Origin of the sequence: Microbispora amethystogenes (genome assembly GCF_016863015.1) — a bacterium.
Taxonomy (GTDB): domain Bacteria; phylum Actinomycetota; class Actinomycetes; order Streptosporangiales; family Streptosporangiaceae; genus Microbispora; species Microbispora amethystogenes.
Map to the genome: position 1 here is coordinate 114,178 of NZ_BOOB01000016.1, position 56,906 is coordinate 171,083.

The 56,906-nt window shown below is 73.7% G+C and carries 49 protein-coding genes (2 of these 49 only partly in view); 31 read left to right on the forward strand and 18 right to left on the reverse strand.

All coding sequences use genetic code 11. From position 1 onward, the window contains the following. The 5 genes in view from Mam01_RS12060 to Mam01_RS12080 are tightly spaced (at most 16 nt apart) and all read left to right on the forward strand, a layout consistent with a single transcriptional unit that may run on beyond the window. Positions 1-320, forward strand: the 3' portion of a protein-coding gene (locus Mam01_RS12060; RefSeq protein WP_150931682.1) for a shikimate kinase. The gene continues 193 nt to the left of window position 1, outside the view; only the last 320 of its 513 coding nucleotides appear in the window; its start codon lies beyond the left edge, outside the window; the stop codon is at positions 318-320. Then, positions 317-1,393: a 3-dehydroquinate synthase gene (gene aroB / locus Mam01_RS12065; RefSeq protein WP_150931680.1), complete on the forward strand. Its 1,077-nt coding sequence runs from the start codon at positions 317-319 to the stop codon at positions 1,391-1,393. Before Mam01_RS12060 ends, aroB begins: the two co-directional genes overlap by 4 nt. Next, positions 1,390-1,824 (forward strand): type II 3-dehydroquinate dehydratase, encoded by a 435-nt coding sequence (aroQ, locus tag Mam01_RS12070; protein ID WP_204285445.1) that lies wholly within the window; start codon positions 1,390-1,392, stop codon positions 1,822-1,824. The genes aroB and aroQ overlap by 4 nt, the downstream gene beginning before the upstream one ends. A 13-nt stretch (positions 1,825-1,837) precedes the next feature. After that, positions 1,838-2,635, forward strand: a complete 798-nt coding sequence (locus Mam01_RS12075) for an SGNH/GDSL hydrolase family protein (RefSeq protein ID WP_204285446.1) — start codon at positions 1,838-1,840, stop codon at positions 2,633-2,635. Between the two features lie 16 nt (positions 2,636-2,651). Next, positions 2,652-3,467 (forward strand): hypothetical protein, encoded by an 816-nt coding sequence (locus Mam01_RS12080; RefSeq protein WP_204285447.1) that lies wholly within the window; start codon positions 2,652-2,654, stop codon positions 3,465-3,467. A gap of 145 nt (positions 3,468-3,612) precedes the next feature. Here Mam01_RS12080 and Mam01_RS12085 read toward each other — a convergent pair whose 3' ends face one another. After that, positions 3,613-5,694 carry an ATP-dependent DNA helicase gene (locus Mam01_RS12085; RefSeq protein ID WP_204285448.1) on the reverse strand — a complete coding sequence of 694 codons (2,082 nt, stop codon included), beginning with the start codon at positions 5,692-5,694 and terminating at the stop codon, positions 3,613-3,615. Between the two features lie 223 nt (positions 5,695-5,917). On the opposite strand from Mam01_RS12085, the gene Mam01_RS12090 reads away from it, so the two are divergent. Further along, the gene (locus Mam01_RS12090) at positions 5,918-7,282 is read left to right on the forward strand and encodes a hypothetical protein (RefSeq protein ID WP_204285449.1); all 1,365 of its coding nucleotides are present in this window, start codon (positions 5,918-5,920) and stop codon (positions 7,280-7,282) included. Positions 7,283-7,340: 58 nt separating this feature from the next. Continuing rightward, entirely contained in the window at positions 7,341-8,930 is a 1,590-nt protein-coding gene (locus Mam01_RS12095) for a Na+/H+ antiporter (RefSeq protein WP_204285450.1), read from the forward strand. 24 nt (positions 8,931-8,954) lie between these two features. Here Mam01_RS12095 and Mam01_RS12100 read toward each other — a convergent pair whose 3' ends face one another. Next, the gene (locus Mam01_RS12100; RefSeq protein WP_150931666.1) at positions 8,955-9,224 is read right to left on the reverse strand and encodes a UBP-type zinc finger domain-containing protein; all 270 of its coding nucleotides are present in this window, start codon (positions 9,222-9,224) and stop codon (positions 8,955-8,957) included. Positions 9,225-9,330: 106 nt separating this feature from the next. On the opposite strand from Mam01_RS12100, the gene Mam01_RS12105 reads away from it, so the two are divergent. The 4 genes from Mam01_RS12105 to Mam01_RS12120 all read left to right on the forward strand — a co-directional run bounded on the left by Mam01_RS12105 (position 9,331) and on the right by Mam01_RS12120 (position 11,332). Then, a complete protein-coding gene (locus Mam01_RS12105; protein ID WP_204285451.1) occupies positions 9,331-10,206 on the forward strand; it encodes a ferritin-like domain-containing protein in 876 nt (291 codons plus the stop codon). A gap of 10 nt (positions 10,207-10,216) precedes the next feature. Then, positions 10,217-10,582 (forward strand): DUF8711 family protein, encoded by a 366-nt coding sequence (locus Mam01_RS12110; protein WP_204285452.1) that lies wholly within the window; start codon positions 10,217-10,219, stop codon positions 10,580-10,582. 71 nt (positions 10,583-10,653) lie between these two features. Then, positions 10,654-10,995 carry a YidH family protein gene (locus Mam01_RS12115; RefSeq protein WP_150931662.1) on the forward strand — a complete coding sequence of 114 codons (342 nt, stop codon included), beginning with the start codon at positions 10,654-10,656 and terminating at the stop codon, positions 10,993-10,995. A 4-nt stretch (positions 10,996-10,999) separates the two neighbouring features. Continuing rightward, the gene (locus Mam01_RS12120; protein WP_204285453.1) at positions 11,000-11,332 is read left to right on the forward strand and encodes a DUF202 domain-containing protein; all 333 of its coding nucleotides are present in this window, start codon (positions 11,000-11,002) and stop codon (positions 11,330-11,332) included. 55 nt (positions 11,333-11,387) lie between these two features. Here the strand turns inward: Mam01_RS12120 and Mam01_RS12125 are convergent, their stop codons facing one another. Continuing rightward, a complete protein-coding gene (locus tag Mam01_RS12125; protein WP_204285454.1) occupies positions 11,388-11,990 on the reverse strand; it encodes an aggregation-promoting factor C-terminal-like domain-containing protein in 603 nt (200 codons plus the stop codon). A 344-nt stretch (positions 11,991-12,334) separates the two neighbouring features. Between Mam01_RS12125 and Mam01_RS12130 the strand changes: the two genes are divergently transcribed. Continuing rightward, positions 12,335-12,823, forward strand: coding sequence for a glutathione peroxidase (locus Mam01_RS12130; protein ID WP_150931657.1), 489 nt, complete (start codon positions 12,335-12,337; stop codon positions 12,821-12,823). Positions 12,824-12,829: 6 nt separating this feature from the next. On the opposite strand, the gene Mam01_RS12135 is transcribed toward Mam01_RS12130, so the two are convergent. After that, a complete protein-coding gene (locus tag Mam01_RS12135; protein WP_204285455.1) occupies positions 12,830-13,837 on the reverse strand; it encodes a LacI family DNA-binding transcriptional regulator in 1,008 nt (335 codons plus the stop codon). A 123-nt stretch (positions 13,838-13,960) separates the two neighbouring features. Here Mam01_RS12135 and Mam01_RS12140 point away from each other — a divergent pair, with 123 nt between their 5' ends. Then, positions 13,961-15,181 carry an ABC transporter ATP-binding protein gene (locus Mam01_RS12140; RefSeq protein WP_204285456.1) on the forward strand — a complete coding sequence of 407 codons (1,221 nt, stop codon included), beginning with the start codon at positions 13,961-13,963 and terminating at the stop codon, positions 15,179-15,181. A gap of 18 nt (positions 15,182-15,199) precedes the next feature. On the opposite strand, the gene Mam01_RS12145 is transcribed toward Mam01_RS12140, so the two are convergent. Continuing rightward, positions 15,200-16,030 carry an MraY family glycosyltransferase gene (locus tag Mam01_RS12145; protein ID WP_204285457.1) on the reverse strand — a complete coding sequence of 277 codons (831 nt, stop codon included), beginning with the start codon at positions 16,028-16,030 and terminating at the stop codon, positions 15,200-15,202. Further along, positions 16,027-17,196 (reverse strand): glycosyltransferase, encoded by a 1,170-nt coding sequence (locus tag Mam01_RS12150; RefSeq protein ID WP_204285458.1) that lies wholly within the window; start codon positions 17,194-17,196, stop codon positions 16,027-16,029. Before Mam01_RS12150 ends, Mam01_RS12145 begins: the two co-directional genes overlap by 4 nt. A 165-nt stretch (positions 17,197-17,361) precedes the next feature. Between Mam01_RS12150 and Mam01_RS12155 the strand changes: the two genes are divergently transcribed. Continuing rightward, a complete protein-coding gene (locus Mam01_RS12155; protein ID WP_204285459.1) occupies positions 17,362-18,597 on the forward strand; it encodes a nucleotide sugar dehydrogenase in 1,236 nt (411 codons plus the stop codon). A gap of 1 nt (position 18,598) precedes the next feature. On the opposite strand, the gene Mam01_RS12160 is transcribed toward Mam01_RS12155, so the two are convergent. After that, positions 18,599-19,348, reverse strand: coding sequence for an SDR family NAD(P)-dependent oxidoreductase (locus Mam01_RS12160; RefSeq protein WP_204285460.1), 750 nt, complete (start codon positions 19,346-19,348; stop codon positions 18,599-18,601). A gap of 46 nt (positions 19,349-19,394) precedes the next feature. Next, the gene (locus Mam01_RS12165) at positions 19,395-19,760 is read right to left on the reverse strand and encodes a carboxymuconolactone decarboxylase family protein (protein ID WP_239101241.1); all 366 of its coding nucleotides are present in this window, start codon (positions 19,758-19,760) and stop codon (positions 19,395-19,397) included. Positions 19,761-20,094: 334 nt separating this feature from the next. On the opposite strand from Mam01_RS12165, the gene Mam01_RS12170 reads away from it, so the two are divergent. From Mam01_RS12170 to Mam01_RS12185, 4 genes are all read left to right on the forward strand, one after another. Next, complete coding sequence (locus Mam01_RS12170) at positions 20,095-20,766, forward strand: hypothetical protein (protein ID WP_204285461.1); 672 nt, start codon at positions 20,095-20,097, stop codon at positions 20,764-20,766. Positions 20,767-20,779: 13 nt separating this feature from the next. Then, a complete protein-coding gene (locus tag Mam01_RS12175; RefSeq protein ID WP_204285462.1) occupies positions 20,780-23,764 on the forward strand; it encodes an AAA family ATPase in 2,985 nt (994 codons plus the stop codon). A 104-nt stretch (positions 23,765-23,868) separates the two neighbouring features. After that, positions 23,869-24,363, forward strand: a complete 495-nt coding sequence (locus Mam01_RS12180) for a MarR family winged helix-turn-helix transcriptional regulator (protein ID WP_239101242.1) — start codon at positions 23,869-23,871, stop codon at positions 24,361-24,363. Further along, positions 24,350-25,630 (forward strand): epoxide hydrolase family protein, encoded by a 1,281-nt coding sequence (locus Mam01_RS12185; protein ID WP_204285463.1) that lies wholly within the window; start codon positions 24,350-24,352, stop codon positions 25,628-25,630. Before Mam01_RS12180 ends, Mam01_RS12185 begins: the two co-directional genes overlap by 14 nt. A gap of 9 nt (positions 25,631-25,639) precedes the next feature. Here Mam01_RS12185 and Mam01_RS12190 read toward each other — a convergent pair whose 3' ends face one another. Both Mam01_RS12190 and Mam01_RS37325 read right to left on the reverse strand, forming a co-directional pair. Beyond that, complete coding sequence (locus Mam01_RS12190) at positions 25,640-27,145, reverse strand: aldehyde dehydrogenase family protein (protein WP_204285464.1); 1,506 nt, start codon at positions 27,143-27,145, stop codon at positions 25,640-25,642. A 37-nt stretch (positions 27,146-27,182) separates the two neighbouring features. Further along, complete coding sequence (locus Mam01_RS37325; protein WP_275408960.1) at positions 27,183-30,341, reverse strand: helix-turn-helix transcriptional regulator; 3,159 nt, start codon at positions 30,339-30,341, stop codon at positions 27,183-27,185. 33 nt (positions 30,342-30,374) lie between these two features. Here Mam01_RS37325 and Mam01_RS12200 point away from each other — a divergent pair, with 33 nt between their 5' ends. Continuing rightward, positions 30,375-31,265 (forward strand): fumarylacetoacetate hydrolase family protein, encoded by an 891-nt coding sequence (locus Mam01_RS12200; protein WP_204285465.1) that lies wholly within the window; start codon positions 30,375-30,377, stop codon positions 31,263-31,265. A gap of 38 nt (positions 31,266-31,303) precedes the next feature. Here the strand turns inward: Mam01_RS12200 and Mam01_RS12205 are convergent, their stop codons facing one another. Continuing rightward, positions 31,304-31,849, reverse strand: coding sequence for a DinB family protein (locus Mam01_RS12205; RefSeq protein WP_204285466.1), 546 nt, complete (start codon positions 31,847-31,849; stop codon positions 31,304-31,306). Positions 31,850-31,985: 136 nt separating this feature from the next. On the opposite strand from Mam01_RS12205, the gene Mam01_RS12210 reads away from it, so the two are divergent. The 8 genes from Mam01_RS12210 to Mam01_RS12245 all read left to right on the forward strand — a co-directional run bounded on the left by Mam01_RS12210 (position 31,986) and on the right by Mam01_RS12245 (position 43,460). Next, a complete protein-coding gene (locus Mam01_RS12210) occupies positions 31,986-32,714 on the forward strand; it encodes a class I SAM-dependent methyltransferase (RefSeq protein ID WP_204285467.1) in 729 nt (242 codons plus the stop codon). A gap of 150 nt (positions 32,715-32,864) precedes the next feature. Beyond that, the gene (locus tag Mam01_RS12215; protein WP_204285512.1) at positions 32,865-34,052 is read left to right on the forward strand and encodes an SWIM zinc finger family protein; all 1,188 of its coding nucleotides are present in this window, start codon (positions 32,865-32,867) and stop codon (positions 34,050-34,052) included. Between the two features lie 208 nt (positions 34,053-34,260). Continuing rightward, on the forward strand, positions 34,261-35,613 hold the full coding sequence (locus Mam01_RS12220; RefSeq protein ID WP_204285468.1) for a DUF5691 domain-containing protein: 1,353 nt from the start codon (positions 34,261-34,263) through the stop codon (positions 35,611-35,613). Beyond that, a complete protein-coding gene (locus Mam01_RS12225; RefSeq protein WP_204285469.1) occupies positions 35,610-36,677 on the forward strand; it encodes an ATP-binding protein in 1,068 nt (355 codons plus the stop codon). The genes Mam01_RS12220 and Mam01_RS12225 overlap by 4 nt, the downstream gene beginning before the upstream one ends. Then, complete coding sequence (locus Mam01_RS36570; RefSeq protein ID WP_239101243.1) at positions 36,667-39,825, forward strand: DUF5682 family protein; 3,159 nt, start codon at positions 36,667-36,669, stop codon at positions 39,823-39,825. Before Mam01_RS12225 ends, Mam01_RS36570 begins: the two co-directional genes overlap by 11 nt. Then, on the forward strand, positions 39,825-40,985 hold the full coding sequence (locus Mam01_RS12235; RefSeq protein WP_204285470.1) for a VWA domain-containing protein: 1,161 nt from the start codon (positions 39,825-39,827) through the stop codon (positions 40,983-40,985). The genes Mam01_RS36570 and Mam01_RS12235 overlap by 1 nt, the downstream gene beginning before the upstream one ends. A gap of 17 nt (positions 40,986-41,002) precedes the next feature. Then, the gene (locus Mam01_RS12240; protein WP_239101244.1) at positions 41,003-42,367 is read left to right on the forward strand and encodes an MFS transporter; all 1,365 of its coding nucleotides are present in this window, start codon (positions 41,003-41,005) and stop codon (positions 42,365-42,367) included. Positions 42,368-42,464: 97 nt separating this feature from the next. Continuing rightward, entirely contained in the window at positions 42,465-43,460 is a 996-nt protein-coding gene (locus Mam01_RS12245) for an enolase C-terminal domain-like protein (RefSeq protein ID WP_204285472.1), read from the forward strand. Between the two features lie 157 nt (positions 43,461-43,617). On the opposite strand, the gene Mam01_RS12250 is transcribed toward Mam01_RS12245, so the two are convergent. Together Mam01_RS12250 and Mam01_RS12255 are read right to left on the reverse strand one after the other, a co-directional pair. Further along, complete coding sequence (locus tag Mam01_RS12250) at positions 43,618-44,481, reverse strand: LLM class flavin-dependent oxidoreductase (protein WP_204285473.1); 864 nt, start codon at positions 44,479-44,481, stop codon at positions 43,618-43,620. 8 nt (positions 44,482-44,489) lie between these two features. Further along, positions 44,490-45,425, reverse strand: coding sequence for an NADP-dependent oxidoreductase (locus tag Mam01_RS12255; protein ID WP_307819987.1), 936 nt, complete (start codon positions 45,423-45,425; stop codon positions 44,490-44,492). A gap of 99 nt (positions 45,426-45,524) precedes the next feature. On the opposite strand from Mam01_RS12255, the gene soxR reads away from it, so the two are divergent. After that, positions 45,525-45,974: a redox-sensitive transcriptional activator SoxR gene (gene soxR, locus Mam01_RS12260; protein ID WP_204285474.1), complete on the forward strand. Its 450-nt coding sequence runs from the start codon at positions 45,525-45,527 to the stop codon at positions 45,972-45,974. Positions 45,975-46,073: 99 nt separating this feature from the next. Here the strand turns inward: soxR and Mam01_RS12265 are convergent, their stop codons facing one another. Both Mam01_RS12265 and Mam01_RS12270 read right to left on the reverse strand, forming a co-directional pair. Continuing rightward, entirely contained in the window at positions 46,074-47,591 is a 1,518-nt protein-coding gene (locus Mam01_RS12265) for an LCP family protein (RefSeq protein WP_204285475.1), read from the reverse strand. Positions 47,592-47,679: 88 nt separating this feature from the next. Beyond that, the gene (locus tag Mam01_RS12270; protein ID WP_204285476.1) at positions 47,680-49,185 is read right to left on the reverse strand and encodes an alpha/beta hydrolase family protein; all 1,506 of its coding nucleotides are present in this window, start codon (positions 49,183-49,185) and stop codon (positions 47,680-47,682) included. Positions 49,186-49,309: 124 nt separating this feature from the next. Here Mam01_RS12270 and Mam01_RS12275 point away from each other — a divergent pair, with 124 nt between their 5' ends. Continuing rightward, entirely contained in the window at positions 49,310-50,410 is a 1,101-nt protein-coding gene (locus Mam01_RS12275) for an exonuclease SbcCD subunit D (RefSeq protein ID WP_204285477.1), read from the forward strand. Between the two features lie 31 nt (positions 50,411-50,441). After that, positions 50,442-53,996: an AAA family ATPase gene (locus Mam01_RS12280; protein WP_204285478.1), complete on the forward strand. Its 3,555-nt coding sequence runs from the start codon at positions 50,442-50,444 to the stop codon at positions 53,994-53,996. A gap of 26 nt (positions 53,997-54,022) precedes the next feature. Here Mam01_RS12280 and Mam01_RS12285 read toward each other — a convergent pair whose 3' ends face one another. The 3 genes from Mam01_RS12285 to Mam01_RS12295 form a co-directional block, all read right to left on the reverse strand. After that, on the reverse strand, positions 54,023-55,099 hold the full coding sequence (locus Mam01_RS12285) for a hypothetical protein (RefSeq protein WP_204285479.1): 1,077 nt from the start codon (positions 55,097-55,099) through the stop codon (positions 54,023-54,025). 373 nt (positions 55,100-55,472) lie between these two features. Continuing rightward, positions 55,473-55,655 (reverse strand): hypothetical protein, encoded by a 183-nt coding sequence (locus Mam01_RS12290; protein ID WP_204285480.1) that lies wholly within the window; start codon positions 55,653-55,655, stop codon positions 55,473-55,475. Positions 55,656-55,715: 60 nt separating this feature from the next. Beyond that, positions 55,716-56,435 carry a M50 family metallopeptidase gene (locus Mam01_RS12295; protein ID WP_204285481.1) on the reverse strand — a complete coding sequence of 240 codons (720 nt, stop codon included), beginning with the start codon at positions 56,433-56,435 and terminating at the stop codon, positions 55,716-55,718. Positions 56,436-56,581: 146 nt separating this feature from the next. On the opposite strand from Mam01_RS12295, the gene Mam01_RS12300 reads away from it, so the two are divergent. Continuing rightward, on the forward strand, positions 56,582-56,906 hold the 5' portion of the coding sequence (locus Mam01_RS12300) for a GNAT family N-acetyltransferase (protein WP_204285482.1). It continues 167 nt past the right edge of the window; the window shows 325 of its 492 coding nt (coding positions 1-325); its start codon is at positions 56,582-56,584; its stop codon lies beyond the right edge, outside the window.

Below are 56,906 nucleotides of genomic sequence, written 5' to 3' on the forward strand. Positions count from 1 at the left end.
TGGAGGCGGAGGCCGTGCGGTCCGCGCTGGCCGATCACCCCGGGGTGCTCGCGCTCGGGGGCGGTGCGATCCTGCACGAGGCCACCCAGGAGCTGCTGGCCGGCCACCGGGTCGTCTACCTCCAGGTCGGGCTCGACCAGGCGGTCAGGCGGGTCGGGCTGGCCTCGGCCCGGCCGCTGCTCGTGCTGAACCCCCGCAGCCGCCTGCGGACGCTGATGGAGGAGCGCCGCCCGATCTACGAGCGGCTCGCCGCGGTCGTCGTGAAGACCGACGACCGCGAGCCGGAGGACGTCGTGGCCGAGATCGAGGCGGCGCTGTGACGGCGACCCGGATCACCGTGCGCGGTGACAACCCCTACGACGTCGTGGTCGGCACCGGCGTGCTGCCGGAGCTGCCGGGCCTGCTCGACCCGAAGGTCCGCACGGTCGCCGTGATCCATCCCGCCGGGCTGCCGGAGATCGCCCGGCCCGTACGCGAGGCCCTGGAGGCCGCCGGGCTGGAGGTCGTCGCGCTGCCCGTGCCGGACGGCGAGGAGGCCAAGACGGTGCACGTCGCGGCCGAGCTGTGGTCGGCCTTCGGCCGTTACGGCATCACCCGGTCGGACGCGGTCGTCGGAGTCGGCGGGGGAGCGACCACCGACCTGGCCGGGTTCGCGGCGGCGACGTGGCTGCGCGGGGTGCAGGTCGTCCAGGTGCCGACCACGCTGCTGGCGATGGTCGACGCGGCCGTCGGCGGCAAGACCGGCATCAACACCCCCGAGGGCAAGAACCTGGTCGGGTCCTTCCACCCGCCCAAGGGCGTGCTGTGCGACCTGGCCACGCTGGCGAGCGTGCCGCGCGACGACTACGTCGCGGGGCTCGCGGAGATCATCAAGGGCGGGTTCATCGCCGATCCGACGATCCTGCTGCTCGTCGAGGACGACCCCGCCGCCGCCCGCACCCCCGAGGGCGAGCACACCCGTGAGCTGGTCGAGCGCAAGATCCGGGTGAAGGCCGACGTCGTGGGCGCCGACCTGCGCGAGAGCGGTCTGCGGGAGATCCTCAACTACGGCCACACCCTCGGCCACGCCATCGAGCGGGTCGAGGACTACCACATCAGGCACGGCGAGGCGGTGGCCATCGGGCTCGTCTACGCCGCCGAGCTGTCCCGGCTCGACGGCCGGGTCGGCCGCGACGTGGTGGACCGGACGCGCTCCATCCTGGAGTCGGTCGGGCTTCCCACCACCTACCGGGCCGGGGCCTGGCCGCGCCTGCGCGAGCACATGCGGGTCGACAAGAAGGCCAGGGGAGCCGTGCTGCGGTTCGTCGTGCTCGACGACGTCGCGCGGCCGGCCCGCCTGGAGAACCCCTCCGAGGAGCTCCTGGAGGCGGCGTACCAGGAGGTGGCCCGATGAGGCCGGTGCTCGTCCTGAACGGCCCCAACCTGGGGCGGCTCGGCAGCCGGGAGCCCGACGTCTACGGCGCGCAGACCTTCGAGGACCTGTCGGCCCTGTGCCGCGACGCCGGCCGCGAGCTGGGCCTGTCGGTCGAGGTCAGGCAGACCGACGACGAGGCCGAGCTGGTCGGCTGGATCCACGAGGCCGCCGACAGCAAGACCCCGGTGGTGCTCAACCCCGCCGCGTTCACGCACTACTCCTACGCGCTGCGCGACGCGATCGCGCAGCGTACGGCGCCGCTGGTGGAGGTGCACATCTCCAACCCGAACGCGCGGGAGGAGTTCCGCCACACCTCGGTCGTGGCGGCGGTGGCCACCGGGACGATCGCGGGATTCGGCATGCGGTCGTACGAGCTGGCGCTGCGCGCGATCGCCGACATGGGCGAGTGACGAAAGAAGGATCATGGGGTACCGGTCGTACGTGGCGGTCGGAGACAGCTTCACCGAGGGACTGGGCGACCCCCTCCCGGACGCGCCGCCTCCGGCGCCGGGAGAGGTGGTCCGCTACCGGGGGTGGGCCGACCGGGTCGCCGAGCGGCTCGCGTCGCTGGAGCCGGAGTTGCGCTACGCCAACCTGGCCGTGCGGGGCAAGCTGATCGACCAGATCGTCGCCGACCAGGTGCCCCTGGCCGTCGAGATGAAGCCCGACCTGATCAGCTTCTGCGCGGGTGGCAACGATCTCATCCGTCCCGGCAGCGATCCCGACCGGATGGCCAAGAAGGTCGCCGCGGCCGTGCGCGACCTGCGGGCCACCGGCGCGGACGTCGTGCTGTTCACCGGTACCGACCCCCGCGACACGCCCATCATGCGGCGCGTGCGCGGCAGGTTCGCGATCTTCTACCTGCACGTCCGCTCGATCGCCGACCTGTACGGCTGCCACCTGGTGGACATGTGGTCGATGCAGGGGCTGCGCGACTGGCGGGCCTGGAGCGGGGACCGGCTGCACATGAACGAGGAGGGCCACCGCCTGGTCGCGGCCAGGGTCCTGCACGTGCTCGGCCTGCCCGGCGAGGACGACTGGCGCAAGACCTGGCCGCCCCGGGACGCGGTGCACCCGAGGGCCAAGCGCCAGGAGGACGTCCAGTGGGTTAGGGAGCACTTCGGCCCCTGGATCGGCCGGAGGCTCCGCGGCACCTCCTCGGGCGACGGACTCGCCCCGAAACGCCCCGATCTCAGCCCCCTGCCCCCGTTCACCCCCTGACCACGACGTCCCGACCATGATGCCGAAGTGGCGGCGCGCGGGCTCGCGTGGCGGTACGGCCCGGCGCGGACGGGTGTGGCTGCTCGCCGCGCTCGCGGCGCTGCCGATCGCGACGGCCGCCGTCGTGGCCGTGGCCTATCCCTCGCTCGCCGCCACCACCTGCCCCGGCTGTTACGGACTGGAACGGCTGGCGGAGGGCGTGTATGCGGAACCCGGCCTGCCGCCGCACCGGAAGCGGCAGGTTGTCTCGGCCGTGGAGGAGGCGGAGCGGCGGGTCCGCGACTTCTACGGCGGCAGGCGGGCCTCGCCGCGGATCCTCGCCTGCCTCAGTGACGGCTGCTACCGGCGCATCGGCGGTGGCGGGGAGCGGGGTGTCGCGGTGCTGAACCGCGCCGTGATGCTGTCGCCCTCCGGCGTGGACCCGGTCATCGCCTCGCACGAGATGTCGCACGTCGAACTGCACGTCCGGCTGGACTCGGGTGCGCAGGTGCCGCAGTGGTTCGACGAGGGCCTGGCCGTCCTGGTCTCCGGCGACCCGCGTTATCTCGCCCCGGCCACCGCGCCCGGCACTCTCGTCGAGACGACGCCCGGCACCACGCCCGGCACGGCGGCCGGCGCCCCGGCCGAGCGCTGCCTCGTTAGTACGGACGGCCCGCTGCCGACGACGCTGGACGCCTGGTTGCGGGCCGCCGGCGCCGACCGGAACACCTACGCCCGGGCGGCGTGCCGCGTGAGTCGGTGGGTGACCGCCAACGGCGGGCCGCATGTCGTGCTCGACCTCGTCCGGCGGCTCAACGAGGGCGAGACGTTCGGCGCCGTCACAGGCATGTGAGGGGCGCCCGCGCATCACAGCGCTCGCGCATCACATAGGGCGAGTGGTGGACTCGGGCCGCCGGTCCTCCTCTGGAAAGTCGACGGCGACTGCTTCGGGGCACCGCACGCGCGCCGGGTGAGGTGCGGGCCGGGCTGCGGTGGGATCAGAGGTCGGCGGTCAGACGGCGCAGGGCCTCGCGGACCTTGCCGGGGTCGGTGGTGCGCCAGTAGGGCGGCAGCGAGTTCAGCAGGAACCCGCTGTAACGGGCCGTGGCCAGCCGGGGATCGAGCACCGCGACGACGCCGCGGTCGTCCATCGAGCGCAGCAGTCGGCCCGCCCCCTGGGCCAGCAGCAGCGCGGCGTGGGTGGCCGCGACCGCCATGAAGCCGTTGCCTCCCGAGGCCGCGACGTGCCGCTGCCGCGCCGAGGCGAGCGGGTCGTCGGGGCGCGGGAACGGAATCCTGTCGATGATCACCAGGGTCAGCGACGGCCCCGGCACGTCGACGCCCTGCCACAGGGAGAGCGTGCCGAACAGGCAGGTGGCGGGGTCGCCCGAGAACTGCTTCACGAGCTGCCCGGTCGAGTCGTCGCCCTGGCAGAGCAGGGGCACGTCCAGCCGTTCGCGCAGGGCCTCCGTCGCGGCCTTGGCCGCCCGCATGGAGGAGAACAGGCCGAGCGTGCGCCCGCCGGCCGCCTCGATCAGCTCGGCGATCTCGTCGACGTACGCCTCCGGCAGCCCGTCACGGCCGGGCTGGGGGAGATGCGTGGCGACGTAGAGGATGCCGCGGCGCGGATGGTCGAACGGGGAGCCGACGTCCAGGCCGGTCCACTCGCCCGGCCGCAGGCCCCACTGCCGGGCCAGGCTGTCGAACGTGCCGCCGAGCGCGAGCGTGGCGCTGGTGAGGACGACGGTCCGGTCACCGAACAGCTTGTCCCGGAGCATGCCGCCCACCGACAGCGGCGCGACCCGCAGGGTGGGAGGGACGCGGCCGCGCCCCTCCTCCAGCCAGACGACCTCCGCCCGGTGGATCTCCTCGGCCTCCGCGTCGCCGCCCGCGCGGCCCGCCGGCCCCTTGGACGCCGCGGCCCCGGAGTCCGGATCATCGGAGTCGTCGGCGCTGAGGCCCGAGCCGGTCCCGCCGGCCGCCGGGCCGAAGGCGTCGAGCATCCGCTGCGCGGTGTCGTGGACGTCGTCGAGCACAGTGAAGGCGGCCTTGCGCAGCCCGGCGTTCTCCGGGTCGTCCTTGTCCTTGTTGCGTGGCCCGAGCGCCGTGATGCACGCGAACGCGGAGTCCCGCACCAGCGCGAGCGTCATCCCGAGCGACTGCGGCAGCGTGTCGACGCGGCCGGGCGGCGCGGCGGCCAGCAGGGCGCGCAGATCCTCGCCCGCCTCCTGCAGCCGGTCGGCCACCCCCTGCTCGATGAGCCGTCCCGCCCGGCGCACCGCCAGGCTCACCGTGGCCTCCGACAGCTCGCCGGTGACCACGGAGGTGACGCGGTCGGCGAGCTCGTGCGCCTCGTCCACGACGACCACGTCGTGCTCGGGCAGGACGGCGAAGTCCTCCATCGCGTCGATCGCCAGCAGCGCGTGGTTGGTCACCACGACGTCGGCCTTGCCCGCCCGCTCCCGGGCGAGCTCCGCGAAGCATTCGGCGCCGCTGGGGCAGCGCTGCGCGCCCAGGCACTCCCGGGCGGTCACCGAGAACTGCCGCCAGGCCTGGTCGCTGACCCCCGGCACGATCTCGTCGCGGTCACCGGTCTCGGTGTCGTTGGCCCAGTCCTGGATCCGCTGCACCATCCGGCCGGTCGCGCTGACCTCACGCGGGTCGAAGAGCTGGTCGTCCTCGTCCTCGGGCATGCCCGCCGCCATCTTGTGGCGGCAGAGATAGTTGCGGCGCCCCTTGAGGATCGCGAACTCGGGGCGGTGCGGCAGCAGGCCCTCCAGGGCGTCGGCCAGCCGGGGCAGGTCGCGGTCGACGAGCTGGCGTTGCAGCGCGATGGTGGCGGTGGACACCACCACGGCCTCCCCGCTCTCGGCGGCGTGCCTGATCGCGGGCACCAGGTAGGCCAGGGACTTGCCGGTGCCCGTGCCCGCCTGCACGGCGAGGTGCTCCTCGCTCTCGACGGCGTCGCGCACCGCCTGCGCCATCTTGACCTGGCCCGGGCGCTCGACACCGCCCACCGCGGTCACCGCGGCGGTGAGGAGTTCTTCGACGGGCGGAAGCTCGGGACGGTCCTTTGGCACGGCAGAACGCTACCCCCTGCCACCGACATCTCGTGCGTGACGCGTTCACCACATCCTGGCGTTCCAGGAACTCCCTCTCGGCCCGCATGGCACACTGGATACCAGTGCTCTCAAGGTCAACGGCGATCTTCCCAGTGAGGTCAAAGAGGACGAAGCGGATGTTGCGCCAGGGTTCCCGGGATCGAGTGGACGAAAAAGGGCTGGTAAAGGCACTATGACTGCCATGTCGGAAGTTGTCCCATTGCCATCGTTCGGCGAGGTGTTCTTCGACGCACGGGGTCAGGACCGCGTGCTCCGGGTCACCTGGCACGACGGCACGCTGGTGCTGAGTCTGTGGCGGGGCGAGATGTGCACGGCCAGTTTCCGTATGCCCATGGACGACGTGGGACGTCTGATCGACACCCTGGACGACGGGTACACCGAGGCGGACGTTCCGGACCAGGACGCCGGCACCGGACCCTTCCCCCGGCAGGCGCCCGACCAGGACGGCTACGTCGCCGCCGGCCGGGAGGGATACCCGCCGCACGCCGCCCAGCTCCAGGAGCAGGTTCAGGAGCACGGCCAGGAGCAGGCGCGGGAGGCCCGGGGCCGGGACGCCTATCCCGCACAGGACCCCTACGCCGCCCCGGATCCGTACGCCACGCAGGCCCCGGACGCCTATCCCGCCCACGACCCGTACACCGCCCAGGTCAGGGACGCGTACGGCGCGCAGGCGCAGGACGCCTACCCCGCTCAGGACGCCTACCCCGTACAGGACCCCTACGCCGTCCCGGCGCGGGACGCCTACCCGGCGCAGGCCGCGGACCCCTACGCCGCTCCGGCGCAGGACGCCTACGCGGCCCAGGCCCAGGACGGCTACGCCACGCCGCCCGACGGATACGCCGCCGGCCTTCCCGGCCAGGCCGCGGACGGCTACGCCCCGCGCGACCCGTACACCGCCGACGATCCCTACGTCGCGCCGCAGCACTCCTACGGCCAGGCCCAGGACGGCTACGGCGCCGCCCACGACGCGTACGCGCGGGGCGAGAACGCCGCGCCGGACACCCACCGGGGACAGGAGGCCGGCTACCCCGAGCAGCCCGCGCGTGGCGACTACCGGGGCGGTTACCAGAGCACCTACGAGGGCGACTACCAGGGCGACTACGAGTATCCCGACTTTCCCGGCACGGGGCAGTACGCCCGGCCGCCGGTGCCGCCGCCCGCTCCGGCCGCCGACGCCCACCCCGCTCCGGCCGCGCTCGGCCCCAACGACGTGCTCGTCGCCCGGGGGACCCCCACGCAGGACCGCCTCGTCGCGTCCTCCGCGACCCAGACCGGGCCCCTGGCGGACCCCCGCCAGCAGCCTCCGGCGGTCGACCCGAACGATCCCCTCGGCCTCGGCGCCGTCCGGCCGTACGTGAACGAACCGCCGCTCTATCACACGGGCGAGCGGCTGCGGCCGGACCAGTGGCCGGCGGACCAGGTCCCCGGCCCGCACGCGGAGCAGGAGCGTCAGGGAAGACGGCGTTCCGGGCGGGCCACCGGGGAGAGCCAGGCCCAGTGGCCGGACGACGGCCAGGAGACGTGGGAGGACGCGCGGGGCTGGTAGGCCGGTTTACGGGCCGGTGGTCAGCAGGGGTTCCAGCTGTAAGTAATCTCGTCCTCTGATGGACACCTCAACGGCACTGCAGTTCCTCCTCCTTCCCGCCGGCGCTCTCGCCGTCGCCGCCCTGGCCCGATGGCGGGACTGGTCGTCCCCGCTGCTCCTGGTCTTCGCCGGGCTGGCCGTCTCGTACCTGCCCGGCGTCCCCGACTACAGCCTCGACCCCCATATCGTCCTGCTGGTCTTCCTGCCGCCGATGCTCTACTCGGCGGCGCTGGACAGCTCCTATCTGCGGCTGCGCGACGCCGCCCGGCCCGTCGGACTCCTCGCGGTCGGGCTCGTCCTGATGACCACCGTGGTGGTCGGCTTCGTCACGCACGCCATGGTGCCGCAGCTTCCCCTGGCCGCGGCCTTCGCGCTCGGCGCGATCATCGCGCCGCCCGACGCGGTGTCCGCGGTCGCCATCGGACGCCGGCTCGGCCTGCCGCGGCGGGCGCTGACCATCCTGGTCGGCGAGAGCCTGTTCAACGACGCCACCGCGCTGACCGCCTACCGGGTCGCGATCGGCGCCGTGGCCGGCACGGCCGGGGGAGTGCTCGACATCGGCGGGCAGTTCCTCCTGGCCGCCGGGCTCGGCCTGGTCATCGGCCTCGCCATCGCGCGGATCGCGGGCATCGTGCTGCGGCGGCTCGGCGACGCGCTGATCGCCAACGGCGTCTCGCTGCTCGTGCCGTACGCCGCCTATCTCGCGGCCGAGGCCGTGCACGCCTCCGGCGTGATCGCCGTGGTGATCGTCGGTATCTACCTGGGGCACCAGCTCAGCCGCAGCTCGTACGGCACGCGCCTGCTGTCCGGGGCGGTCTGGAGGGTGGCCGACCTGGTGCTGGAGTCGATCGTGTTCGCGCTGATCGGCCTGCAGCTGCGCCCGATCCTCGCCGGGCTGGACGGCCAGCGGCCCGCGCAGCTCGTGACGTACGCCGTTGTGCTGTTCCTGGTGGTGATCCTCGTACGCGCCGTCTGGGTGCCGCCCAGCACCTACCTCCCGCGGATGCTGTCGAAACGGGTGCGCACCCGGGAGCCGAAGACGCCGTCATGGCAGAACGTGGTGGTGACGAGCTGGGCGGGGATGCGCGGGGTGGTGTCGCTGGCCGCGGCCTTCGCCCTGCCCGAGGACTTCCCCCAGCGCAACCTGCTGCTGTTCCTGACGTTCGCCGTCGTCGTCGGCACCCTGATCGTGCAGGGCCTGTCGTTCCCCTGGCTGATCAGGAAGCTCGGCGTCTCCACGGCCAGGGAGCGGTACGCCGACGACCTGGCGGAGGCGGGGGCCCAGCAGGCCGCCGCGTCGGCGGCGCTGTCCCGCTTGGAGGAGCTCACCTCCGACGGCGTGCGCGACGTCCACGAGGAGGTCGTCGACCAGTTGCGCACCCGCGCCGAGCGCCGGGCCATGCACGCCTGGGAGCGGCTCGGCGGCGGCACCGGCCAGGAGGGCGAGGAGACGCCCGCCGCGCTCTACCGGCGGCTGCGCCGGGAGATGCTCGCCGCCGAGCGCGACGTGTTCGTACGGCTGCGCGACGAGCGCCGCATCGACGACGAGGTGCTCCACCGGGTGATGCAGGAACTCGACTTCGAGGAGGCGACGCTCGAACGCGGCTGAGCGCCTATCGGGGCGGCTGCCGGCTTACTGACCGAGGCGCTGGTCCAGGTAGCACCAGCGCCAGTTCTCGCCCGGCTCGTAGGAGCGGACCACCGGGTGGTCCGTCTCCTTGTAGTGGGCGGTGGCGTGCTTGCCCGGAGAGGAGTCGCAGCAGCCGATGTGGCCGCAGGTCAGGCACTTGCGCAGGTGGACCCAGTGCATGCCGAGGTCCAGGCACTCCTGGCAGCCCTGCGGCGTGAGCGCCTCGGCCTCGGCGGTTTCGGCGGTCGCGAGCAGATGTTCACACGTTCCCATGCCGCAGATGCTATGACCCCCGTTCGACCGGCCTGGCCGTGTCCTCCACCAAACCTCTACAAACCCGCCCCTGGAATCTGCACCCCCGGCCCGTAGGTTCCCGGCCATGACGGTCGACATCGGTGACTTAACGGCAGACCCGGCGGCTGATTTCACGGCCTGGTTACGCGACTTCGAGGGCGCCGCGCTGCTCCGCCGCACGTGGGGCGACCCCGACTGGAGCCGGGGCGCGCGGCTGGACCCCGCCCTGGTCCGCAGCCTCCAGCGGTTCCAGGTGGGCGAGGACGGCGACGGAGCCTTCCTCACGGGCAAGGCGGCCCGGGCCGGAGACCCGGTGTACGCGGCCGCGGTCCGCCTGTTCGTCGCGGAGGAACGCGAGCACGCCCGCCTGCTGGCCCGGCTGCTCGAGGCGGCGGGCGCGGCGACCCTCCGGGGCCACTGGTCCGACGCCGTCTTCGTCCGGCTGCGGCGGCTTCTCGGGCTGCGCATGGAACTGATGGTCCTCATGCTGGCCGAGGTGGTCGCGCTGGCCTACTACCGGGCCGTGCGCGACGGCGCCGGTGATCCGCTGACCTCGGAGGTCGCCGGGCGGATCCTCGCGGACGAGCTCCGGCACGTGCCGTTCCACCGCGACCGGCTGCGGTGGTCCTTCCGGAGGTCGTCCCGGCTGACGCGGGCCGCGGCCGCGGCCCTGTGGTGGGCCCTGCTGGCCGGCGTGGTCACCGTGGTCGTGGCCGACCACGGCGGGGCGCTGCGCGAGGTGGGGGTTTCGGGCGCCGCCTTCGTCCGGGAGGTGGCGGCGAGCTTCGGCGGCGTCGTCGCCGGCGTCATGTGGCCGGCCGGGCGGACGGCCGGGGCCCGGACAGCTGAGGCCCAGGCGACTGAGGTCCGGACGACTGGGGCCCGGACGGCCGGGGCGCCGGCGGCGGGTGAGGGAAACGGCGCCGCTCGGAGCCGCGGCGATCGGGGAACGGTTGGGTAGGGTGATCGGCATGCGACTCCTCCCGCTCGCCGCCGCCTGTGCCGCCGCCGTCCTGTTCGCCTCGGGCTGCGCGACCGCGGACAAGGCCCAGTCGTGCGCAGAGGCGACGAAGGTGATCAGCAGCACCGTCAGCGAGATCGGCAAGGTCGCCGACGACCCCGCCGCGATGCGCAAGAAGATCGAGGACGGTGCCGCCGACCTGGAGAACATGGCGAACAAGGCGGCCGACACCACTCTCAGGGACGCCCTGCAGGGGCTGGCCGAGAGCCTCCAGAAGCTGAACGTCGACGACGCCAACGCGGCGGTGGACGCGGCCCAGAGGGTGGCGACCGACGGCGCGAAGTACCTCCGCCAGGTCAGCGAGGCCTGCATCTGACCCGGCCGCCGAAAGGCCGGCACGGCAACCCGGGAAATCTGCCGGAAAAGGGGCAGAATTAGCGTTCTCCCATGAGAGGGAACGAGAACGAGCCAGACCCCCGCTTCGTGCTCGCCAACGAGCGCACGTTCCTCACCTGGATCAGCACCGCCCTCGCGCTGAGCGCGGGCGGCATCGCCATGGCGGTCGTCCCCGAGGACGTCTTCGTCCCGTGGGTGCGCACGCTGCTCGCCCTCGTGCTCGTGCTGCTGTCCGCCCTGGCGGCGGGCTCGGCCTACCCACGCTGGCGGCACATCGACCGCGCGCTGCGCGAGGACCGCGCGCTCCCGCCGCCCGCCCTGGCCCCCATGTTCGGGTACGGCGTCGCCGGGGTGGCCGTCCTCGCCCTGCTCCTCATCCTCGTGCCGAGGTGATCGCGTGACCACATCCGGCGGCGACCCCAGGCCGGGCCTGCACGGTGAGCGGACCCGGCTGGCCTGGGTGCGGACGGCCGTCCTGATGTCGGGGTCCGGCATCGGGGCGGCGGGGGCGGCGGTGCGGGACGACCTGCCCGGCCTCGCCGTTCCCTTCGGGGTGGTGGCGCTCGCCGGGGCCGTCCTGCTCGTGCGCACCGGGCTGCGGCACAGCGCCCTGGAACGGGCGCTGCGGCACGGGCGCCCGCTCGGCGCCGGGCTGGACGCCCGCGTCGCCTGGGCCGGGGCGCTCGCCGCCGCGGCCGGAGCACTGGTCCTGGTGCTCCGCCTCGCCTGACGAGACCCCGGCCCGTGCGCCGGTGCCAGTTCAGCCGGTGTCAGTTCAGCCGGTGTCAGTACCAGTTGTGGGACCGGAAGTGGCCCCACGCGCCGCACGGCGAGCCGTAACGGCCTTTGATGTACCGCAACCCCCACCTGATCTGGGTCTGCGGGTTGAACCGCCAGTCGCGGGCGACGTAGCCCATCTTGTCGCCGGGCAGCGCCTGCGGGATGCCGTAGGCGCCGGATCCGGAGTTGTAGGCCCGATGGTCCCAGTTGCTCTCCCTGGTCCAGAGGCTGTCCAGGCACTGGAACTGCTCGCCCGACCATGTGCGGCGGGTGACGAGCCGGAAGGCGTAGGCCTTGCTGAGCACCTTCGCCGGCGCCCGGAACCTGGGTGCCTCGGGCGCCGCCCGCATCGTCCACACCCCGAGGTGCGTGACCCGGGCGTTCTGCCCGGCCGACGCACCGGCCGACTCACTGGCCGACTCATTAGCCGCCTCGCCGGTCGCCGTACGAGCCGCCTCGCCGGTCGCCGTACGAGCCGACTCACCGGCCGACTCACCGGCCGACTCACGAGCCGACTCACCGGCCCGTGCGACGCCGCCCACGCCACCGGTCAGGGCGGCCGCGATGACCGCGGCGACTGTGCTGCGTAGAACGCTGTTGCTGTCCAAATCGGTCCTTGTCATCGGGTCGCGTGCGGAAGGGGCGCGCGGCGGCGCCCCTCGCGGCCGTACGCCCATGGCGTGGGCGCGGCCGTCCGCTCGGCCCGCACCGGATCACGAAGAGCTTCCGGCGGGCACCGCGACGGGTCCTCACGCGGATTGAAATACGGCGGCCCGCCCCGGCGGCGGCATTCGCGACACGCCGCGGACGGATCTTTGCCGATCCGCCGCCCAACGCCGACCCTTCCCGGGGGCGCAGGTTAACCGGCGGCGACAGGGTAAAGGGGCGACACGGCGCGATCCCGGGGGCCCCTGCGCGGCGTGGCGGGGGAGACGGGACGTATGGTGCGGACATGAGCGTTCTCGAGATCCCCGTGAACACGATCGACGGCGCGGCCACGACCGTCGGCGGCCTGCTCGGCGGGCGGGCCGCGCTGGTGGTCAACGTCGCCTCCCGGTGCGGCCTCACCCCGCAGTACGGCGGCCTGGTCGCCCTCCAGCGGGCCTACGCCGACCGCGACTTCACCGTCGTCGGCGTGCCCTGCAACCAGTTCATGGGCCAGGAGCCCGGCTCGGCGGAGGAGATCGTGGAGTTCTGCTCCACCACCTACGGCGTTGATTTCCCGCTGCTGGAGAAGACCGAGGTCAACGGCCCGGGACAGCACCCCCTCTACGCCGCGCTCACAGCCGTCCCCGACGCCTCGGGGTCGGCGGGCGACGTGGAGTGGAACTTCGAGAAGTTCCTCGTCTCCGCCGACGGCGAGGTGGTCGCCCGGTTCCGGCCCCGCGTCGCCCCCGAGTCGCCGGAGATCGCCGAGGCGATCGAGAAGGTCGTCTCCTGACGGAGGTCAGGACGACCGGCGCGGCGCGACCCTGGGCCCGCAACTCGCCCGTACGACGAGCCGCGTCGGCAGCGTGACCGTGGGGGGCCGGCGGCCCTGCCGCAGCACCAGTTCGGCGGCGCGGTACCCGATGTCCTGGGCGGGCTGGGCGATCACCGTCAGCGGCGGGGAGCACAGCTCCGCCCAGGGCACGTCGTCGAACATGATGAGCGACACGTCCCGGGGGACCCGCACGTCCAGCTCCCGGGCGGCCAGCACGGCCGCCTCGCCGAGCACGTTGCCGCCCGCGAGGACCGCCGTGACGTCCGAGTGGTTCTGCAGCAGCCCGGCGGCGGCCGCGTAGGCGGAGTCGCGGCTCGCCCGCGCGTGCACGACCAGGTCGCGGTCGACCGGCAGTCCCAGCGACGCCGTCGCGTCCAGGAACGCGGTCACCCGCTGTGACTGCCCGTGCCGGGCGAGGAAGGCGATCCTGCGGTGGCCCAGCCCGGCGAGGTACTCCACCGCCGTGAGCACGCCCGCCCGGTCGTCGGGCACCACGCTCGGCACGTCGGTCCGCACCCGCCGGTCGGCGAACACCACGTTGAGCCCCGCCCGCAGCGCGGGCGCCCACATGTCGCCGTCCCCCGACGGCACCGCGATGAGCCGGTCCATGCTCTGCTCGATCAGCGCGCCGATCAGCTCGGCCTCCCGCTCGGGGTCGTCGCCGGTGACCCCGATCGTCACGGGCTCGCCGTACGAGCGGGCACACGACAGCACCCCGTCGGCCAGGCGCGCGTAGAAGCTGTCGGTGATGTCGGGGACCAGCAGGCCGACGCCGCCGGTCCGCTGGCGCCGCAGGTTGCGCCCCAGCGCGCTCGGCCGGTAGTCGAGCCTCGCCGCCGCTGCGAACACCTTCTCCCGGGTCTCGGGGCTCGCCGATCCTCCTGACAGGACGCGTGACACGGTGGCCACCCCGACCCCCGCCGCCTCCGCCACTTCCTTGATCGTTATCCGTCGCTGCGCTGGACCACTCATGGAAACGATTCCATCATGATTCCATCCGGCAAGTGACCGAAATCTTGACAATAGGCGGCATTTCACGGGACAGTCATGAAAACGTATCCACTTGCTCTTGACTCGCAAGCGCGAAGGACTGGCATGGCTTCTATCGTTCTGAACAGTGTCGACAAGATCTACGCGGGCGGGGTGAAGGCCGTGAACGGCCTCAACCTTGAGATCAAGGACGGCGAGTTCATGGTGCTGGTCGGCCCGTCGGGATGTGGCAAGTCCACCGCCCTGCGGATGATCGCCGGCCTGGAGGACATCAGCGGCGGCGAGATCGTCATCGGCGACCGCGTGGTGAACCACCTCCCGCCGAAGGACCGCGACATCGCGATGGTCTTCCAGAACTACGCGCTGTACCCCCACATGACGGTCGAGGAGAACCTCGCCTTCGGCCTCAAGCTGCGCAAGATGCCCAAGTCGGAGATCCAGAAGCGGGTCAACGACGCCGCCCGCATGCTCGGCCTGGAGCAGTACCTCAAGCGGAAGCCCGCCGCCCTGTCCGGTGGTCAGCGCCAGCGCGTCGCGATGGGCCGCGCCATCGTCCGCGAGCCGCAGGCCTTCCTCATGGACGAGCCGCTGTCGAACCTCGACGCCAAGCTCCGCGTCTCGATGCGCGCCTCGCTCAACCAGATGCACGAGCGCCTCGGCGTCACCACGGTGTACGTCACCCACGACCAGGTCGAGGCCATGACCCTCGGCGACCGCGTCTGCGTCCTGCGCGACGGCGTGCTCCAGCAGGTCGACACCCCGCAGAACCTGTTCGACAACCCGGTCAACCTGTTCGTCGCCGGCTTCATGGGCTCCCCGGCCATGAACTTCGCCTACGCCGAGCTGGTCCGCGACAACGGCGGCGCCTCGGTCGCCTTCGCCGGCTACCGCCTGCCCGTCCCCGACTCGACCTTCGCCGAGAAGCCGGGCCTCGACCGCTACATCGGCCGCAAGATCATCCTCGGCATCCGGCCCTCGGACTTCGAGGACTCCGGCTCCGCCAGCGGCAACGGCGCCGGCTGGGCCCGCATCCCGGTCCGCGCGACCGTCACCGAGGAGCTCGGCTCGGAGATCAACGTCCTGTTCACGATCGACGCCCCGCCGGTCGAGCACAAGGACACCGTGGCCGCCGCGAACGACGGTGACGACGAGGAGACCTCGCTGCCGCTGACCGGCGACAAGTCGCTGTGGACCGCCCGCGTCAACGCCCGCAGCCACGTCCGTCCGGGCCAGGAGATCGAGCTCGTCGTCGACACCCACAACCTGCACTTCTTCGACGTCGACTCGGGCCTGTCGATCGGCCACGAGGCCAACATCGGCCGCTGAGCCCCGGGCTCCGGTCTCTCAGGCGCCGCGGCGCACACCCTGTCGCCCGCTCTGACGCCCGCTCTGGCGCACACCCAGGCGCACACCGCGGCGCGCGTCCCGTGGCACACCCCCGGGCGCGCCCCGCCATCCGCCCCCGGCCGACCGCCGGGGGCGGACGCCGTAGAGCCCGGCCCCCAGCACGAGCGCCAGCGCGGGAACCAGCATCCCGGCCGTCATCGCGGCCGGGCCGCGTCCCGCCGCGAGCGCGACCGGAAGGCAGGTCAGGGCGAAACCGGCGAACAGCGCGGCGGACGGCCCGAGACGCACCCTCCCTCGCCTCCTGCCGTACGGGAGGAACCCCAGGCAGGCGCCGGACAGGACGGCCGCGGGCACCGCGAGGGCCGGGTCGGCGAGCAGGAACGCCGCGCCGGCGAGACCCGCGCCGGTGACGGCGGCGACCCCGGCGAGCGCGCCGCCGCGCCGGTCGAGCAGCGCGTGGGCGTTGGTCATCGCGACGATCCACATCACGCTGACCGGACCGTCCGGCCAGTCGCCCGTCAGCGTGACCTGCACGCCGCACAGCACGACCCCGCCCGCCGCGACCGACTCCACGATCAGGCGCGTGGCGAGCGGCAGCGCCCCCACGTCCGCGATCAGGCCGAGCAGCGCGACCGCCGCCGCGGCCAGCAGGACCGCGCTCACCCGCCGGTCCGGCGAGCCGAGGGCTGCCAGCGTGGCGCCCGCGGTCACCGCCGCGAGCGTCATCCCGCCCAGATAGGGCACCGTACGGCGGACCGGGCGCAGGGCCGCGGCGGCGAGCAGGCAGCCGGCGGCCCCGGCGAGCGCGGAGGTCAGAAGGGGTGTCATCGGCTGCCCACCTCCGACCGCGCCGCGCCGCGGAGCGTGCGGTAGAGCGCCTCGGTGTCGGCCACCAGCCGGTCCACTCCGAACGCCCGGCAGGTCCACGCGCGGGCCGACTCGCCCATCCGCCGGGTCAGGCCGGGATCCACCAGCAGCCGCACGAGGTGGTCGGCCATCTCGTCCGCGTCGGGCTCGGTGAGGAACCCCGTTCGGCGGTCCACGACGATCTCGGGCACGCTGCCCACCCGGGTGGCCACGGCGGGCAGGCCCGCCATTCCGGCCTCCACGAGCGAGAGCGGCGTGCCCTCGCTGTCGGAGGTGAGCAGCATCACGTCCGCCGCCGCGTACACCGTCTCGACGTCGCGCCGCCAGCCGAGCAGGCGGAAGGAGTCCCACATCGGCATGACGGCCCGCTCCAGCTCCTCCTTGAGCTCGCCGCCGCCGCACACGAGGAACCGCGCGCCGGGCAGCCGCGCGAGGACCGCCCGGGCGACCTCCGCGAGCCGGTCCGGCCGCTTGGCCTTCTTCAGCCGCCCGACGTACGCCACGACCGGCGCGTCGAGCGGGACCCCCAGCGCGGCCCTCGCCCGCCCGCGGTCGGGAAGCGGGCCGAGGCGGGTACCCGGGGGGATGACCACGTACTGCTCCGGCCGGCCGATCCCGGCGGCGAGGAGGTCGTCGCGCACCCGGGCGCCGACGGTGACGATGCGGTCGGTCATCGACGCGAGGCGGCGCTCGGTGCGGGTGTAGACCGCCTGGCGCAGGCGCGAGAGCTGACCGTCCAGGAGATGGCCGTGGTAGGTGTGCACGCGGGCCGCGCCCGCGCCCGACAGGCGGGCCGCGAGGCGGCCCAGCGCGCCGGCCTTGGTGGTCCGGGTGTGCACGATGTGCGGCCGGAACTCGCGCATCGCGTTCGCCAGCCCGAACAGGGCACGGTAGTCGTCGGCCGGTTTGATGGCCCGGCCGAGGCCAGGCACCCGGTGGACCGGGATCGTCGCGTCGCGAAGCTGCAGATGGTCGCCCTCGCCGCCGTCCACGTAGCCGGTGTAGAGCCGGTGGTCGAACTCCACCGGGCTGAGCCGCTCGCACAGCCCCGTGACCTGGGTGGCGGGACCGCTCACGTTCATCCGGGCGATTATCTCCATGACACGAATCCGGTCGTCCGGTTTCATGCCGCCTGCTCCCTGATCATGTCGGAGAAGCTAGCCCGCCCGTCCCGTCGCGACCGGACACCCAGACGGCGCCGGAAGAGACTTTTCCGTATCCGTACCCAAGCCTTACAGCGGTCCGTCCGGCAATCGCGGGGCGGGCGGCGCGGCCGCTCCTACAGTCGTCCCATGGCGGAGAAGCTGGTGGTCGTGGGCCAGGGCCCGGCCGGCCTGCCCCTCGCGACGCGCGCCGCGGAGGCCGGGTTCCGCGTGGTCGGCCTCGACGACGACGAGTGGCGGGTCAAGCGGCTGAACGCGGGGGAGCCCTGCGTGGAGGGCGTCGGCGCGGCCGAGCTCGCCGCCGCGCACGCCTCCGGCCGCTACATCGCCAGCGCCGATCCCGCCGACGCGTCCGGGTTCGACTTCTGCGTGATCACCGTCGCCGTGCGGACGCGGGACGGCGCGCCCGACCTCGGCCCGCTCGGCACGGCCGCCGGCCGCGTCGCCCCCTTCGTCCGCCCGGGGGCGACCGTCGTGGTGGAGACCGCCGCCTACCCCGGCACCACCGAGGAGTTCGCCGGGCCGATCCTGGAACGCGGGTCGGGGCTGCGGGCGGGGGAGGACTTCCACCTCGGCCACAGCCCGCGCCGCGCCGAGCCCGGCAACCCCCGCTGGCGGATCGGGAACACGCCGAAGGTCGTGTCGGGCGTGGGCCCGGCCTCGCTGCGGGCCGTGACCTACCTCTACGGGCGGCTGGTGCGGGAGACCGTGCCGGTGTCCTCGCCCCGCGTGGCCGAGCTGTGCGCGCTGCTGGAAGCCGCCCGCGCGCACCTCGACGCCGCCCTGGCCAACGAGCTGGCGATCTTCGCCGGGCAGCTCGGCGTCGACGTGTGGGAGGCCGCCGAGGCCGCCGCCACCACACCGTACGGCCGCTCCGGCGCGCGGCCCGGCCCGGGGCTGCCCGACTCCTGCCTGCCGGTCGACGTGGCGTACGTGCCGTGGGCGGTCAGGGGTCGCGCCGGGCGCGGGTTCCGGCTGGTCGAGGCGGCCAACGACGTCAACGCGCACATGCCGGCGTACGTGGTGGACCGGATCGGCCTCGCGCTCAACCGGCGGTGCCGCGCGGTCCGGGGCAGCCGGATCCTGCTGCTCGGCCTGACGCCCGTGGAGGTGGCCAAGTCGCTGTGCCGGCTCGGCGCCCGGGTGCGGGCCGCCGACCCCCGGGCCGACTCCCGCGCCGGTGACCTGCTCGTGCCCGCGGGCGTCGAGGTCGTCGAGCCGGACGCCGCCGAACTGGCGCGCGCGGACGTGGTCGTGGTGCTCGGCGCGCCCGACTGCTACGACTACGCCCTGGTCCAGCGGGCGAGCAGGTTCGTCTTCGACACCCGGGGCCGCTGCCGCGGCCCGAACGTCGAGCGGCTCTGAGTCACCGGTAGCGCACCCGCGCGATCCGGCCGAGCAGGTTGAGCGGCAGCAGCCGAAGAAGCGCGACGATCGCCTTGTAGCGGGCCGACGGGACGCTCACCCACGCCCCCCGGGCGAGGTCGCGCATCGCGTCGGCGGCGACGCGGTCGGCCGACAGCCACGCGAAGGACGGCAGATGGGACATGTCGAGCCGGGCCCGGCCGTGGAACTCCGTGCGCACGAACCCCGGGCACAGCGCCATCACCCGCACGCCGTGCCGGCCGACCAGGGAGGCCGCCGAGGTGCTGTAGTTCACCACCCACGCCTTCGACGCGCTGTAGGTGCCCCCGGGCAGGAACGCCGCGACCGAGGCCACGTTGACGACCCCGCCGCGGCCCTTGGAGATCATGTACGGCAGGCCCGCCCGGGTCAGCCGCAGCACCGCCTCGCAGTGCAGCCGCAGCATCCGGACCTCGTCGTCCATGGGGGTGTCGAGGAACCCGCCGGGATGCCCGAACCCGGCGTTGTTGACCAGCAGGTCCACGCCCGAGCGCAGTCGCTCCTCGGCGGCCGCCAGCCCTTCCTCGGTGGTCAGGTCGGCGGGCAGCGTCTCGGCCGTCACGCCGTACCGCTTGTGCAGCGCCTCGGCGGAGGCGGTCAGCCGCTCCTCGTCGCGGGCCACCAGGACCAGGGAGAACCCGTCGGCTGCGAGGCGCCGGGCGAAGGCGGCGCCGATCCCGGCGGTCGCGCCGGTGATGAGTGCGGTGGGCATGACGGCAGCGTACCCATCCCGGTACCCACCCCGCGGCCGCGCCGGATCACGCGCGGGCGGTGCGGCAGATCAGCCGCTCCACCTGGGCGCTGAGCCGGGCCGCCCGGGGCCATCCGGCGTACAGGGTCAGGAACACGACGGTCTCGCGCAGCTCGGCCGGGGTCAGCTCGCCCGACCGCAGGGCGGTGTCGAGATGGCGCTCCAGCGCGTCGTCCATGCCCTGGCCCACGAGCAGGCCCACCAGCAGCAGGCGGCGGTCCCGGCCCGTGAGGACCGGCCGGGACCACACCTCCGAGAACATGCGTTCCGCCGTCGCGCCGAAGAGGCCGTCCGGCCCTTCGGCGACGCCGTCCTCTCCGTGGGCCTGCTCCATGGCGTCCGGTCCCTCCGCGGTGAATCTGGCGGCATGCACTCAGGTTGTCGTGTTCCGGCCGCCGAGGTGTTACACCTTCCGCCGAAGAGTTCTCGCGTCCGGACGGCCGTCTCATGGGCCGCGGGCCGCTTCCGGCCGCTCTCCGGTGGGTATCGCCATCCGTGACGCGCCGCCCTGCCACCGGGCCGGTACGGCGCCATGCAACCTCCATGTAACAGGAGGAGTGCGGATCCGGGAAAGATTCGGTCTAGTTTTCCGAGGCGTCGCGGATCTACCGTGAGAAGGACGATTTGAGAACGGGCACTACTACCTCGTAGACCCGCAAAGCGGAGGTTGGGCCCTGGTGGAAAGACCGCGGGTAAGGACCGGGGTGGTGGGAACGGCCGCAGGGGTGGCGATGGCCGCCTCCGTGCTGTCCGGCTGTGCCGGCCCCCAGTACACCTACGTACACGACGAGGCGGGCGACACCTACTTCAAGGTCCCCGTCTCGTGGCGTCAGATCGACCAGAAGACGATCGACGAACGGCTCTTCGGCGACACGGAGTCGGCCACCGCGCAGCTCGCGAAACAGGCCTTCTGGACGGCCGCCTTCGACGCCCATGACCAGCCGTCGATCCTGCACCTCGTCCAGGGCCCGGTGCGCGGCGAGGACAAACCCTTCGTGTTCGCCAAGGTGGAGAAGCTCAGCGAGGACAAGCAGAACGCGGCGTCGCTCAACCTGCTGCGCGCGTCCCCGCCGATGCCGGTGCCGCTGACGGAGGACCAGCAGAAGGAACTGGAGGGCGAGGGCCTGTCCGGCTTCGAACTGCTGGACGACGAGGTGCTGCCCATCGTGGACGGGGTCAAGGGCGTCCACACCGTCTACAACTACCGGGTGGCGGAGGGGCCGGTGCAGACGTTCGACAAGACCGCCTACCTGTCGGCCGACGGGACGACGGCCTCCACTCTGCTCATCCGCTGCTCGCCCGCGTGCTACCGCCAGCGGGCGGCGGAGATCGCCGCGATCGTCAAGTCCTTCAAGGTCAAGCGCATCATCAATCCGTGAAGGAGCCCCTCATATGAGCACGGCCCTCCCACCGAAGCACCACGAGGGGCTTCGCGAACCGGGGTCGGGTCCCGAGGACCGCGACCCGCGCACCCGGAAACGACTTCCGCTGTGGGACAGGAGCAAGTTCCTGATCCTGCTCGCCGTCGCGTTCGGCGTACTGCTCTGGAACGAGATCGCCACGTATGAGGGCATCATCTCCTTCTCCGACGCCTTCCTGCTGACGGTCCGGAACGCGACCTGGGTCCTGTGGCTGGCGGGCCTCGAGGTGCTCCGGCAGATCCACTTCCTGATCAGCGAGCGCTCGGCCGGATACCACCGCTTCTGGACGCGCGGCGTCTTCGGCGGCTGGAACCGCTGGACGCACCGCAGGTTCAACGACTGGAACCGCTACCGCATCGCACGGGCGATCAAGTGGGTCGTCTGGATCGTGGTCATCGCGCTGGTGCTCGCGAAGGTGCAGCAGACCTCGCCGCTGCAGGCGCTGTTCAACGTGCCGGCCACGGTGTGGGGCTTCCTCCCCATGGTCCTGCAGGTCATGCTGCTGATGGTGCTCGCCGTCGGGCAGTTCGTCGCGATCTTCTGGTTCCTGTCCCGCGGCGGCGTGGACGTCTACTACCCCGACGACATCAAGACGCGGTTCGCCGACGTGTGGGGCCAGGACCACGTGGTCGAGCGGGTCAAGGAGAACATCGTCTTCCTGGAGAAGCCGGACGAGATCGAGGCCAGGGGCGGCTACGTGCCGAGCGGCATCCTGCTGTGGGGCCCGCCCGGCACCGGCAAGACCCTGATGGCCGAGGCGGTCGCCGGCTCCACCGGCAAGCCGTACGTCTTCGTGGACCCCGGCGCGTTCATCAACATGTTCTTCGGCGTCGGCGTGCTCAAGGTCAAGTCGCTGTTCCGCAAGCTGCGCAAGCTGGCCCTGCGGTACGGCGGGGTCATCGTCTTCTTCGACGAGGCCGACTCGCTCGGCAACCGCGGCGCGCTCGCCCAGGGCGGGCCCGGCGGCTGGGGGCGCTCCGTTCCCGCGCCGTTCGAGGAGGCCGGCTGCCACGGCTTCGCCTACCTCGACCCGCACACCCGCACCGTGCTCGGCCGTCACGCCGCCGGCCCGGCCGGGCCGGCGGAGCCCGCGCGGATGCCGCGCACCGGCGCCTTCGTCAACCGCCTGATGTACGGCGGGGGCATGGGCGGCGGTGGCGGGATGGGCACCCTGGAGGCGCTGCTCACCGAGATCTCCGGCCTGAAGAAGCCGCGCGGCTTCGTCAACCGGTACGTGCGCAGGCTGCTCGGCATGCGGCCGAAGCCGCCGCCGAAATACCGCATCCTCATCATGATGGCGACCAACCTGCCCGAGGCGCTGGACGAGGCGCTGCTGCGCCCCGGCCGCATCGACCGCATCTACAAGGTCGGCTACCCCTCCAAGGCGGGCCGGATCCGCACCTACCGCGGCTACTTCGACAAGGTCAGCCACCAGCTCACCGACGAGCAGATCGACAAGCTCGCCACGATCACCCCGTACGCCACCGGCGCGACGATCAAGGACCTGGTCAACGAGTCGCTGATCACCGCGATCCGGGACGGCCGGGAGTCCATCACCTGGTCGGACGTGATGCGGGCCAAGCGGCTCAAGCAGCTCGGGCCGCCGGAGGACGTCGAGTACATCGAGCGCGAGCGGCACGCCGTGGCGGTGCACGAGGCCTGTCACGCCGTCGCCGCCTACCGCACCCGCCACCACCTGGAGATCGATCTGGCGACGATCGAGAAGGGCGCCGACTACCTCGGCATGGTGGCCAGCATCAAGCCGGAGGACCAGTTCACCCGGTGGAAGTCGGAGTACGAGGCCGACATCATGGTGTCCCTCGCCTCGCTCGCCGGGGAACGCATGTTCTTCGGGGAGGACAACTCCTCCGGCGTCTCCGGCGACCTGCAGTCCGCCACCGCCATCACCGGCATGATGGAGGCCCACTGGGGCATGGGCATCGGGGTCGCCTCGCTGCCCGCGCTGCAGGAGCTCGGCCTGCGCGAAGGCAAGGCGGCCCAGCCGCAGCCCGGGGGCGGCGGCACGGGCACTCCGGCGGGCCCGCGCGAGGAGCTGGTGCCCGACATGCTCCCCGAGCGGATCGAGTTCAACCTCAGCCGGTTGCTGGAGAAGACGGCCGAGCTGCTGCGGGAGAACCGCCGCGAGGTGCTGTCGGTCGCGCACGCGCTGGAACAGCACAAGACGCTCAACGGCGACGACGTGGTCGCGGTCATCGAGAACAGGATGGGGCCGCTGATCGACGGCACCGCCTACGCCTCGGACGAGTTCTACGAGGAGATCGAGACCTATCACCGGGCCGCGGTGGAGGCGCATCGCGGCCACAGCGAGGTCCCGGTCGAGCTGCCGCTTCCGAGGACGCGGACGCTGGAGGCGTCGGTCGTCGTGACCTCCTCCGGCGTGGCCTCTTCCGGCGGCGGCGCGCCGATGCTCGTCGCGCAGCCGAACGGCGTGTCCGGTGGCAACGGACATCTGCCGCAGCCGTTGCAGCCGCCCCAGCCGGACTTCGTGCCGTGGAACGGCGCGCCGCCTCCGGCGTCCGCGACGCCGTTGCCGGGGCAGACACCGTTCGGTCAGGCGCCGCACGGACAGCCGTCCGCGCCGCGGCGCCGGTCGTACGGCGCGCTGTGGGCGGTGATCGGCCTCGCCGTGGCGGTGGTGCTGTTCGTGCTGCTCGGCGCGTTGCTGTTCGCCTCGCCGCAGGGCGCGCGGGGCGCCGCCCTCGCCGGCGGCGTCCCGGCGGGCACGGCGGTGCTGCTGACGGTCGCGCTCGTCGCGGTGGTCGGCGGCATCGCGGTGGCGATCCTGCTGGTCCGCACGCAGCAGGCGGGACGGCGCCGGGCCGAGGAGGCGAGGGACCGGGCGGCCGAGCGGGCCCAGCTTCTCGCGGCGGCGATGGACCCGGAGGTCGCCATGCGCCTGCTCGGCTACGACGGCCGGCGGGGGCCCGAGGCCTGACCCCGCGACCTTCCGTACGGCGATCCCCGGTGGGCCCTGCCCGCCGGGGATCGCCGTTCTCATCTGCTTCAGTCACTTAATTAAGTTTCTGATATGTTCTCCGCGTGCCCGACCTCCCCGAGCTGAGCGTGGCCGAGCTGACCCACGTCCTCGAAGACTTCACGCGCATGCACATCCGCCTGCCCGCGGAGCGGCGGCTGAGCTTCACCACGCTGTCCGTGCTGCACACGCTGGCGGGCGGCGGTCCGAAGCGGCTCACCGACCTGGCCGCGGGCGAGCAGGTCACGCAGTCGGCGATCACGCAGATGGTGACCAAGCTGGAGCGCGAGGGCCTGGTGGAGCGCCGTCCGGACCCGTCGGACGGCCGTGCCGTCCTCGTGCGGGTCACGGCGGCCGGCGCCGCGATCGTGGAGGGGCGGCGGAACGAGCGCACGGCCCGGCTCGCGGACCTCGCCGCCCGTCTCGCGCCCGGGGAACGGGCCGCCATCGCGGCGGCCCTCCCGGCCCTCGCCCGCATGGTCGAGCTGCACCGCACCGGCGAGGGCGTCGCCGGGGCTGACCCCCCTTCGACGGCTGGAGGACACGATGACGAGCCATGAGACCACCGAGACCGCCGAAACCATTGGGGCCCGCGGCGCCGGGGAGCGGCCGTTCCCGCTGGAGCCGCGGCCGATCCACGTGCCCGGCGAGGTGCTCGACGACCTGCGCCGCCGCCTGGAGCTGACCCGCCTGCCGGACGACGCGGGCGACGGCGATTGGAGCTACGGCGTGAACGGCGCCTACCTGCGGGAGCTCGTCGGCTACTGGCGCGACGGGTACGACTGGCGGGCGGCCGAGGCGGCGATCAACGCCTACGAGCACTACCACGTGGAGATCGACGGCGTGCCGGTCCACTTCATGCGCAGGCCCGGCGCCGGGCCCGCCCCGACGCCGCTGATCCTCACCCACGGCTGGCCCTGGACGTTCTGGCACTGGTCGAAGGTGATCGACCCCCTGGCCGACCCCGGCGCGTACGGCGGCGACCCGGCCGAGGCGTTCGACGTGATCGTGCCGTCGCTGCCCGGCTTCGGGTTCTCCACCCCGCTGCTCCCCGGCCACCCGGACATGAACTTCTGGAAGATCGCCGATCTCTGGCACGTCCTGATGACCCGCGTCCTCGGTCACGACAAATACGCCGCGGCCGGATGCGACGTCGGTGCCCTGGTCACCGGCCAGCTCGGGCACAAGTACGCCGATGAACTGCTGGGCCTCCACATCGGCTCGGGGCAGAAGCTGACGTTGTTCAACGGCGACCGGGCCTGGGACCTCAGCGGGGGCCGGCCCATCCCCGACGGCCTGCCCGCCGACGTCCACGCCCGGGTCGTCGCCCTGGAGAGGCGCTTCGCCGTCCATCTCGCCGCGCACGTGCTCGCCCCGAGCACCCTCGCCCACGGGCTGTCGGACTCGCCCGCCGGGATGCTCGCCTGGATCCTGGAACGCTGGGTCACCTGGAGCGACAACGGCGGCGACGTCGAGACCGTATTCAGCAAGGACGACCTGCTCACGCACGCGATGATCTTCTGGGTGACGAACTCGATCGGCACCTCGATCCGCACGTACGCCAACAACAACCGCTATCCGTGGACCCCGTCCCACGACCGGTGGCCGGTCGTCGAGGCGCCCACCGGCATCACCTTCGTGGCCCACGAGAACCCGCCGGGCGTGAGCACCGACCAGCGGGTGGAGCACTTCCTCGGCAGCGACAGGGCCGCCTGGTACAACCTCGTGAACCTCACCGCCCACGACCGCGGCGGCCACTTCATCCCCTGGGAGATCCCGGGCGAGTGGGTCGACGACCTGCGCCGCACCTTCCGCGGCCGGCGGTAGGTCGCGGGGTCAGAGCCGGAAGCCCAGGTCGGGCGTGATCTCGGCGACGTCCATCTGGGCCTTCTGCAGGCGGCCCGAGTAGTCCCAGTTCATCGCCTGCCAGCGGGTGAACTGGTCGAGCACCCACATGCCGCTCTGCCGGCTGCCGTTGCCCGACTTGCCGTTCCCGCCGAACGGCAGGTGCGCCTCCGCCCCGGACGTCGAGTTGTTGACACTGACCATCCCGGCCGACACGCCCTCGCGGAAGCGGAACACCGCCTTCGGGTCGGAGGTGTAGATGGACGACGACAGGCCGTATCCCGGGCGGTTGGCGAGGTCGATCGCCTCATCCAGGGTGGAGAACGTGGTCACGCCCACGATCGGGCCGAACGTCTCCTCCAGGAACAGCCGGTCGTCGGGGCGGACGCCGTCCACGACCACCGGGTGGTAGTAGAGGCCCTCGCCGTCGATCCGGCCCACCGGGCCGGGCAGCACGGTGTGGTGCGGCTGGATCCAGCCCAGGTACTCCTCGTACCGTTCGGCGAACCGGTGGTCGAGCAGCGGGCCGTACAGGACGTCGCCGTTCGGGTCGCCGATCTTCGCGCTGCGCACGGCGTCGGTGAACCGGCGCAGGAACGCGTCGTGCACGTCCTCGTGCACGATGATCGTGCCCAGGGAGGTGCACCGCTGCCCGGCCGTGCCGAACCCGGAGAACAACGCGCCCTCGGCGGCGAGGTCGAGGTCGGCGTCCGGCATCACGACCATCGGGTTCTTGCCGCCGAGCTCCAGGCAGGGCGACTGCAGGTGCCGCCCGCACAGTTCGCCGACGCGGCGGCCGACCGCGCTGGAGCCGGTGAACCCGACCTTCTGCACCAGGCCCTCTCCGAGCGCGCGGTCGAGCCCGGCGTAGGTCTGCTCGCCGTCGGCGAACACGATGCCGAGCACGCCGGCGGGCAGCCCCGCCGCGGCGAACAGGCGGTAGAGCGCGTGCGCGGACGCCGCGGCGTACTCGGCGGGCTTCCAGACCACCGCGTTCCCGCACAGCAGCGCCGGCACGAGATACCAGGAGGGCACCGCGACCGGGAAGTTGCCCGCCGTCACCACAGCGGCGACGCCGACCGGCACCCGGAAGGTGAACAGGCTCTTGTCCGGCATCTCCGACGGGATGGTCTGCCCGTAGAGGCGCCGGCCCTCGCCGAGGAAGAAGTCGCAGGTGTCCACGATCTCGCGGACCTCGCCGAGCGCCTCGGCGTACGGCTTGCCGATCTCCTCGGTCACCAGGCGGGCCAGCGCCTCGGTGTTGGCCTCGACGAGGCGGCCGATCGAGGCGATCACCCGTCCGCGCACCGGAGCCGGGACGCGCGCCCACTCCCGCTGGGCGGCCGACGCGGCGCGGCAGGCGTCCGCGAAGCCCGCCGCGTCCGTGAGCGTCACCCGCGCCACGGTCTGCGAGGGCCGCGCCGGGTTGACCGACGCGTACGGCGTGCCCGAAGTGAGCTCGTCACCCCCGACGACGGAAACGATCTGCCGAGTCACCGCAACCTCCGCGACTGTTTCTGCTCTCACGCCTCGATTACACAGTATTTCCGTCTCCGGTGCCCGCCAGGCCTTCGTGGAGGGCGACCGCGGCGGCCTGGGTGCGGCTGGAGACGCCGAGCTTGGCGAGGATGTTCGAGACGTGCACGCTGACCGTCTTCTGGGAGATGAACAGCCGCTCGCCGATCTCACGGTTGGGCAGGCCGTCCGCGACGTGGGCCAGCACCTCCCGCTCGCGCGCGGTGAGCGCGGCGAGCCGCCCGGGCTCCCGGCCCGGCCCCGGCTCCCGGCCCGCCGCGGGCCCGCCGGCCTGTGCGGACGCGCCGCCGGGCCGCCCGGACGCGCCGCCTGTCGTGGTGTCACCGTCCGCCGTGCTTCCACCGGTGGGAGCGTCCGGCGCGGGGGCCGCCGCCGTCGGGTCCCGGAACCCGGCGCGCGCCCCGGACTCTCGCAGGGCGGCCAGGAGGGGCCCGGCTTTCAGCGCGGCGGCGACGGTCACCGCGCGCTCCCACTCGGCGTGGGCCGCCGCGCGGTCACCCGTCCGCAGCAGGCTCTCGGCCAGCCGGCGGCGCGACCGTGCCTCCTCGTAGACGAAGCCGAAGCCGAAGGCCTCGGTCGCGCGCCGCCACACCTCCGGGCCTGCAGTGCCGTGCGCGCGGTGCCACTCGGCCTCCGCCCGGGCCAGCCAGGCGAGACCCTCCGGGCCGAGGCGCGCCCGCGGGCCGTTGGGCCCGTTCGCCGCGGCGTGCCTGGCCCGTCGCAGCAGGTCGTCGCAGCGCTCGCCGGTCTGGCCGAGGTCGGCGAGCGCCTGCAGACCGGTCGCCGCGATCCGGATCAGGCCGGGGTCGAACGGTTCGAGCGTCGCGAGGATCGCGTCGACGTGTTCGAGCGCCGCCTTCGGGTCGCCGTGCCACAGGGCGTGCTCGGCGGCCATCCCGCGCGCCATGTAGCTCACCAGGTCGTCGGGCCAGAACCGGGACAGCCACCGCAACCTCTCGTCGGCTCCCGCGCGTCCCCGGCCCACCTCCACGAAGAGGGCGAACGACGAGAGCTGGGCCTCCGCCCGGGTGCCGACCCGCACGCCGAACGCGCCGGCCAGCCGCTCGGCCGCGTCCCAGTCGCCGTCCGCGTAGTGGATGAGGTAGTGGAGGAACCGCAGGTCGGTGCCGAAGGCGCTCCAGGTCAGCCCGGTCTCGGCGGCCAGCCGTACGCCCGACTCGGCGATGCGGGCGGCGTCCGCGAGATGGCCGTGCTCATAGTGGATGCGCGCATGGTTGAACCGTGCACGCAGGTCGATGGACAGGTCGCCCGAGGGGCGGCGGGTGGCGCGCGTGAGCAGGTCGACGGCGCGTTCGACGTCGGAGGACTCCTCCGACAGCGCCAGCACGACCAGGGCGCTGGCCTCGGCGTCGCGGGCGCCGGTCGCCTGCGCGACCTCCAGCGCCCTGGCCGCCGTCGCGGTCGCCTCCTCGACCCGGTAGTTCCACCACAGCGTGCGCGCGTACGTGGCCAGGGCTCTGGCCAGCAGAGGGCTGCGCGGCGCGAGGTCCACCGCCTCCCGGGCCGACGCGGTCGCGTCGTCCCGGTCGTCGTCCGCGTCGGCCAGGTAGTAGGCGAGCCGCTCGCCGATCTCGGCGACCAGGACGGGGTCGTCCGCCTCCCGGCGCAGCCGCCGCAACTGACCCGCGGCCCTGTGGGAGTCACCGGCGGCCGCCGCCGCGGCGGCGCTCGCCAGCGCGATCCGCGGCCGGCTCTCCCCGGCGGGGCGCCCGGAGTCCGGCACCTGGTCCCACAGCTCCAGCGCCCGCTCGAGGTGTCGGTGCGCCTCCGCCGGAGCGCCCAGGCGGGAGGCCATCCGCCCGGCCTCCACCGACGCCCGTAGCGCGGCCGGCGTGTCGTGCGCGGCGAGGTGATGGTGGGCCAGTTCGGCGGGTGAGCCGCCGCGCTCCGCGAGCAGCGCGGCGAAGGTGGCGTGCAGGCGGGTCCGCTCGCCCGGCAGCAGGTCGTCGTACACCGCCTCCTGGAGGAGCGCGTGCCGGAAGGCGTATCCGTCGCTGCCCGCGGTGAGCAGCCGCCGCGAGACGATCTCACGCAGCGCGTCCTCCAGCGGGAGGTCCCCGAGCCCGGCGGCATCGCGCAGCAGGTCGTGGCCGACCCGCCGTCCGGCCACCGCGGAGATCCGCAGCACCTGACGGGCCGTGTCCGAGAGGGCCTCCACCCGCGCGAGCATCAGGTCGGCGAGGGTCCCCGGCAGCCGGCTGTGGTCGGTGCTGGCGGCCAGCAGCTCCTCGGCGAAGAACGGGTTGCCCCCGGCCCGCTCGATCAGGGCGCCGAAGCCGCGTTCCCGCTGCGGCCCCGCCGGGCCGTCACCGTGCCGGTCGAGGCTGGCGAGGTAGGCCGCCATGTCGTCGTCGCCCAGCGGCGGCAGTTCGACGGCGGTGACCAGCGGCAGGCGCCGCAGCTCGGCCAGGACCGGGCGGAGCGGGTGGCGGCGGTGCAGGTCGTCGGTGCGGTAGGTGCCGACGAGGCACACCCGCTCCCGCTGCAGCATCCGGGTGAGGAAGACGAGCAGGTCGCGCGTCGAGCGGTCGGCCCAGTGCAGGTCCTCGAAGACGAACAGCACCGGATGGCGCCCCGCCACCTCCGACAGCATGTCGAGGACCGACCCGAACAGACGCTGCTGGGCGAGCCCGCCGGTGGCCGTCTCCTCGGCGGGGCCCGCGTCGTCGCCGGGCAGCAGCCGCCGCAGGGCGGGCCGGGCGGCGACGGCGGGGCCGACCGGCCCCCCGGGCTCGATGGCGGCGGTGCGCAGCGCGTCGGCCAGCGGGAGGTACGGCAACGCGTCGCCGAGCTCGGCGCACTGCCCGGCCAGCGTCACGAACCCCCGCCGCTGCGCGAGATCGCACAGCTCGGTCACGATCCGCGTCTTGCCGATCCCCGCGTCGCCGCCCACCAGGCCGACTCCGGCGAGCCCGGCCGCGGCGCCGTCGAGCACGCCCACAAGCCGATCGAGCTCGGAGGAACGCCCGATCAGCACCCTTTGCGGCGTACGCGTGACCACGTTCGCGAGTATGACACGCGGCTCCGACAGAACCGTGACGACGCCGTCGGCCCCCACCCGGCGACGGGAACCCTTCCTCTCGCGGCCCGGTTCGTACACGCTGTCGTACACGCGGGGCCGCGGCACCCGCGTCACCGGAACCCCATCGACCCGTGAAGGCACACATTGATGCGACTCGTACGTGGCCACCTCCCCGACGACACCGGAGGCCCGGGGCCCGCACGCTGGGCCGTCCGTGACGAGGACGGCGACCGGCCGCTGCCGGAGGACTTCTCGCTCGGGGAGGCGCTCTCGTCCGGCCTCGACCACTTCCGCCGCTCCCTCGCGGCGGCGACCGGCCCGGCCGTGACGCTGGCCTCACTCGCCGCGCCCGTGGACCGGTGGACGGAGGTCTGGGCCGCGGGCGTCACCTACCGGAGATCGCGGGAGGCGCGCAAGGAGGAGAGCCACGAGCCCGACATCTACGAGCGGGTGTACGACGCCCCCCGCCCCGAGTTGTTCTTCAAGTCGCTCGGCTGGCGCGTCCGTGGACACGGGCAGACGATCGCCGTACGGCCCGACTCGTCCTGGGACGTGCCGGAGCCGGAACTGGCCGTGGTGGTCTGCGCCAACGGGGAGATCGCGGGATACACCGTCTGCGACGACGTGAGCTCCCGCTCCATCGAGGGCGAGAACCCGCTGTATCTTCCGCAGGCCAAGATGTATCTCGGCGCCACCGCGCTGGGCCCGGGGATCCGTCCCGCCTGGGAGGTTCCCGACCCCTACGACCTCGGCATCCGGCTCGGCATCTCGCGCGGCTCCCGCGAGATCTGGGCGGGCTCGGCGAGCACCCGCCGGCTCCACCGGCGGATCGACGACCTCGTCGAGCACCTCCTGCGCGCCGACCGCTATCCGTACGGGGTGATCCTGACGACCGGCACCTGCCTCGTGCCGGAGTCGGACTTCACGCTGACGCCAGGCGACGAGGTGACCATCGAGATCGACGGCCTCGGCCGTCTGGTCACCCCTGTGAGCGCGGTGGACGGCATCGACCTGTGGCGGGAGCCGCCCGGCCGGTGACCTTTCCCGGCCCGGCCCGCCCGTGACCGCGCGGAGCGTCAGTGGCCCGTGGCGCCGTCGATCCGCTCGCGGAGCAGGTCGGCGTGCCCGTTGTGGCGCGCGTACTCGGCGATCATGTCGACCATGATGCGGCGCAGCGAGATGGGCCGGCCGGTGGCGCGCTGGACGCCGGTCTCGTCCAGCGACCGGGCCGCGGCCACGATCTCGCGGGAGCGCTCGCACTCCGCGCGCCACACGGCGAACGCCTCGTCGGCGTCCCCGCCCAGGTCCTCGAAGTCCTGGTCGGGGTCGTCGTCGGAGTAGTAGAGGAGCGGGACGTCCTCACCGGCGAACTGGATGCGGAACCACCACCGCTCGACGCCGGCGAGGTGCCGGAGGATGCCGTGGAGGCTCAGCACGGACGGCGGCACTCCCTTGTCGGACAGTCGTTCCTTCGGCACGCCGGAGCACTTGAGCGCGAACGTCTCGCGGTGCCAGTCCAGGGAGGCCGTGAGGATCTCTCGCTCGTCGCCGACGAGGACAGGAGCGGAGCGGGAGTCGCCGTCCCACTTCTTCGAGTAGTTCGCCTCGGGAATCTCGTTCACGCCTCGACCCTGCCAGACGGCACCGACAGTTCCCGGAACCGCGGCCGGAGCGGCGTTCGGCCTCGCCCGAGCCGTTCCAGGCCCCGCCGAGAGACGGCGGACGCCGAGTCGGGGCGTCCGCGGTTATGGTCGTAGCGTGCCTGACGCGATCTTCGCTCATCCGCGCCTCGCGGCCGTCTACGACGCCTTCGACGGCCCCCGCGACGATCTGACGGCCTACCTCGGCATCGCCGGTGAGCTGGGCGCGGAGCGTGTGCTCGACATCGGATGCGGCACGGGGTGCCTGGCGGTCCTGCTCGCGGACAGCGGCCGTACGGTCACCGGGGTCGATCCGGCCGAGGCGTCGCTTGAGGTGGCGAGATCGAAGGACCCGGCCGGAAGAGCCACCTGGGTCCACGGCGACGCCACGGCGGTGCCCGCTCTCGGCTTCGACCTCGCGGTGATGACGGGAAACGTGGCGCAGGTCTTCCTCACCGACGACGACTGGACGCGGACCCTCCAGGGGATCCGGTCCGCGCTCCGCCCGGGTGGTCACCTCGTGTTCGAGACGAGGCGTCCAGGATTCCGGGCCTGGGAGGAGTGGGCCGCTGACACCGCTCCGGTCACCCTGGAGATCGGGGGGATCGGACCGGTGCGGCGCCGTCAGGAGGTGACCGCGGTCACCCTGCCGCTGGTCTCCTTCCGCTACACCTTCGAATTTCTTACGGACGGCACGGTCGTCACCTCCGACTCCACACTGCGGTTTCGGGACCGCGATGAAGTGGAGACGAGCCTGCTCGGCAACGGCTACCGGGTGTGGGACGTGCGGGAGGCCCCCGACCGTCCGGGCCGCGAGTTCGTGTTCCTCGCGCGGCGCACGCCCTGAGGCCATCGGGACAGACCGCGCCGGGGCCTCTGTTCCCCTCCGGCGCCGGAACAGGAGGTCCGGTGCCGTTCGTGGCGTGCCGGGCCGGGGCCCGACGCCCATCCCGCGACGCGGACGTTTTTGTCGGCGGCGCTGGCTAGTCTGCGGCGCGTGACGCAAGGACGGAGCCGGGACCAGGCCATCGAGGCGCCCTCTGCCCCCGCCGTCGCCGGTGACAGTTCCGCAGAGGAGGCCGGGGGGCGGGCGGCGGTCAGGCGCGGGCAGGCCGAGCAGCGGGAGGGCAGGGTCGCCGCGGGACTGTCGGAGCTGGAGCGGTGGCTGGCCGATCAGATCGGGCAGGGGATCGCGCAGGCGCGCCAGACGGGCCCGGCCGGCTGGGACGACCTCGCCAGACGGCTGGTCGACGCGCAGGCGCCGGGCGTGGCGGGCATGGTCACCCGGCTGCCCCGGGTGCTCGGAGCCGAGGACTGGCCGGGTCTCCTCCTGGGGGAGTACGCGCTGCTGCATCTGCTCGCCGTCGCCCACCGCCGCGCCGGCGCGCTGCCCGGGCCGCTGCGGCAGACCGTACGGACCCGGGTCGGCTTCCCCGTCACGAGGGAGTCGGTGCTGGCCGGCCCGGTGGTGCGGGACCTCTGGGACGTCGTCGGCTGCCGGGACGAGGAGCAGGAGCGGCTGGTCGCCCGGCGCGTCTGGCTGGCGGGCCGTGCGACCGGCCGCGCGGCGATGGTGCTGTCGTTCTCGCCGGTCGGGCAGCCGCGGGAGTCGTTCCCGCCGCCGGGCACGACGATCGACGCCGACCTCGCCTTCTATCCGGGCGCGTCGCCGCTGCGCGCCCTCGTGGCCGTGCGGCACGGTGACGTCGAGGCGGGCCCGCCACCGGGGACGGAGATCTCCCGGGTGCCCGCGCTGATCGCGGAGGTGCTCGCGGCCGATCCCTGGGCCGACTCCTGGCCTCTGGTGCTCGCCGGGGTCGTCCCCTGCCCGGACGGCCTCGCCGACGGCGCGGGGGCCGACGTTCTGACGGCCGAGGGTACGGGAGCCGACGGTGCAGGGGCCGAGACGGAGGGGGGCGGCGATGCGGGGGCCGACGGTTTGAGGACCGCGGGTCCGGGAGCCGACAGCGAGGGGCCCGGAGGTGAGGGGCCTGGCGACGAGGGGCCCCGCGGTGAGTGGGACGCGCTGCCGCTACACCTGCCGCTGCACCCTGCCGCGGGGGTCCCGTGGCGGCTGCTGGCCGTCTCCGGAGGGCGGCCGGTGACGGTCGCCGCCGAGTGGACGCCACGCGGGCTGCTCCCACTGACGGTCTGGGACGAGGAGGGCGAGGTGGTGCGCCTATGACGCCGGTTCCGATCGTGGCCGCGCCTTCGCTGGCAGCGCCCACCTTGAGGATCGCGACGCCTGCCCGGCGGCAGGGCCGTCCGGCCGCTTCTCCCGGCAGCTCGCTCCGCTTCCGGAGCGGGGCGACCGGCCTCGGCGTACGCCCATCGGTGGTGGCGGTATCCGGTGGACGGGCCCGTGCGGTTCCGCTGGCGAGAAGGGCCGTCCGATGACCGGACCATGGGAGGAACTGGTGTCCACCGCGCTGGTGGGCGCCGGCCGCCGCGCCGTCCCGCCCGAGAGCCTGCTGGAGCGGGCGGCCGAGCAGGTGGTCCGGATGCGCGCGGGGCGAAGGCCGGGGAGGGGCACGCGGCCGGCCCCCGCCGCGGCGGAGACGCTGCCGCCCGTGCCCCGCGCCGCCGCGGACCGGCTGGCCCGGATGCTCGCCGGTGAGCAGAGCAGGCTGCTGACCGAGTGGCTGGAGACGGCGGCCGCGCGGCGGCTGCGGGTGCCGGCCGCCACGATCCCCGGGCTGCTCGACCTCGGAGCGCGAGACCGGTCGATCCGCGCGCACCTGGGGGCGGTCACCGGGGCCCGGGGCCGCTGGCTCGCCGGTCTCAACTCCACCTGGGCCTACCTCCTCGCGGAACCGGCGCACGTGCCGCCGGACGAGGTGTGGGAGCTCGGCACGAGCGGAGACAGGCGCGCCTTCCTGGCCGCCGTGCGCCGGCGTGACCCGGCGGCCGCGCGGGAACTGCTGGAACGCGGCTGGAGCGCGGAGACGCCGGAGGACCGGGCCGCCTTCGTGGCGATCCTCGCCGACGGCCTCGACATGGCCGACGAGCCGTTCCTGGAGGCGGCGCTCGACGACCGGCGCCGCGAGGTGCGGCAGGCCGCCGCCGACCTCCTCACCCGCCTGCCAGGGTCGCGGCTGGCCCACCGGATGACCGCACGGGCGTCCCGCTTCGTGACCGGGAACGGTCCCGGGCTCCGGGCGGAGCCGCCGGCGGACTGCGACGGCGCGATGGAGCGCGACGGCGTCAGGGCCCGGCCGCCCGCCGGCATGGAGACGCGGGGCTGGTGGCTGCAGCAGGTGGTGGCGCACACTCCGCTGTCGTTCTGGCCGGGCCATCTCGGCATGCCGCCGGACGAGATCGCCCGGACGAGGATCGGCGACTGGGAGCGGGAGGTGCGCATGGGTTGGACCCGGGCCGCCATCCTGCAGCGGGACACGACGTGGGCGCGTGCCCTGTTCGAGGCCGAGCCGCTGACCGACCTGCTGGCCGTGCTCCCGCCCGAGGAGCGGTCCCGCCGGGCTGCCGAGCTGGTGGCGGGCCATCCGGTGGACGGCCAGCTGGTCATGATGCTGGGCGGGGTGCCGCGGCCGTGGGGGTCCCAGCTCGCGCGGGCCGTGCTCAAGAAGATCGTGGAGACCACGCGGACCCAGCCGTGGAACGCCGGAGAGCTGATCCGGCTCGCGGGCGAGCGGTTCGACCCCGCGGCGTACGCCCACGCGGCGGAGGTGCCCGAGCTCGCCGCGACCCTGGGGTTCCGCTTCGACATGCTGAAGGAGCTTTCGTGACCACCGTTCTGCGCCCGCACGCGGAGGACCAGTTCGCCGACGAGCTGGCGATCCTCGTGAAGACCGACGACCGGCCGCGCCCGCCGGGCTGGCGGCTTTCGCCCTGGGCGGTGACGACCTACGTGCTGGGAGACGGCGGCCAGATCACGCCGAAGTACGTCGGCCCGCGCAGGATCGTCGAGGTCGCGGTGGCGACGCTCGCCACCGACCGGGCGCTGTTGCTGCTCGGCGTGCCGGGCACGGCCAAGACCTGGCTGTCGGAGCACCTCGCCGCGGCGATCTGCGGCGACTCGACCCTGCTCGTGCAGGGCACGGCCGGCACGGCGGAGGAGGCGGTCCGCTACGGGTGGAACTACGCGCGGCTGCTGTCGGAAGGCCCCTCCCGCCAGGCGCTGACGCCGAGCCCGGTCATGCGCGCGATGGCGGAGGGACGGCTGGCCCGGGTCGAGGAGCTCACCCGCATGCCGTCCGACGTGCAGGACGCGCTGATCACCGTGCTTTCGGAGAAGACGCTGCCGATCCCGGAGCTGGGGGAGGAGGTGCAGGCGGCCAAGGGCTTCAACGTCATCGCCACCGCCAACGACCGCGACCGCGGCGTCAACGACCTGTCGAGCGCGCTGCGCAGGCGGTTCAACACAGTCGTGCTGCCGGTCCCGGCCAGCCTGGAGGAGGAGGTCGACATCGTGGCCCGGCGGGTGGCGCAGCTCGGCCGCTCCCTGGAGCTGCCGGAGACCGTCACCGGGCTGGCGGAGATCCGCCGGGTGGTGACGGTGTTCCGCGAACTGCGCGCGGGCGTGACCGCCGACGGGCGGACCAAGGTCAAGTCACCCACCGGCACGCTCAGCACGGCGGAGGCCATCTCGGTGGTCACCGGCGGGATCGTGCTCGCCGCCCACTTCGGCGACGGCGTGCTGCGCCCGGCCGACGTCGCGGGCGGAATCCTGGGAGCCGTGGTCCAGGACCCGGTGTCCGACCGCGTGGTGTGGCAGGAATACCTGGAGACCGTCGTCCGCGACCGCGACGACTGGCGCGACTTCTACCGGGCCTGCCGCGATGCCGGCTGAGACCGCCGCCGCCTCGCCCGGCCCGCACCCGGCCCCGAGCAAGGCCCCAAGGGGGAACCGCGCCGAGGACACCTGCGTGGGAACGGCCGGGAGCAGGGCCGAGGGCAGGCGCGAGGACACGAGCGCGGGCGCGGGTGACAGCCGGGGCGAGGGCACCGGCGTGGGCACTGGCGAGAGCCGGGGCGAGGGCTGGGCTGAGGACACCGGCATTGGCACTGGCGAGGGCCGGTTCAGGGGCATAGGCGTGGGCGCGGATGAGAGCTGGGGCGAGGGCCGGGGCGAGGACACGAGCGCGGGCGCGGGTGACAGCCGGGGCGAGGACACCGGCGTGGGCACGACCGGGAGCAGGGCCGAGGGCAGGCGCGAGGACACGAGCGCGGGCGCGAGCGACAGCCGGGGCGAGGACAGGAGCGCGGTCCGGGCGCGGGCGTGGGTACTCGGGGTGCGGCACCATGGGCCGGGATCGGCCAGGGCGGTGCGGGACGAGCTGACCAGGATCCGGCCCGATCTCGTGCTGGTCGAGGGCCCGCCCGAGGCCGACGGCCTGGTGGCGCTCGCCGCCGACCCCGGCATGCGACCGCCGGTCGCGCTCCTGGCGTACATGCCGGGGCAGCCGTCGCGGGCCGCCTTCTGGCCGTTCGCGGAGTTCTCACCCGAGTGGCAGGCCATCCTCTACGCCACCGGGGCGGGCGCCGAGGTGCGGTTCTGCGACCTGCCAGCCGGCTGCGGCCTCGCGCTCGACGCCGACCCCGTGCGCCGCGACCCCATCGGTGAGCTGGCCCGAGCGGCGGGGTACGACGACCCGGAACGGTGGTGGGAGGACCTGGTCGAGCACCGGGGTGAGGCCGGGACGCTCGACGTCGTCGCCGAGGCGATGCGGGCCGTACGCGACGGGCACGTCGCGGAGGGCACGGAGGCCCGGCGTGAGGCATATATGCGCAGGACGCTGCGGAAGGCGGCGCGGGAGGGTTTCACCCGCATCGCGGTGGTCTGCGGGGCCTGGCACCTGCCCGCGCTGACCCTGCCTGAGCTGACACCGCCCCATTCAGCCCTGCCCGATTCAGCCCTGCCTAGTTCGGCTGTGCCTGGTTCGGCTGTGCCTGGTTCGGCTGTGCCCGGATCGGACCTGCCCAAATCGGACCTGCCCGGATCGGGCCTGTCCGAATCGACGCCGCTTGGACCGCCACCCGGGCCGGCTGTGCCCGGTTCGGCCCTGCCCGGATCGACACCGCCCGGATCGACACCGCCCGGATCGGCGCCGCTTGGATTGCCATCAGGGCCGGCACCATCCGGGCAGGGCCTGCCGGGGCGTCGCGCCGGCGGGTCGGCTCCGCCGGCCGCGACAGACGGGCCCGGCAGCCCGCCCTCGGCGGCGGAGGACGAGCGGCTGCTGCGCGGCCTGCCCAGGGTCAGGGTGGAGATGACGTGGGTGCCGTGGACCCATGGACGGCTCGCGGCGGGCGCCGGCTACGGCGCGGGCGTCGCCGCGCCCGGGTGGTACGAGCACCTGTTCACGGCGCCCGACCGGCCGGTGGAGCGCTGGCTCGCCCGCGCGGCGGCGATCCTGCGCGAGGAGGACCTGCCCGTCTCGTCCGCGCACGTCATCGAGGCCGTACGGCTCGCCGAGGGGCTGGCCGCGCTGCGCGGCAGGCCGCTCGCCGGGCTGTCGGAGGTCACCGAGGCGGTCAGGGCGGTGCTGTGCGGCGGCGACGAGCTGCCGGTCGAGCTGGTCCAGCGGCGCATGGTCGTGGGGGAGCGGCTCGGCCGGGTGCCGGACTCCACGCCGATGGTGCCGCTGCGGCGGGACCTGCGCGACGAGCAGCGGCGGCTGCGCATGAAGCCGGAGGCCCTGACCGGGGAGCATGACCTCGACCTGCGCAAACCGCTCGACCTCGGCCGCAGCCGGCTGCTGCACCGGCTCACCCTGCTGGACGTGCCGTGGGGAACCCCGCGACGGGCACGCGGCAAGGGGACGTTCAAGGAGACCTGGTCGCTGGAGTGGCGCCCCGAGCTCGACGTGGCCCTCGTCGAGGCCGCAGTCTGGGGGATCACGGTCGAGGCGGCGGCGACGGCCCGCGTCCGCGACCTCGCGGGTGGCGCGGGCCTGCCCGAACTGGCCGCGCTTGTCGAGCGCTGCTTGCCGGCCCATCTCCCCGGCGCGCTGCCGCACGTGCTGGGGATGATCGAGGACCGGGCGGCGGTCGACGGCGAGGTGCGCCACCTCATGGGTGCGCTGCCCGCGCTCGTGCGGACCCGCCGGTACGGGGACGTACGCGGCACCGAGGGCCTCGCGGGCGTCACCGAGTCGATGCTGGCGCGGATCTGCGCCGGGCTGTCCCCCGCCCTGTCGGGACTGGACGAGGACGCGGCCCGCGAGATGGCCACGCTGGTGGACGGCGTCCACGCCGCGGCCGGGCTGATGGGAGAGGGCCGGTGGCTCACGACGTTGTCCGGGATCGCCCGGCGCGACGACCTGCCGGGGTTGCTCGACGGCCGGATCGTGCGGATCCTGTTCGACGCCGGGGCGCTGGAGGACGACGTGGCCGCCCGCATGGCGCGGTCGATGTCGTCCGGCAACCCCCCGGCCCGGTCCGCGGCCTGGATGGAGGGCTTCCTGTCCGGGGGCGGCCTGCTGCTCGTCCACGACGCGCGCCTGCTCGCCACCGTGGACGCCTGGCTCACCGGCCTGTCGCCCGAGGAGTTCGTGGACGTGCTGCCGCTGCTGCGGCGCACGTTCGGCGCCTTCCCCACGCCGGAGCGGCGGCTGATCGGCAGGCGGGTCCGCTCCGGCTCCGCGCCGGGCTCCGTGCCTGGTGGCGACGGGGCGGACTACGACGACGGGCTGGCGGCGGCGGCCGTCCGGACGGTGCGGGAGATCCTGGGCCACGGAATCTCCGGCCAGGAGATTCCCGGTCATGAGATTCCCGGTCATGAGATTCCCGGTCATGAGATTCCCGGTCATGAGATTCCCGGTCATGAGATTCCGCGTCGCGAAGTCTCGGGCCGCGAGGGCACAGGAGGTGAAGTGCCGGGGAGGGGGGTCCCGGGGCCTGACAGCGCGGGGCGCCGAGTCCTGCGGCGCGAGGAACCGGAGTGTGAGGAACCGGGGCGTGAGGAACCGGGGCGTGAGTGGGATGGGGGAGCCTGATGGGCGGCGAGGAGGAGCGGCTGCGCCGCTGGCGGCTGGCGCTGGGCGGCGCGGCGGCGGAGAGGGCCATGGAAGGGGGCCTGGAGACGGTGCTGGAGGGCGCCGACGCCCGGATGGACGCCGCGCTCTCGGCCCTCTACGACGAGCAGGAGCGGCGGGGCGCCGGTCTCGGCGCGTCCGCGCCGCGGGTGGCCCGCTGGCTGGGAGACATCAGGGAGCACTTCCCCGCCGGTGTCGTGCAGGTCATGCAGAAGGACGCCATCGAACGGCTCGACCTGACCCGGCTGCTGCTGGAGCCCGAGATGCTGGAGGCGGTCGAGCCCGACGTCCATCTCGTGGGCACCCTGTTGTCGCTGAACCGGCTGATGCCGGAGCGGGCCCGCGAGTCGGCCAGGGCCGTCGTCCGCACGGTCGTACGGGAGCTGGAGGCGCGGCTGACGCGTCGCACCCTGGCGGCCGTCAGCGGCGCGCTCGACCGATCGGCGAGGACCCATCGGCCCAGGAGGGCGGCCGAGGTCGACTGGGACCGTACGATCCGGGCGAACCTCGGCAACTACCTGCCCGAGCGGGGGACCGTCGTGCCGTCCCGGCTCGTCGGATACGCCCGTGGGCAGCGGGGTGTCCGGCGGGACGTCGTGCTGGCCGTCGACCAGAGTGGTTCGATGGCGGCCTCGGTGGTGTACGCGGGCGTCTTCGCCGCGGTGCTCGCCTCGATGCGCGCGCTCAGGACCTCGCTCGTGGCCTTCGACACGTCCGTGGTGGACCTCACCGACCAGCTGCGCGACCCCGTCGAGGTGCTGTTCGGCACTCAGCTCGGCGGCGGCACCGACATCAACCGGGCCGTGGCCTACTGCCAGAACCTGGTGACCCGGCCGGCCGACACGATTCTCCTGCTGGTCAGCGACCTGTTCGAGGGAGGGCCGAGGGAGGAGATGCTGCGCCGGATCGCCACCATGACCGCCGCCGGGGTCCAGGTGATCGTGTTGCTCGCGCTGTCGGACGAGGGGGCGCCGCAGTACGACCACGAGAACGCGGCGGCCCTCGCCGCGATGGGAGTGCCGGCCTTCGCCTGCACTCCGGACGCCTTCCCCGAGCTGATGGCGGCCGCCATCGAGCGCAGGTCCTACGACCAATGCCGGATGACGCGACCCGGGCAATGATTTGTAAGGTCCGTATCATGACTTCGGTAATGTCCGCTCCACCCGTCTTCAGCCAGCGTTACCGCTCCCTGAGTGTGGGGATCGTGGCCCTGGTGATGCTCGTGGCGTTCGAGTATCTGGCGGTGGCCACCGCGATGCCGCTGATCGGCCGGGAGCTGAACGGCTACCGCCTCTACGGCCTCGCGTTCAGCGGCGGCATGGCGGCCAACGTCATCGCCACGGTGGTCGGCGGGCGCTGGAGCGACGCGCGGGGGCCGTTCCCCGCCCTGTGGACGGGGGTCGGGGGGTTCGTCGCCGGGCTGGCCGTCTCGGGGTTCGCGCCCACCATGGAGGTCTTCCTCGCCGGCCGGTTCCTCCAGGGACTCGGCGGCGGCCTGTTCAACGTGGCGTTGTACGTCCTCGTCGCCCAGGCCTACCCCTCCGCCATGCACCCGAGGGTGTTCTCGGCGCTGGCCGCGGCCTGGGTGCTGCCGTCGGTGGTCGGCCCGGCGATCACCGGCTTCGTGGCGGAGTCCTGGAGCTGGCGCTGGATCTTCCTGGGCGTGGCGGTGCTGTCGGCCCCCGCCGCGCTGGTGATGTGGCGCGGCCTGCCCGAGCCTGCCGGGCAGCCGAGGGAGGCGATGGGCCGGGCCTTCCTGCCCCGGTTCGCCTGGGGCGTGTGCGCCGCCGTCGGCGCGGCCCTGCTGCAGTACGGCAGCGGCGCCGCGGGCGCGGGGGTCCTGCTGGCGGGCGCCGGGCTGGTGGTCCTCGCGCTGGCGCTGCCGAGACTGCTGCCCCGGGGCACGCTGCGCGCCGCCCGGGGCCTGCCCACGGTGATCGCGCTACGGGGCCTGGCCGCCGGGTCGTTCTTCGCCGCCGAGGTGTTCGTCCCGCTGATGCTGGTCCGGGAGCGGCACCTGAACACGGCCGAGGCCGGTCTCGCGCTCACCGGGGGCGCCCTGGCCTGGTCGCTCGGCTCGTGGATCCAGGGGCGCAGGCCCCACGCGCGGGCGCTGACCATCCGTCTCGGCGCGACGCTGATCGCCGCCGGCATCTGCGTCACCACCCTCGTGGTCGTCCCCGCCACGCCGGTCGTCGTGGCGTTCGCGGGCTGGCTGGTGGCGGGCCTGGGCATCGGCATGGTCTTCCCGACGCTGTCGGTGCTGGTGCTGGAGCTGTCCGCGCCGGGGGAGGCGGGCCGCAACAGCGCCTCGCTGAGCATCGGTGAATCGGTCTTCGCGGTCGTCGCCGTCGCGGTCACCGGCGCCCTGTTCGCGGCGTACGGGGGCAGGTCGTGGGTCTACGTGACGTGCCTCGGCCTGCTGGTCGTCATGGCCGTCACGGCCGCGGTCGTGGGCGGCCGGTTCGAGCACCGCCGTGAACCGGGCACCATGGAGGTCTAGGGACTCCCGGAAATCCCGCCGCGGAGCCCGGCCGTCCGGGCGCGAAGCCCCGGAACGGCCGCCGGCAGGGACAAGGGAAAGAAACGAGGAGATCCGAGTGCCGCGTGTCCGGGAGCTGGAGGTCTTCAGGATGACCCTGCCGTACGGCAGGCGTCCGGAGACCGTCCTGGTGAAGATCACGGACTACGGCGGCATGGTCGGCTGGGGCGAGGCCGTCGATCCGGCCGGTGCCGGGCCGCTGGAGCGGGCCCTGCCCGCGCTCGTCGGCCTCGACTGGGAACACCCGTCGGAGCTGGGGGACAATCCGGGCGGCGCGGCCGGTGACATGGCCTGCTGGGACCTGTGGGGCCGCATGAACGGCGTTCCGCTCGCCCACGCCCTCGGCGGCACCCGCACGTCGCTGATCGCGACGGTCAGGCTGACGGCGGACCGCTCGCTGGAGAGCATGGTCGCCCGGGTGAACCGGCACGTCTGCGCGGGCTACGGGCACGTGACGCTGGACGTCCACCCCGGCTGGGACGTCGAGCCGCTGCGGGCCGTGCGCGCCGCCTACCCCGGCCTGGCCATCGCGGTGGACGGGCGCGGCGCCTACACCGAGATCTCCCAGCTGGAGGCGCTGGACTCCTACGGGGTGGTGGCCATCGAGCGCCCCTTCAAGGACCTGCTGACCAGCGCCGACCTGCAGGACCGGGTGTCGGCCGCAGTCGCGGTCGAGGTGGCCTCCGTGGCCGAGCTGGACGAGGCGATGCGCCTCGGCGCGGGCCGGGCGCTGCTGCTGCGGCCGGCGAAACTCGGCTCTCTCGGCACCGCGCGGCGCGCGCACGACCACGCGGCGGAGGCCGGGTGGGACATCGTCTGCGCCGGCGGCCTCGGGGCGGGACTGGCCCGGGCCGCGACGGTCGCCGTCGCCAGCCTGCCCGGCTGCACCCTGCCCAGCGACGTGGCGGAGCCGCCGCGCAGCGCTCAGGTGGTGCTTCCGCCGGTCGGCGCGTCCGGCGGGGTCGTCGCCGTGCCGCTCACCCAGCCGGGCCTCGGCCACACCGTGGACGAGGACCGCGTGCGCCGCATGGCCCGCGAGTCGTTCCACGTCTGAGAGCGCGGCGGAGGCCGGAAGGGTCGTGTCGACGCCCGCGTCGGCGTTTGTGTGCAGGACGTGGCCTCGAAGGGCGCCCGGGGGCCGCTGTAGAAGGTGGACATATGGGATCGACCTTCGTGATGACGCCACGAGCATAGAGCTCTGATCGCGGCGGTCAGAGGAGATGTCTGCTCTGGGCGAGGAGGTCGCACTGGTCACGCCAGCGGCCGTCGGCGAATCCCATGACGACGTGGGTGGCGCCTGCCGCTCGGAATTCGTTCAGGCGGTGCGCGGCCTCGTCGGGGCTGCCGACGATTGGAAGGCCGGCGGCTTCGATGCCGTACGCGTTCGCGATGGCGGCGGCGATACGGGCGCGGCCGCTTACACCGTCGCCCAGCGCTCCCGTGGTTCCGACGGCGATGTCACGGGGTGAGTCGGCCAGTTCGGCGAGCCGGGCGGCACCGGCGGCGACCTGCGCGGGCGGTATCAGTGACGGGAACCAGCCGTCACCGGCCCGTGCGGCGCGCCGGATGGCGATCGGGGAGGCGTTGCCGACCCAGATGGGCGGTCTGGTGACCGCCGGCGACAGTTCGACGTTGTGTGCGCCGATCCGTACCCGTTCACCGGCGAGCAGCGCGGGCAGCAGATCCAGGGCACGGTCGGTCCGTGGCCCGCGTTCGGCGTAGTCGACCTCGGCCGCCGCCCACTGCCTGGCATCACCTCCGGAGCCGACGCCGAGGATCAGCCGCCCGCCAGACAGGTGCTGGAGGCTCGCGACCTGTTTCGCGGCCCAGGCCAGCGGCCGGATCGCCGGGACGAAGACGCCCGCGCCGATCGAGATCCTGTCGGTGACGGCGGCCGCGGTGGCCAGCGCCGCGACGATGTCGAGCGAGGGGCGCCCCGTCATCAGGTGATCGCCGAGCCACACGCTGTCCATGCCCGCGGCCTCCGCGTGACGCGCCGCGACGCGGAGGTCGATACCGTCGCGCGCTTGGACCTCCAGGGACGGCAGAACGACGCCGACCTTCATTTCACCCATGGGTTCGCCTAGCCGACGGTCAGGACGAGCTTGCCGCGAATGTTCCCCGCCCGGTAGCGACGATGGGCCTCAGCGGCGTCCGCCAGCGGATACGTCCCGAGGATGTCGAAGGCCAGCCGCCCTTCGGCGTAGTGCGCGACGAGCTCGGCCAGCCGTTCCGCAGACCTGGCCCGAGGGGTGACCCGAATCCCAAGCCGCGGCGCCTTCTCATGCTCCACGAGGGTGAGTATTCGGCTCCTGTCGGAGATCAACTTCAGACTGTCGTCGAGAGTGTCACCGCCCACACCGTCCAGACAGGCATCGACTACACCGCGAGGAGCGGCCTGGCATACCCGATCGAGAAACCCGGCACCGTAGCCGACGGGCACGGCACCGAGCGAGCGAAGGAAGTCGTGGTGCGCCGGGCGCGCGGCACCGACGACGTCCGCGCCCCAGATCCGGCACAGCTGAACCGCGACATGCCCGACCGCCCCGGCCGCGCCATGGATCAGTACGGTGTCGCCGGCGCCGACACGGAGCTCCTTCAACGCGATGTCCGCCGTCTGCGCCGCGGCACTGAAGCCACCGGCGACGACCCAGGGCATATTCGCTGGTTTCCTGCAGATCTGGTCGGCGCCTACGACGATGTATTCGCCATAGGCGTTGAGCGTGCCGAACCCGAGCACCTCGTCGCCAACCGCGAACCCGGCCGTGCCGCCACCGGCCTCGTCCACGACGCCGGCGAACTCGTTTCCGGGGATCCGCGGAGTCGCCAGATCGCGGTCACCCTCTTCGCGCAGGATCTGTCCCGCCACGACGGCCACGTCGAACGGCTGCACGCCGGCCGCCTTCACACGAACGCGGACCTGACCGGCACCCACGTGCGGCTCGTCCACCTCAATCAGCCGCAACACCTCCGGACCGCCATACTCGGCAATCGCAGCCGCGCGCATTCCTCTGGTCACCTTCTGCCCCTCGCGTTGACGAAGTTCGCTTGATGTACAGTGAACTTCATCAAGTGGACTTGATGTCAACGCGGTGATCCGCTCAATCCGGAGTGCGGGATGCCCCAAGTCGAACCCGACATGGTCTGGCTCAAACCCGGCCAGGTCGCGGCCCGTGCCGGCGTCGCCGTCTCGGCGCTGCACTACTACGAGAGCCTCGGTCTCATCTACAGCCGCCGCACTCCGGGGGGCAGACGCGAGTACCGCCGCGACACCCTGCGCGCCATCGCGTTCATCCGAGCGGCTCAACGCGTCGGAGTCTCGCTGGAGCGCATCAAGGAAGCGCTCGACCAGCTCCCCGACCAGGGCGTGCCCACCAAGCGCGACTGGGCCCGCATCTCACGGCAGTGGCACGACGATCTGACTCGCCGGATCGAAGAACTCATCGTGCTCCGCGACCGGTTCTCGGACTGCATCGGCTGCGGCTGCCTGTCCCTGAGATCCTGCCCGTACTCCAACCCGGACGACGTGCTCGGACGGGATGGCCCCGGCGCGAGACGCCTCCCCTAGATGTGATGTCTCAGGACGTCGGTTCCACGAAGTCCTCGATCGCGAGTTTCTGTGGAAAGGCGTCGATCGCGCCGGTGGCCGCACGAGGGGAGGCGGGGCTCAGCGCGTCGACGCCGTGGGCTGCGCGCCGCAGCCGTCCTCGATCGGGCTCGGCGTCCCCGGCGACGGCGGCACGGGCGCGGGGGAGGGCGACGGCGGAGAGTGCCGATGCCGGAGCCGCCCCGGACCGGTCGAGGGGGTGGCCGGAGGGGTGGTCTGGGAGTTCAGCGAGTCGCGGATCGCCTTCGCCGTGAGCAGCCGGATCCGGTCCCAGTCGGGATAGGCGGTGTTGACCAGCGGTGGCACGAACTGGAGGCTGGTGACCCCGGCGTGCTTGACCTTCCAGGCCAGCGGCACCAGGTGCTCCAGCATGGGCCTTGGCACGTCGGTGCTGAGGATCCTGCGGGTGGCCGCCGCGATCTGGGTGAACCGCGTGAGCACGGTTGCCGGGTCGGCCTGGCCGAGCAGCGCGCCGAGCAGGCACCGCTGGCGGTGCATCCGGTCGAAGTCGTCGCTGAGCGTGCGGGACCGGGCGTACCACAGCGCCTCGGTGCCGTTCAGGCGGCGGGTCCCGGCCCTGACCACCCCCTCGTCGTACCGGCCGTACACGATGTCGCGGTCCACGGTGAGCACGATCCCGCCGAGAGCGTCGATCATCTTCGCCAGGCCCCAGATGTTGACCAGCGCGTACCAGTCGATCCGCAGGCCGAGGATGTAGCCGACCGTCTCCTTGAGGACCTGGGCGCCCATGTGCCGGTGGCCGCCGAACAGTTCGGGGTGGTCGTCGGCGTACTGCCACACCGAGAACAGCAGGTCCTCCCGCCAGCCGGGACGAAACTCCGGAAGACGGAACCCGAAGGGGAACCGGACGGCCATCGGGCTGCCCGGAGGGAACCGCACGTGCTCCAGGTTGCGGGGCAGGCCGAGCAGCACGGCGCGGCCCGTACGGACGTCGACGCTGGCGACGTTGATGCTGTCGGTGCGCATCCCGATCCGGTCGGCGCCCCAGTCGCCGCCGAGCAGCAGCACGTTGACCCGGTCCCGGCCCGCCCACGGATCCTGCGGCCCCGCCCCGGCGGCGCCCGCCGGGCCGCCCCCGCCGGGCGCGGTGAAGATCGCGTCGAGCGTCCGCTCGGACAGGGCGACGTACCGCGCGGCGACCGCGAACGGCACCGCGACGACGACCGCGAGCGTGCCCGCGGCCAGCCCGGTCAGGATCTGTCCCGAGCGCGGCAGCGCCGCGGGGCGCAGGACGACGTACGAGTGGACGACCAGCCAGAACCAGGCGACGGCGCAGGCCACGAAGACCAGGGAGATCTGGCTCAGCCACCCGAGGGCCCGCCCGGCGAGGCCCGCGTCGGCCCCGGCGGCGACGCCCGCGACGCAGACGACCGTGGTCAGGTAGCCGCCGAGGAGGATCAGCCCCGCGCGGCGGCGGCCCGCGCGCAGGTGCGCCGCGCCCGGCAGCACCGCCGACAGCGCCACCCAGGCGATGAGCGCGACGGCCCCGCGCGCCGGCCCGGCGCGACGCGCCGCCTGCGCGGCGCCCTTCCGGCGTGCCAGACCAGGGGTGACCACGGCTCAATTGAAGCGACACGGACCGCGGAAAACCCGTGACCGCCACGAGCCGGACCAGCCCTTGCCGAATCTTGACCGGGGCGCGGCCCTACCAGGGGAAGGCGAAAAGGCCGTAGTAGGCCGCGGTCAGGAGCAGCAGGGCCGTGCCGCCGAGCACGCCCGCGAGCACGCTCTTCTGCCAGGGCGTCGGCTCCCAGCCGTCCCGCTGGCCGGCGGCGACCGCGGCGAACGTCGCCACCGTCTGCGCCAGCATCGCGACGGCGAGCAGCCGTACGACCAGCCACCCGGCCTGTACGGCGGGCCAGGCGCCCGCCTGGTTCACCGAGAACAGCACGATCAGCGTGATGAACGCCATGACCGCGGCGAGCTCGCCGAGCCCGATCCAGGCCATCAGGCGCAGCCGCCGCCGGATGGCCGGCCACCGCTGGACGTTGGCCTGGAACCGCAGATCGCGCCCGCGCAGGCGGACGACCATCTCGGTCACCGGCGCCGCGACGTAGCCCACCGCGGCCAGGCAGAGCGTCAGCCACAGGATCGTGCTGTCTCCCCACCACGGCGCCGCCGGCACGTCGGCCGCCTCGAAGCGCTGCACCGGCGTCGCCCCCGCGATGGGCACCGAGGGTCTCGCCGTACGCGGCAGGTCCCTGATCCAGTTCGCGAGCGTGGGCAGGTAGCCGGCCGCGAACGTCCCGCCGTTGACCCGCATGGCGTGGTCGGCCCCGGCGAGGAAGCGGATGGTGTAGTCGGCGTCGCCGCCCTGCCGCAGCGCCCGGGTGAGGGCCTGGGTGCTCTCCACGAAGGGGATGGAAGGGTCGTCGGTGCCGTACAACGCGAGCACCGGCTGGGTGATCCCCTCTAGGGCGGGCGCCCCGTCGTAGCGCAGGAAGTCGAAGCCGACGCCGCCCATGACCCTCGTCAGCAGGTCGCGTACGCCGGTCGGGGCGTGCAGGCGCAGCAGTTGCTCGTTGAGCGCCCAGGCGACCTGCCGCAGCGGCGAGACGTTCGGCGAGGAGACGAGGACCACGAACGCCGCCCGGGGGTCGCGCGCGGCGGCGATCGGGACGACCCAGCCGCCCTCGCTCACTCCCCACAGGCCCGCGCGCGCCGGGTCGACGTCGGGCCGCTGGCGCAGCACCCGCAGCATGCGCAGGGCGTCGTCGGCGAGCAGCCCGAAGTCGCGGCTGCGAAAGGAGTAGCCGACCGTCCGCTTGTCGTAGGCGAGCGTCACGATGCCCGCCCGCGCGAGCCACTCGGCCTGCTGGGTGAACTCCCCGCCGTCGCCCGAGCCCGACCCCTGCACGAACACGAACGCGGGGTGGCGTCCGGGGGACAGCGGCGACCTGATCGTCGCCCGCAGCGTCTCGTTCCTCGCCGGCACGAGCAGTTTCTCCGTGCGGAAGGGCCCGCCGCGGAAACCCGCTCCGGCGATCGGCCGCACCTCGGCGGCGGGCTGCGCGGGGATGTCCCGGAACTGGGGCGAGGCGGGAAGCGGCGGCGGGTCGAAGGCCGGAGGGGAGAGCATGTGGCCGATGACGGCGAGCACGACCATCAGCACACCGGCGATCACCCCGAGAGTGCCCCGGCCGATGTTCATGAGGCGCTCCCCATGCGATCTCGTATCCCGAACCCAGGTTAAGTCATTACTCGCTTCCTGCGCGGTGCACGGATGTGACGATTGATGCGTCGTTTGTCGGCGGGACCTGTTAGCTTCCTGCGACATGCGTGTCCTGCACACCTCCGACTGGCATCTCGGCCGCTCCTTCCACCGGGAGAGCCTGCTCGGCGCGCAGGCCGCGTTCGTCGACCACCTCGTCGAGACCGTGCGCGCGGAGCGGGTGGAGGTCGTGCTGGTCTCCGGCGACGTCTACGACCGCGCCCTGCCCCCCGTGGACGCGGTCGCGCTGTGCAACGAGGCGCTCGCCAGGCTCAAGGCGCTGGGCGCGCACACCGTGCTGATCAGCGGCAACCACGACTCCGCCGTACGACTGGGCTTCGGCGCCGATCTCATGGAGCGCGTCCACCTGCGCACCGACCCCGCCCGGGCCTGGGAGCCGGTCACGATCGGCGACGTCGCGTTCTTCGGCATCCCCTACCTGGAGCCCGAGCTCGTCCGGGGACCGTGGGAGCTCGCCGAGCGCAGTCACACCGCCGCGCTCTCGTACGCCATGGACCGGGTCCGCGCGCACCCGGCCGCGCGCAGGGTGGTGCTCGCGCACGCGTTCGTCACCGGAGGGGAGGCGAGCGACAGCGAGCGGGACATCAGCGTCGGCGGGGTCTCCCACGTGCCGCTGAGCGCCTTCGAGGGCGCCGACTACGTCGCCCTCGGCCACCTGCACGGGCGTCAGGTGATGAGCGAGACGGTCCGCTACAGCGGCTCGCCGATCGCCTACTCCTTCTCCGAGGCCGGTCACCTGAAGGGCTCCTGGCTCGCCGACCTGGACGGCGGGCGGACGGAGTTCGTTCCGGCTCCGGTGCCGCGCCCGGTCGCGCGAGTCCGGGGCCGCATCGACGACCTGCTGACCGACGCCCGCTTCGCCCGGCACGAGGACCACTGGCTGCAGGTGACGCTGACCGACCCGGTGCGCCCGCGCGAGGCGATGGAACGCCTGCGCGGGCGCTTCCCGCACACGCTCGCGCTCGCCTTCGAACCGGACGGCGCGACCGGGAGCCCCGCAAGCCCGCCGAGGATCGCCGGGAGGGCCGAGATCGACGTGGCGCTCGACTTCGTCGAGGCGGTGCGCGGCGAGCAGGCCGACGACGACGAACGGCGTCTGCTGGAGGAGGCGGTCGAGGCGTGCCGCATCAGGGAGAGCGTGTGAGCGGCCGGCCCGCGCCGGGTGAGGAGGCACGGTGAGGCTGCATCGGCTGAGCATGGTCGCGTTCGGGTCCTTCCCCGGAACGGAGGAGGTCGACTTCGACGCGCTCGGCGAGGCGGGCCTGTTCCTGATCCACGGGCCGACCGGCGCGGGCAAGACGACGGTGCTCGACGCCGTCTGCTACGCCCTGTACGGGCGGGTGCCCGGCCAGCGGGAGAGCGCCCGCAGCCTGCGCTGCGACCACGCGCCGCCCACCCGGGGCCCGTCGGTGACGCTGGAGGCGACGATCCGGGGCAGGCGCCTGCGCGTCACCCGTTCCCCCGCGTGGATGCGGCCCAAGCTCAGGGGCTCGGGTCTGGTGGAGGAGAAGGCCAAGGCCCTGGTCGAGGAGCTGACCGAGCCCGGCGGGCAGTGGGTCGCGCGCAGCACCCGCAGCGACGAGGCCGGCGACTTCATCGGCACGCTCACGGGGATGAACGCCGCCCAGTTCTGCCAGGTGGCGCTGCTGCCGCAGGGCGACTTCGCGAAGTTCCTGCGCGCCGGGGGCGAGGAGCGGCGCGAACTGCTGGAGCGGCTCTTCTCCGTCCGGGTGTTCGGCGAGGTCGAGCGGTGGCTGGCCGACCACCGCACGCGCTCCGGGCGGGAGGCGCAGGAGCTGTCCCAGCGGGTCGACTCCGTGCTGGACCGCATGCGTGGCGCGGCGGGAGACCTGGCGCTCCCCGAGGACACGGCCGACCCGGAGGCCTGGTCGGGTGAGGTGCTGAGCCTCGCCGAGGGCGCGCTCGCCCACGCGGCGACGGCCTGCGCGGAGAGCCAGGCCGGCCTGCTGTCGGCCCGGAGCCGGCTGGAGGAGGGCAGGGCCCTCGCCGACCGGCAGCGCAGGCACGCCGCCGCCCTGGCCCGGCGCCAGGAGCTCGACGCGGCGGCCGACGAGCGATCCGACCTGGAGGCGATGCTCGACGAGGCGGCGCGCGCCGACCGGGTGCTGCCGCTCGTCCGCCAGGCCGAGCAGCGCGCGGAGGCCGTGGCGAAGGCCCGCCGGGTGGCCGCCGACGCCATGCTCCGCGCGTTCCCCGGCAACTCGGACGACGCCTCGGACAGAACCGCGCGTTGGGCCTCGGGCGGAACTCCGGAGCGGCCGGGCACCGGGCCGGGTGCGGCCCGGCCCGGCGCCCACGTGCCCGGCCCCGAACAGCACGACGGGGAGCAGCCGGACGGAAAGCGTCTGGACCCGGAGTGGTCGAACGGGGAGCGGCTGGACCTCGAGCGGCCGGATCCGGAACGGCTGGCCGCGTTGGAGCGGGAACGGCGCGACGAGATCGCCCGGGTGCGCCAGATCCTCCCGGAGGAGACGCGCCTGCGGGAGGTGCGGGACGAGCGGGCGGGCGCCGAGCGCCTGCTGGCGGAGCTGTCCGGGGAGGAAGCCCGCCTGGCCGGACGGCTCGCCGCGCTGCCCGGGGAGCGTCTCGGCGTCGAGGAGCGGCTCGCGGCGGCGCGTCGCGCGGCGGCGAGCCTTCCGGGCCTGACCGCCGCCAGGGACGCCGCGTTGCGGCTGCGTGCGGTCACCGAGGAGGCCGCGCTGCTCGACGCGGAGCTGACCCGGCTCTCCGGCGACGAGGCGCGGGCGCGGGCCGACCAGCAGGACCTGCCCGCGGCCCTGGCCGACGCCGGGGAACGGCTCCAGGGCCTGCGCGACATGGCCGCGCGGATCCCCGCGCTGGAGGCTGACGCCCGGACGGCGGAGGAGCGGCTCGGCAGCGCGCGGCTCCGCGACACGCTGACCGCCGAGCTGGACGCGGCCGAGCGCGACCGCCGCGCGGCGGTCGACCTGGCCCAGGAGCGCCGGGACCGGCTGCAGGAGGTGCGGCAGGACCGCATCGACGGGATGGCCGCCGAGCTGGCGGCCGGGCTCGTGGACGGCCTGCCCTGCGCCGTCTGCGGCGCCACCGGGCATCCCCGCCCGGCCGAGCCCGCCGTACGGGCCGCCACGGCCGAGGACGAGCAGGCGGCGCAGGAGGCCTTCGACGCGGCGCAGCGCGCCCGTGAGACGGCGGAGGCGAACGTCGCGGCGCTCTCCTCGCGCCTCGCCGACGCGGAGTCGCGCGCCGGGGACCTGTCCCAGGAGGCCGCCGGGGCCGCCCTGGACGAGGCCCGGGACGAGCTGTCGCGGCTGCGCTCGGCCGCTTCGGCGGTCGAGGCGGCCGAGGCGGAGGCAGGCCGGCTCGCCGCCGCCCTGGAGGACGCCCGTGAGCGGGCCATGGAGCTGGCCGGGCTGCTGACCGAGACCAGGACCAGGCGGGACGCCCTGCTCGCCGAGGGGGAGCGCCTCGCCGCACGCTTGGAGGGCGACCTCGCGGACGTGGAGGCCCGGCTCAGCCGGGCCCGGTCGGAGGCGGAGACGGAGGAGGAGCTCGCCTCCCGCGCCGTCCGGCTCACGGCCGAGCTGGAGGAGCTGGGCGAGCGGGCCGCGCGGACCGGGGCGGAGCTGGCCGAGGCCCGCGCCCACCGGGACATGCTGGAGACCGGCGAACGCCGGCTGGCCGGGGTGATCGACGCCGCGCGGGGCGCGGACCCCTCGCTCGCCGCCCGTCTCGACCGCCTCTCGGAGGAGGCCGCCCTGCTGCGTGAGGCGGCCGACGCGGCGCGGACGGCGGCGGCGGCCGGGCGCGAGAGCGAGGCCGCGCGGGCCGCGGCGGCCCGGGCCGCGTCGGGAGAGGGGTTCGCGAGCGTGGAGCACGCCGCCGCGGCGGTCCGCACCCCGGAGGACCGGGAGGCGATGACCGAGCGGCTCGCACTGCTGGACGCCGAGCGCGCCACGGTGGAGGGCCTGCTGGCCGATCCCGAGCTGGTCGCGGCGGCCGCCGAGCCGCCCGCCGGCCTGACCGAGCTGAGCGCCGCGCACGACGCGGCCGAGCACGAGCACGGCGTGCGCGCCTCGGCCCGCCACCGCGGGCGGAGCAGGCTCGACCAGCTCACCGCGCTCGCCGGGGAACTGGACGCCGCGGTGCGCGCCCACCGGCCGGCGGAGGAGCGGCACCGCCTGGCCCGGCGTCTCGCCGAACTCGCCAACGGAACTTCCGGCGACAACCGCTGGCACATGAGGCTGTCGGCGTACGTGCTCGGCGAGCGGCTGCGGCAGGTCGTGGACGCGGCCAACGAGCGCCTCGACCACATGTCGGGCGGGCGCTACCTGCTGCGGCACGACCTGAACCGGACCGCGGGCGACCGGGGCCGGTCCGGCGGCGGGCTGGGCCTGCGGGTGCTCGACGCATGGACCGGGGTGGAACGCGACCCCGCCACCCTGTCCGGCGGCGAGAGCTTCATCACCTCCCTCGCCCTCGCACTGGGCCTGGCCGACGTCGTGACGCAGGAGGCCGGGGGCGCGGAGATCGGCACCCTCTTCGTGGACGAGGGCTTCGGCACGCTCGACGAGGACACGCTCGACGACGTGCTCGACATCCTCGACGGGCTGCGGGAGGGCGGCCGGGCGGTCGGGGTGGTCAGCCACGTCGCCGAACTGCGCGTGCGCATCCCCGCCCAGCTCCGCGTGCTGAAGAACCGCGGCGGCTCCACCCTGTCGCACACCTGACCCGGCCCCTCGCGGGGCCGGGAGGCTCAGGGGGTCAGCAGGTAGGCGTTGTCCTTCCACCAGGTCCAGATGGTCTGCCGGTCGCCCGCCTCGGCGACGACCGCGACGTCCTCGCCGTCGAAGGTCCACGCGGCCAGGTAGGAGCCGTTCGCGCCGGGCTTGCAGACGAGCGTCCCCGTGGCCGTTCCCTCGTGGTTCCAGAGGCTGGAGGAGTCGCCGTTGGCGCAGCCGCGCGACCCCAGGCCCGCGGACAGCCCGGCGAGCCACGCCTTCAGCGCCTTCGCGTCGATGAACCGCATCACCAGCGGGTTCCGCGCCGGGCCGGGGCGCACGACCGCGCAGTTCACCGCGGCGATCACCTTGTCGTTCTCCTGGGCGGGCGCCGGGACGCATCCGGCCAGCACCCGGGAGTCGACGCGGTCGACCAGGGCCTGCTGCCCCACCGTGAACCCCGCCGGAGCCGGCGCGATCGGCGTCGGAGGCGCGGTGCCCATGACTGCCAGGCACTCGGTCAGGCCGAGCCGCCGCGCGCCGGCCGTCCAGGACGGCATCGTGGTGCTCGCCAGCGCCTGCATCGCCGTCATCGTCGCCTGGATCTGGAGCGGGGTGCTCTGGCCCACCTGGTGGTTCACGAGGAACGTCGCGATCGTGGTGAACGTGGCCGCGAAGTTCCGGGTGTCGCGCAGGAGCCCGTCGATGTCGCGGCGATCGTATCCCTCCGGCACCGGGATCTCCGCGAAGTCGGCGCTCATCGCGCGGAACGCCGAGGCGACCTCGTCCATCGACGTCACGACCGAGGCCAGTTCGGGGCTGCGCGTGCCGGCGGGTGGCATCGCCCGTACGACCTGGGCCATCTGGAGCATGGCCGAGTGCAGCGAGGTCTGCATGTCGCCGACGTCGCGCTGGCAGATGTTGTTGGCCTTGAGACGCCACTCGCCGATCGTCGGCCCGGGGGTCCGGTCCACCAGCGCGATCCAGAACGCGCCCACGGTGACGGCGAAGGTGATCAGGGCGCCGGCGCTCTTCCCCGCCAGCATCAGCTTCTCCCGGCCGGTGCGCGGCCGCCTCGCCGGCGGTTGCTCCGGCTCCTGGTCCGGGCTCACGCGACGGTCACCCCTCGCGCGCGGACGTGCCGCCCGCCCGATCGAGGTCCGCCCGATCGAGTTCGCCTCACCACTCGTCCCTTTCCAGCCAGGCCCCGACCAGCAGACGAACCACACGTAACCATAAAAGGGGGAGGGCCACGAGCAGAAGAAATCGAATTGTCACCAGGGATTTTCTCTTCCTGGCCTCCCCAACGAAACGCGCCCGCGAGAAAGTGCCCGACCAGCTTACGGAGGGCCGAATCGGGAAAATTGTCGTGCCCATGGCACAAACGCGCGCAGATTTATCCCATTCGCTCCACCGCCCGGCCGCGATTCGATCAGCCATCAGGCGAAGATTTTTCCCACCTTCTGATCTACAACGTAAAGGCGCTCAGGCGGATTCGATCACGAACGGGCCGTACCGCAGCCACAGGCCATCCTGCGACACGACGTGCGGACGGCGGGCACAGACGATCATCACGACGAGGACGCCGAGGACCGACGACCCGTCGAGCGCCAGGATCGCCAGGCGCAGCACGTCGGGCAGCCCGAAGCGGCGCAGCAACAGATCCACGGCCGCGGTCTCCGCATGCCCACGTTGAAAACCCTGATGCCGCGTCAAGCCCAACGCGTGCTACATCGGCAGCCAGCGGGAGGCCAGAAGGTAGCCGCCGTAGACGAGCGACGCGGTGGAGACCAGCAGGAACAGCAGCACCCAGAGCGTGCCGGGCACGTGGGTCAGCCGGGCGAGCTGGTCGGCGTCGGAGTCCGGGGCATGGCCGACCCGGCGCTTGGCCTGCAGTTCGAGGATCGGCCGCACGCCGCCGAGCAGCAGGAACCACGCCGCGGCGTAGGCGCCGGCGGACTGCACGTCGGGCGGGGCGAACCAGGACAGCGCGAAGACCGCGCCGCCCACCACGAGCAGGGACACCGCGCCGAAGACGTTTCTGATCATCAGCAGCATGCACGTCAGCAGCGCGAGCACGGCCCATAGCAGCAGGGTGATCCGCCCGTCCGCGACCAGCCAGGCCGCGCCGAGGCCGATCAGGGACGGCGCGACGTAGCCCGCCGCGGCGGTGGCGACCATGCCGGGCCCGGTCGGCCGGCCCCGGGTGAGCGTCACTCCGGAGGTGTCCGAGTGGAGCCGGATGCCCCGCAGCTTGCGCCGGGTGAGCACCGCCACGAGCGCGTGACCGCCCTCGTGCGCGATCGTGATCAGGCCGCGGGAATAGTGCCATGAGATCGGATAGGCGACTACCGCCAGAGCGGCGAACCCGGACAGGACGACCAGCCAGAGCGGGGGCGCGACCTGGGTGGCGGTCAGATGGTTCCAGAGGGCCTTGAGGGGGGTCACGCCCGGAATCGTACGGCGGCGGCTCCCGGAGTGCTCGCCGCGGGCGGCGGCGGGTCGTGGGACGGCGCCGGGTTCGCCGGCGTCAGCGCGCGGGGGCGCGCCCGGCCGGCGGGGCGCCGGCCGGGCGTGATCGTTACACTCGGGGCGTGGATGCCGAGCGACCCGTCGGTGTCGGTCCGGCGACGCCGGCGGACACGGAGTCGGTCCGGCGCATTCTCTCCGAGTCGTGGGGCGGCCCTTACGTCGCCGTCCACGCGGAGCTCATCGACGCGTCCGCGCAGCGAGCACTCCTCGCCAGGGTGGCGGGGCGGCCCGTGGGACTGCTGACCTACCGCGCGGTGTCCGGCACCGAGTGGGAGATAGTGACACTCGACGCGGTGGAGGCCGGGCGGGGTGTCGGCCGGGCCCTGCTGGACGGGCTGCGGGCGGAGGCGGCATGGGAGGGCGTCACCCGGCTGTGGCTGGTCACCA

What these genes read in the sequence shown, in the direction of transcription:
- aroQ (WP_204285445.1), top strand. Translation starts at nt 1,390, where the DNA reads ATGAGGCCGGTGCTCGTCCTGAACGGCCCCAACCTGGGGCGGCTCGGC.
- Mam01_RS12075 (WP_204285446.1), top strand. Translation starts at nt 1,838, where the DNA reads ATGGGGTACCGGTCGTACGTGGCGGTCGGAGACAGCTTCACCGAGGGA.
- Mam01_RS12080 (WP_204285447.1), top strand. Translation starts at nt 2,652, where the DNA reads ATGATGCCGAAGTGGCGGCGCGCGGGCTCGCGTGGCGGTACGGCCCGG.
- Mam01_RS12090 (WP_204285449.1), top strand. Translation starts at nt 5,918, where the DNA reads ATGTCGGAAGTTGTCCCATTGCCATCGTTCGGCGAGGTGTTCTTCGAC.
- Mam01_RS12095 (WP_204285450.1), top strand. Translation starts at nt 7,341, where the DNA reads ATGGACACCTCAACGGCACTGCAGTTCCTCCTCCTTCCCGCCGGCGCT.
- Mam01_RS12100 (WP_150931666.1), bottom strand. Translation starts at nt 9,224, where the DNA reads ATGGGAACGTGTGAACATCTGCTCGCGACCGCCGAAACCGCCGAGGCC.
- Mam01_RS12105 (WP_204285451.1), top strand. Translation starts at nt 9,331, where the DNA reads ATGACGGTCGACATCGGTGACTTAACGGCAGACCCGGCGGCTGATTTC.
- Mam01_RS12110 (WP_204285452.1), top strand. Translation starts at nt 10,217, where the DNA reads ATGCGACTCCTCCCGCTCGCCGCCGCCTGTGCCGCCGCCGTCCTGTTC.
- Mam01_RS12115 (WP_150931662.1), top strand. Translation starts at nt 10,654, where the DNA reads ATGAGAGGGAACGAGAACGAGCCAGACCCCCGCTTCGTGCTCGCCAAC.
- Mam01_RS12130 (WP_150931657.1), top strand. Translation starts at nt 12,335, where the DNA reads ATGAGCGTTCTCGAGATCCCCGTGAACACGATCGACGGCGCGGCCACG.
- Mam01_RS12135 (WP_204285455.1), bottom strand. Translation starts at nt 13,837, where the DNA reads ATGAGTGGTCCAGCGCAGCGACGGATAACGATCAAGGAAGTGGCGGAG.
- Mam01_RS12140 (WP_204285456.1), top strand. Translation starts at nt 13,961, where the DNA reads ATGGCTTCTATCGTTCTGAACAGTGTCGACAAGATCTACGCGGGCGGG.
- Mam01_RS12145 (WP_204285457.1), bottom strand. Translation starts at nt 16,030, where the DNA reads ATGACACCCCTTCTGACCTCCGCGCTCGCCGGGGCCGCCGGCTGCCTG.
- Mam01_RS12150 (WP_204285458.1), bottom strand. Translation starts at nt 17,196, where the DNA reads ATGAAACCGGACGACCGGATTCGTGTCATGGAGATAATCGCCCGGATG.
- Mam01_RS12155 (WP_204285459.1), top strand. Translation starts at nt 17,362, where the DNA reads ATGGCGGAGAAGCTGGTGGTCGTGGGCCAGGGCCCGGCCGGCCTGCCC.
- Mam01_RS12160 (WP_204285460.1), bottom strand. Translation starts at nt 19,348, where the DNA reads ATGCCCACCGCACTCATCACCGGCGCGACCGCCGGGATCGGCGCCGCC.
- Mam01_RS12175 (WP_204285462.1), top strand. Translation starts at nt 20,780, where the DNA reads ATGAGCACGGCCCTCCCACCGAAGCACCACGAGGGGCTTCGCGAACCG.
- Mam01_RS12185 (WP_204285463.1), top strand. Translation starts at nt 24,350, where the DNA reads ATGACGAGCCATGAGACCACCGAGACCGCCGAAACCATTGGGGCCCGC.
- Mam01_RS12200 (WP_204285465.1), top strand. Translation starts at nt 30,375, where the DNA reads ATGCGACTCGTACGTGGCCACCTCCCCGACGACACCGGAGGCCCGGGG.
- Mam01_RS12220 (WP_204285468.1), top strand. Translation starts at nt 34,261, where the DNA reads ATGACCGGACCATGGGAGGAACTGGTGTCCACCGCGCTGGTGGGCGCC.
- Mam01_RS36570 (WP_239101243.1), top strand. Translation starts at nt 36,667, where the DNA reads ATGCCGGCTGAGACCGCCGCCGCCTCGCCCGGCCCGCACCCGGCCCCG.
- Mam01_RS12235 (WP_204285470.1), top strand. Translation starts at nt 39,825, where the DNA reads ATGGGCGGCGAGGAGGAGCGGCTGCGCCGCTGGCGGCTGGCGCTGGGC.
- Mam01_RS12240 (WP_239101244.1), top strand. Translation starts at nt 41,003, where the DNA reads ATGACTTCGGTAATGTCCGCTCCACCCGTCTTCAGCCAGCGTTACCGC.
- Mam01_RS12250 (WP_204285473.1), bottom strand. Translation starts at nt 44,481, where the DNA reads ATGGGTGAAATGAAGGTCGGCGTCGTTCTGCCGTCCCTGGAGGTCCAA.
- soxR (WP_204285474.1), top strand. Translation starts at nt 45,525, where the DNA reads ATGCCCCAAGTCGAACCCGACATGGTCTGGCTCAAACCCGGCCAGGTC.
- Mam01_RS12270 (WP_204285476.1), bottom strand. Translation starts at nt 49,185, where the DNA reads ATGAACATCGGCCGGGGCACTCTCGGGGTGATCGCCGGTGTGCTGATG.
- Mam01_RS12275 (WP_204285477.1), top strand. Translation starts at nt 49,310, where the DNA reads ATGCGTGTCCTGCACACCTCCGACTGGCATCTCGGCCGCTCCTTCCAC.